The organism is Psychrosphaera sp. F3M07, assembly GCF_018860345.1.
GTDB lineage: Bacteria > Pseudomonadota > Gammaproteobacteria > Enterobacterales > Alteromonadaceae > Psychrosphaera > Psychrosphaera aquimarina.
The window spans coordinates 1-44,790 of record NZ_JAHKPJ010000014.1 but is presented as its reverse complement, the minus strand read 5'-3'; the positions used below and the strand labels follow the sequence as shown (position 1 = coordinate 44,790).

The window sequence follows — 44,790 nt, the reverse complement described above, 5'->3', positions numbered from 1 at the left end:
GGCATGTAACTTGGTTGTTGATGTGCAACACAAGATGTGTGTGGTTACTCATAATCGCATAGGCACAAACTTCAATAGCAAAGACTTGTGTGAGTTGTTCAATTTTATCTTTTACCCATTGCCTTCTGTGCTCATAAGATTGATGAGTTAATTTATCTTCGCCGCATAAAAATGCCCTACGGACACAACGAGATATACAATGATAATAAGGCGTATCCTCTAAGCTTATTTGGCTTTTTCTTGGTTTAGGCACTGTAACCTCTAAAACATTTTGTATCGATATAGGTACAAAAAATATAGCCTAGTTTCTATGACTGTCAAATTTGAGTGGGTGTCTCTGTTATTTTCTTATCCATAAATTGTAACTTATATTATACTGTATGTATGAACAGCCCTATGAGTTGAAAATGAAAGTCATCCCCATTTATGCAGAAGCAGGAATATCCGGATTCGAATCTCCAGCAGCTGAATACACAGAACTTAGCTTATCCCTAGATGAGTTACTGATCTCACACCCCAGCGCTACCTTTATCGGTGTGGCAAATGGCGACTCTATGCAAGGCGTTGGTATTTTTGATGGTGATTTATTAATTGTTGATAGATCAGAGACTACCACTCAAGGTGATATTGTTGTTGCCAATTACAACGGTAACTTTGTTTGTAAAATCATTGATAAACAACGAAAACAGCTTTTATCAGCTTCAGCAAAACATCGTCCTGTTTCCATATCCGATGCGGATGAATTTCAAATCGAAGGTGTAGTCACCCACTCTGTCAGATTACATCGTAAAAGCCGAGAGTTATTATCTTGTTTGCTTTAGTTGATGCTGTTGCTTTCTACGCGAGCGCGGAAAAGGTGTTTGATCCAAGTATACGAAAACGCCCAGTTGTTGTATTAACCAACAACGACGGTTGTGTATGTGCCGTGAGCCCAGAAGCAAGGAAATTGAACGTGCCTAAATTTGAACCTTACTTCAAATTACGCAAATTTTTACAACAACATCAGGTTGTAATTCGTTCTTCAAACTATGAATTGTACGCCGATTTAAGCAGTCGAATGATGAGTGTAATTGGCCGTTTCTGTGACAACCAATACATATATTCTATTGATGAAAGCTTTTTACAGTTTACAGGATTTCAATCCATCATTAATGATTGGTACGCTTATGGTCAAGAGATTAGATTAGCGGTTTGGCGCGAAACCAAACTGCCTGTTGGTGTCGGGTTTGGTATTACGCCAACATTATCAAAAGCCGCCAATCACGCCGCTAAAAAGTTAGCGGGTTATAATGGGGTTGCCGTTATTGATGATGACCACTCTGCCAATGAAATACTTGCTAAAATGAGCGTAACCGATGTGTGGGGAATTGGTGACCGACTCGGTAAAAAGCTCAACATGATGCATATTCATACCGCGTTAGATTTAAAAAAACAAAACCCTAAACACATGCGTAAACAGTTTTCCGTGGTGGTTGAACGCACCGTTGAGGAATTAAATGGGCAAGTCTGTTTATCGTGGGATGACGTTAAGCAGGCAAAACAAGAAATATTCAGTACAAGAAGTTTTGGTGAACGAGTCACGAACATTCACGACTTAAAAGCCGCTCTTTCCACTCATTGCTCTATTGTTGCTAAAAAGCTGAGGCAACAAGGTTCAATGACTAAACGTTTGGTCGTATTTGCCCATAGCTCACAACACGAAGGCAACTTTTATAAACGCAGCTTTTTATACGACTTTCCAGTACCAACCAGTGACTCTAGGGTATTAGCCAATGCGGTTAATGAAATATTGCCTCATATCTTTGCCCCAGGTGTGCGTTTTTATAAAGCAGGGATAGGGGCCATTGAACTGGTTTCTGAACAATATATGCAAGGGGATTTATTTAGCCCAACTTTAGATAACAAAAAGTTAATGGGGAGTATAGATTCAATCAACAAAATGTTTGGTAAAGGCACAATTAAATTAGCCAGTGAACAACAAACGAAAACATGGGAAATGAAACGTGCCTTTTTAAGTCCAAGGTACACCACTCGCTGGAGCGATATTCCCAAAATTCAGTGCTAAAGTATGCAATGGCATACAAATGATAAAACAGAAAAGAGAATAAAATATGTGTGGTCGATTAAACCTAAGTTATTCAAATGGATTAGAAAAGTTATACCAGCAACTTAATATTAATTTTTACGCTGCACCTGTGATTAACCAACGTTTTGTAAGAGCAACCGATCAAGTCTCCATAGTGCATGAAACTGTCAAAGATGGAACAATACAAAGGTGTGTAGAAAATGCCACATGGTGGTTATTGCTGGATAAAACTGATACCGGGTTTAAGCCGTCCAAATACACGTCTTTTAATACCCGATACGACAAACTAAATACCCCAAGAACTGCAGGTTTTATGCCTTTTAGAGAAAGTCGTTGCATCATTCCAGCAACCGGTTTTGGTGAAACCGAATTTGTTAATAAAAAACCAATACATTATTACGACATGACCGCAATGGAAGGTGAAGCAATCGCTTTTGGTGGTTTATACCGAACATGGACTCACCCACAAACAGGACAAACAACAACCTCCTGTTCAGTCATTACACTTCCGCCGCATGACAACCTTAAACATATACACTCAAAGGCGATGCCTCTGATCTTGCCGCAAAATGACAATACAATAGACATCTGGTTGGATAGCTCGTTCAGTAATGTAGAGGTATTTAATGACTTATTAACCCCCAAGCTTCCTCAGTCGTTAGTAGCGCAGCAAATCGACAAACCAAGTTTATATAACGGTATATCGAGTCAACAATTGATCAGCCAAGACACAACTCTTAGTTACCACTTATGACTTACAAAGCCCTACCTTTGCACTAAACTCTTTAACCAAGATTTAAGCGCGGCCGGTTTTAATGGTTTTGGCATATAACGTACGTCTAAGCCTTTACATGTTTCTTTTAAACTTTCTTCTTTCACCGCGGTGATCAATGCCGCCGGAATGTCTAACTGCCAATGCAAACGCATTTGTTGGATAAGGTCTAATCCCGATGTTGTGGACGGTTCAAGTTGGTAATCAATGAGTAACACGTCTGGGCGAACACAATCCGGTAATTGTAAATATTCACTCAATTGCTCAACACTAGAAAAACATAAACATTGGCAGTTCCATTTCCCTAATAATGACTTCATCGCATCTAAGTTCTGTAATTCATCATCCACACAAATCACGTTCATTTTATTAAACTGACTCGACTCGTGTAAGGCAAACTGAGGTGTTTCTTCTGCTTGGTTAGCCTCACCCAATTGAATCGACACACCAAAACATGAGCCTTTACCCAATGTTGAAGTTAATTTAATTGGGCATTTTAGTTGTTCACTCATACGATCCACGACACCTAATCCTAAACCTAACCCTTTAATGCTGCCCGAATGAGTTCTGAAAAAATCTTGGAAAACGTGTTTTTGATCCGGCATAGAAATCCCTTCACCTGTATCCCAAACCTCTATCCTAATGGCGTTTTTTTCTAGGCGCATACCAATCAGTACTTTACCTTTCTCAGTGTATTTAACGGCATTGGAAAGGAAGTTTTGTAGTATTCGGCGCAAGTAAGTTGCATCACAATAAACAACAACGTCACGCCAATGTTCGATAAATTGAATATTTTTTTGTTGGCATTGTTCTGCAATTTCATCACATAGCGGACGTAACACTGTGCTCAATTTAAAATGACTAAAAGTAGGGATTAACGCGCCTTGTTCTAACTTTGAAATTTCCAACAAGGTTGCTAACAAACCTTCCATTGCGTTTAATGATTGTTCAACTTTATCTAAGGTTTGGTGTTGTGTTGTAGATAGTGAGTCTTCACTTAACGACGATAAATACAAACGAGCAGCATTAAGCGGCTGTAAAACATCGTGACTGGCAAGGGCTAAAAATCGCGTTTTAGATGCGTTTGCTTGTTCGGCTTCTTGTTTGGCTAATTTTAACTCTTGAGTGATTTCGCTTATTTGATCAACACGGCGTTTCACTTTATGTTCTAAGTTGATATTGGCGTCTTTCAGTGCCTGTTCGGTTTCTACGAAACTGGTTATGTCATTAAAACTCGTTACAAACCCGCCGTTAGGTAGTGGGTTACCGTTCATTTCGATAACTCGCCCATCACCGCGTCTACGAATAAAGCTGTGTTTTTGACTGCTCTTTAAATGTGAAAGGCGTTTATTGACTAATTCATCTATATCACCGTGACCACACTCTCCCCGTTCGGCGTTAAACTGAATGAGATTTCTAATTGGCAACCCCACTTTGACCATTTCTTTTGGGTAATCAAATAGTTCTAAATACTGTTTATTCCAAGCCACTAAGTTCAAGTCACGGTCAATAACACTGACGCCCTGACTTAAGTTTTCCAACGAGCTAAATAAAATAGCTTGATTGGTTTTTAACGCTAAGGTGGTATCATCAAAAAAGTTAACCACATCTTCCACATCTAGCTGCTTGCCGGATAACAAAATGTTCACTAACGACTGTGCTGATGATGCCCCTAATACCCCGGCTAACATCCGCTCACAATATTCCACAAAATGATGGGTGAGTTCTTCTTGGTCTTTTAACTTAACCGCTACCGTACCTTCTTTAGCGGCAAGCTCTTCTTGGTCTTGTTCATATTCCATCAACAATTGCTCGCACCGACTGTTCCCCAAGAAAGTTAACAATAAGTCGGTTAAGTCTTTTACACTAGCGCTGGTATGGACTAGCTTTTGGCGGCCAATTGGCACTTTAACATTGGGATGAACAAAAGCAGCAGCCTGTATTTTGTCAATTAATCGCTCAGTGGCCATTAACGAAAATACATAATAAGCAAGCGCATTCACAATTAAACTGATGATAACCCCTTGGCTAATAATACCGCTGTGATCAACCACATCACTGGCGGAGGCCAATGGCATAAGTAAAAACATCATCCAACTTAAAAAGCCTAATAACAAACCAGCATAAACACCATTAGCATGGCCTTTTCGCCAATATAAGCCTCCCACAATAGGTGGTAATAATTGGATAACCAAAGAAAATGCAATCAAACCAATACTATGTAACGTTGCCTGATTTGCCCACGACTGATAATAAGCATAAGACAAGAGTAAAATGGCACCTATGGTAAACTGACGCAATCGCACAACCCTAGATTGATAACGACCTTGAGCAATGATTTGACGGCTGTCTCGTTTTAACAACAAAGGCATAAACACGTCATTTGTGATCATGGTACTGAGCGTTAACGTCGCGACAATGATCATCGCACTGGCCGCCGATATTCCCCCTAAAAATACAAACAAGGTAGCCCAGTTACTATTCACGAACATAGGCAACTGCATTGTATAAATGTCTTTATTAACCCCAGTATCTAATAAGAAGTAATGACCCGCTAATGCAATAGGAATAATCGCCACAGCGGTCAAAATTAAATACAAAGAGAACAACCAACGGGCGGTATGTAAGTTTTGAGAGTCACTATTGTCCACCACCATGACATGGAACTGACGTGGTAAACATAATATTGCAGCACCTGCCATAAAGGTTTGAACAATAAAGTCAGTAGTAAAAAATCGATCCGTTGACCAAATTTCTTCCGGCATAGGAGGCAGGTTTACAATTTCAAAATCATAAAATAAGGTTAACGCGATACTTGCAGAAACCACCAATCCTAATAATTTAAACAAGGACTCAAACGCAATCGCAAATATAAGCCCAGACCGATATTCTGTCACATCTGCTTTTCTGGCTCCGTATAAAATAGCAAAGAGCGCAATGATCAAGGTGGCTAAAAATGCAGAGTTTGATTCGCCAGTACCAACACTGTCGTTAGCCAAGGTTAACCCAGAGAAACTGGCGTTAATGGATTTAAGTTGTAGTGCTATGTATGGAATGATCGCTAACGTCGCTATCGCCGTGACTAATAAAGCGGTTTGTTGGCGTTTACCATAACGGGCTGAAATAAAGTCGGCAATAGAAGTCACATTTTGTTTTTTGGATACTTGCACCAGCTTTTCTAAAACCGGATACCCAAACAATAACAATAAAATAGGCCCCAACAAGATAGGTAAGAACTGCCAACCGTCTGTTGATGCAGTACCTACCGCGCCAAAATACGTCCAACTTGTGCAATAAATGCCAAGTGCTAACGCATAGATAAAAGGATGATGTGTGATCTTTTGTGATAACGGATTATTAGTTCTATCGCCCCATCGAGCGATAATAAACATCAGCCCTGCATATATACTTGATGCAATTATTATCAAAATGGTCATTCATGCTTCCTTAAAATATTGCACACACAATTGATTACACATTTAAAAACGCAATTAAATTAACACATCTTTTAATTGCATGTTGGCGGCGCACTTTGGCTTTATCATAGTGAGATAAAGCTCTGCGGTTGCAATCGCATCAGAAAGTGCATGATGTTGCTGGTAAAATGGCAATTGAGCTCGTTTTCTTAAATTCTCTAATGTTAAATCTTGTGGATCAAATGGAAAGTCCTGACGAGCAAACTCTTTTTTAGCCAAACACAAAGTATCTATCATAGGTATAACGGGCGCAACACCATATAATTCAATACAGGCTTGTTTAATAAATTCGCGTTCAATTTGATTAAAATGAACCAATAAAACTTTTCCTGCAATCTTCATTAAAAATGCATCAAAAACCTGCTTTAGTGACTTGCCATTTTGAGTTTCATTATCTGTAATTGTATGTATTGCTACATTATCAGCCGACAAAGGTTGTTCTATTGCGATGATCTCATGAAAACAACTGCCAAGTTGGATTTGTCCTTGAGCCATGTTTACACAACCTATGCTTAACAGTTTATCTTTTACCGCATCCAATCCAGTTGTTTCAAAATCCACAGACACTATCTCCACCGAAGACAATTCGCTGTTTAATGCGGGCATAGGCACGGACAAAAACGCATACAAATTATTGTTTTTATCTATTTTATTTAATAACTCGACTCTTCGTGCCTCATACTGATGACTCACCGGAGTAAATAGCCAATCCAAAAACACTAGAGTACCGCCTGTCTTACATCTTGTAATGATTTAATAACCTTAAACGCATCTTTTAAATGTGTGCGTTCCAACCGAGAAATATCCTTAGGTGACAGGTAATTATTAACCGGTAAGTTTGATGCATGTTTTTTCAAATATAAACTTAACTTTAATTGCACTAAAAACTCAAAGGCATCAATTAAACTAAGCGCGGAAGAACGGCTCACCACGCTATTACCTAACTTATGCTCCGACACTTTTTTTAGTCTTTCGATAGTCGACGTCTCTTCAATACCCAGTGCCAGTGCGTATATTCGAGCCAGATCAACAATAGGTGCAATAGCGTTATGCTTTAAATCCATAGTAGATTTATTTTCGCCACTGGAGATTAAAACAAAATCTCTAATAAAGCCCAATGGTGGTCTATTGCTCTGCATATTTTTACTTAAATGTGCCAAGAACAAAGTGCTCTTCGAGGTTTTAGACAATACATATTGTTTTATATCATCAATTAATTGTGAGTCTCCGTAAACCAAACTCAAATCAAAAAAGATGCTTGAGTTTAATAACGCCTGAGGCGATGGCGTGTCTATCCAAGTTCTAAAATACTCACGCCACACACTGGCGGTCTGTCGCCATTTATCGTTACTGGCCATGACATTACCTGGACAATAAACAAAACCACATAAATTTAACCCATCACAAACAAAGTCCGCCAACTGTTTAAACCAATCAAGTTGTTCCCGTGATACTGAGTCACTAATAATCAAGCCATTATCTTGGTCGGAATAAGCCAACTGTTCTTGCCTTGCTAATGAACCAGCGGAGAACCAAGCAAAGGGCACAGGGGCATTCCCCAATTCTTGTTGAGCCAACTCAATTAGCTGAATGGTTAATGCTTTACTGAGCGCACTAATACTTTTACCTATTTGTAAGCCCGCTATACCCAACTTGGTCATTTTAAGTTGAAGCTCAGGTAACATAATGCCCACTTTAACCAATTCATCCACCGTTTTTGCGCGGCGGATCACACTAATTAAATGTGCTGCATTTTGCGCTTCTTTGTGCATTAAGTCGGTAATCGTGATCACACCAAATAAGTGACCGTTTTTAGTCACTGGCAGGTGATGAATGTTTTTATCAATCATCATAATCAATGCATCAAAAGCAAGGCTATTGGCATCAATACTGATGACGTTGCTGGTCATAATCTCACTAACCGGTGAAGTGAAAGGCAGACTTTTAGCCACACATCTGACCCGTATATCTCGGTCGGTAATGATCCCTAAGTCACTTAAATGGGTTGCGCCTTCGTTTTTTAATACCACTAAACTGGAATAACCTAACTCCGTCATTTTTTCAGCTGCTTGCACGATAGAGTGATATTGTGGAATGGTCGCTGCTGACTTAGAAAGTAGATCACCCACCAATGAGTTATTTAATGGTGAGGCACTTAACTCTGTAGCGTGTTGACTAATAATGGTTTGTTTTAATCGAGTTTCAGGCGATGCCGTTAAAAATTGCAGTACCTCGGGAAAGTCATTTAATAACGGTAGAATTGAATCTAGTGATAAACAATATAATAACGCATCTTCCTCAACGACTAAGATAGCATCGTCATTTAAGATAAGCTGACGACAAAGATCGCCATCCGAATACTTTTCTATTGTCTCAATAGGATGATCAGAACTAGAGGACTCTTCTCCACTCTGTTTTTTTGCTAACACCCCTTTTTTAACTAATAAGATAGTGCCCTTTAGTGAAGCTGTCGTGGTTAATTCTTGTTCAGCAGTAACATAGGTTATCGTTATGTTTTTGACCAGTTGCTGTACGGTGGCTTTGGGTAAAGTATCAAACGGCGGAATTTGCTGTACAAACATTAAGTGCTCTATCAGTTCATTACCCATAACCCTACCCTAAAACAATTTATATACACATTTTCATTATATGTATTTTTACACATGCTGTATTTTTAAAGGGTTCTAGTTTGATATACAACAATTAAATCATCACTTTAGACTAAAGTTTAATACCGCATACTCAATGCCGTTGTTAATGTAATTTTAGTTGGTTGGTGTATTGATGTTGTTGAAAGTCACAGGTTAATTTTCTACGACAATTAATATACGAATTTTCTCTTTGAAGTTAACAAAGATTAATTTGGAGTGAGTCGTGGAAAATAAAACGTCATATTGGCAGGAAAATCTTCGCCTAATATTCATCTGTTTAATTGTCTGGTTTGTAGTTTCATTTGGTTTTGGAATACTGCTAGTAGAGCAATTAAACGAATTTAGATTAGGTGGTTACAAGCTTGGATTTTGGTTTGCACAACAAGGTTCTATCTATACATTTTTAGGTCTAATTTTTTGGTATACCAAGAAAATGAATGACTTAGATAAAAAATATAATGTGGAGGAAGAATAATGGAACAGTTAAAACTCTTTACCTATATCGCCGTATTCGGATCCTTCGCAATGTATTTTGCCATTGCCTGGATGGCACGAGCAAAATCAACCAGTGACTTTTATGTTGCCGGTGGTGGCATTACACCAATGCAAAATGGCATGGCCATTGGTGCCGACTGGATGAGTGCCGCGTCGTTTATATCAATGGCAGGTTTAATCGCTTTCCTTGGTTATGGTGGTTCTGTATTTTTAATGGGTTGGACCGGTGGTTATGTATTACTCGCTATGTTACTTGCGCCTTATATGCGTAAACACGGCAAGTTCACGGTGCCTGAATTTATTGCTGACCGTTATTATTCAAAAACTGCACGTATGGTTGCGGTTGCTTGTTTAATTATCGCATCATTAACTTATATCATAGGTCAAATGAAAGGGGTGGGCGTTGCCTTCTCTCGTTTCTTAGAAGTGGAATATGATAACGGTTTATACATAGGTATGGGCGTTGTTTGGGTTTATGCGGTTTTAGGTGGCATGAAAGGTATTACTTACACGCAAATAGCTCAGTACTGTGTACTAATTTTTGCATATACAATTCCAGCAGTATTTATCTCGTTACAACTAACCGGTAACCCTATTCCACAACTTGGTTTAGGCAGTACTTTAGCTGACGGCAGCGGTATGTATTTACTCGACAAACTTGATTTAGTTGTCACTGACTTAGGCTTTAAAGAGTACACCACAGACAACATGGGCGGCACATTAAACATGTTCGCTTATACCTTATCTCTAATGATTGGTACTGCGGGTCTTCCTCACGTAATCATGCGCTTCTTTACGGTACCTTCTGTTAAAGCGGCACGTTCTTCAGCAGGTTATGCACTAGTATTTATCGCGTTACTTTACACTGTTGCTCCGGCAGTAGGTGCGATGGCTCGTTTAAATCTTATGAATACAATTGAACCAGTTGCAGGCCAAAATTTGGAATATGAAGCACGTCCTCAATGGTTTAAAGATTGGGAAAAAACAGGTCTATTAAAATACGAAGATAAAAATGGCGACGGTAAAATTCAATACACGGCAAGCAAAGAAACTAATGAAATGGTGAAAGTTGACCGTGACATTATGGTTCTTGCTAATCCTGCTATTGCTAACTTACCAAACTGGGTTATTGCATTGGTTGCTGCAGGTGGTATTGCCGCTGCACTCTCAACCGCAGCCGGATTATTGTTAGCCATATCCTCGTCCGTGTCACACGATTTAATGAAAGGTGTATTAACCCCTGACATTTCCGAAAAATCCGAACTGTTAGCGGGTAGGATTGTTATGACAATATCTATACTGGTGGCCGGTTACCTCGGCCTCAATCCGCCCGGATTTGCAGCAGGAACCGTGGCATTGGCATTTGGTTTAGCAGCGTCGTCGATATTCCCTGCACTTATGATGGGTATATTCTCTAAACGCATGAATAGCCAAGCCGCTATCTGGGGTATGTGTTCTGGTATCGGTGTGACTATGTTGTATGTATTCCAACATAAAGGCATTATGTTTATCCAAGGAACAGACTTCTTAGGAAGCCTAGATCCAAACTGGTTCTTCGGAATTTCTCCTAACGCATTTGGTGCTGTAGGTGCAATCGTAAACTTTGCTGTTGCCTTTGCTATCCTTCAATTTACTGATGATGCGCCAAAAGAGATCCAAGACATGGTGGATAACTTTAGATCACCAGTTGGCGAAGTCGCTAGCGCACATGATCATTAAAGTTTAAGGTTTACCTTTTCTATCTTTGGCCTCTTAATTGAGGCCTTTTTTGGTATAAGCCGTTGATGGATTTAATATGAACAAACATACAAAAGTCGCGTTATTTGTTGCCCCAGTGTTAATCGTTTTAGGTTATATATTGTCGGACATTTATGTTGAGACCAAAGCCTACGAAGATAAAGTTGTACAACTGTTACCTATTGATAATTGCGATATCATTAATAAATCATGTGTATTAGAAGCAGACGATTTACAAGTCAGTATTTATGACGAAAACGGGACCACCTTTATTAATTCAACCTTCCAGCTGACCAAAGCAACCTTGTTTTTGGTGGATGAACATGGAATGGCTACTGGTGTAAAACTGCAAATGCACGACAATCCCTTTTACTGGAAACACGAAACCCAACTTCGCCAATTCATTGCCAACAAAGGTCAGCAATATAAATTAAGACTGATTGCTGAGATTAAAGGTGGCAAGTATATAAGCGAGTTTTATTCAAAAACCTTATAGAAATAAGGCGCAGTTATATTTATCGATTTAGCACCATAAGGTGATAACTATTCTCATTTGCAATCAAAGCAAAAAAGATTAATATGGCTGTTAATATTAATCTACGCACTTCCTATTACCCTTTTAGTTAAGTAATTTGTTAATTAATCAGCTCTCTTAATTTAAGGCTAATATTGATTTGCCGTTCATTACCTACCGACTTTATACAAGGTAAATAAAATGCGCTTTTTAAACACAGCCCTCGCTGTAATACTCATCGTTACTTTATCGTTAATCAATGTGGCGTACGCTGAACGTAATTTTGGTACTGGCGCAGATATGACACAACTCGCTAAAATATCGAGCATATTAGCCGCTCCAGAGCGTTACATGAGTTCACCAATTACGGTTGAAGGCGCCATTGTTAAAGTGTGTAGCAAACGTGGTTGTTGGATGGAGTTAGCGTCGGATAAAAAATTTCAAACCTTAAGAATTAAAGTCCGTGACGGCGATATGGTGTTTCCAATGGCGGCGATGGGCAAAGTAGCTTATGCCACTGGTCAGTTAAAAGCATTAGAACTTAGCCTAGAACAATCAAAAAAATATTTAGCCTATTTAGCCCAAGAAAACGACGAACAATTTGACGTTAATTCGGTCACCCAAACTATGACCATTTATGAATTGTCGCCAACGGGTGTCACCATTAAAGACTAATGGCTATTAAAATAAATTGGTTTAAATTAAATCGCAGTTTACACAGAGATATTGGTTATTTTTGTATTGGCTTAACCCTTATTTTTGCCATATCAGGTATCGCCCTTAATCATGTGGATGACTGGAACCCTAATTATCAAGTCACCCAACAACGGCATTTCATTCCTGATATTAATACCAAAATTGACAATGACGATTTTGAATCTTGGTTATTGTCAGAACTGAAGCTTGATACCTCGGTCAAAGCTCGGTTTTGGGAATCACCTAAAAAGTACAAAATATTCACCAAACACAATCATACATTGCTTATTGATACCCAAAAAAACAATGTCGTTATAGAGCAAGTTACCCCTCGTTTTTTATTAAAAAGCTTTAATTTCTTACACTTAAACGAAGCAAAAAGCGCTTGGACTTATTTTTCAGATCTGTATGCCGCTATGCTGATTTATTTGGCCTTGTCAGCCCTATTTATGGTCAAAGGCAAAAATGGCGTGAAAAGCTTACGGGGATTATTAGTGCTTGCTGGATTTTGTGTGCCTGCTGCGTTTGTCATAATATATTCGTACTAAAAGACCCTAACCTTATTTAATTGAATACTTAGGAAAAAAGATGTCTGAGAAAAAAGTTACATTTGAGTTTGAAAAAGCAACTAAGAACAGTGTTCGTTACAAAGAAGTGCCAGAAGAAGGCATGCCACCAATTATCGGCAGTATATATGTGCAAAAATGGTTTGCCGGTGATACTAAAAATATTGAAGTGGTCATAAACAAAAAAGATTAATAAAAAAAGGCTTATGAAATAGAGACTAAGCAAAATTTCATCTCACCAATATATAAGCCTGTACTCACTTAAAAAAAATCAATACACCATAATAATCGCCTAGTTCAGGCGATCTTATGCAATGTCTAATTGCTGAATCAGTAAGAAAACTTTATCATCCCACCCAGATTATACTAAGTACTTAAGGCTCAGCATGGCAGTGCAACAATATGCTCCAGAATTAACCATTACCCAAGTTGGCGTTAATGACGGAGATTCAATAGATTCAGCACAACAACGTGCAGTAACTAGCCACAAAATAGATCCATCTGCGCCCAAAATAGTGCTTTCTACCCTGAATGCCAAATATATCCACGCCAGTTTTGGTTTACGTTATCTGTACGCTAACTTACAAGAGTTACAAGAGTTTTGTGAAATTCAAGAATTTGTTATTAATGCACGCCCGTTGGATATTGTTGAGCAAATATTAGAATCTAAACCCGACATTGTTGGTTTTGGTGTATATATTTGGAACATAGTCGAAACCACAGATGTGGTTAACTTATTAAAAGTCATCGCACCAGAAGTTAAAGTCGTATTAGGCGGCCCAGAAGTGAGTTATGAAACGGAAGGTCAACCTATCGTTAATACTGCTGATTTCGTATTAACTGGCCCTGCTGATTTAAGTTTTTATCAACTATGTAAAGACATCATTAATAACAATGAACCTAAACAAAAGATCTTAAAATCCAAGCCTATTGAATTAAATGATATTGAACTGCCATACCAATATTATACCGATGAAGATTTAAAAAACCGTTTACTTTACGTGGAAGCATCTCGCGGCTGCCCGTTTAAGTGTGAGTTTTGTTTATCGTCTTTAGACACCGCCTCCAACCCATTTGATTTAGATTTGTTTCTTGGCCAAATGGAAATTTTATATCAGCGTGGCGCTAGAAACTTTAAGTTTATCGACCGAACCTTTAACTTAAACATTAAAACCACCATGCAGATCATGCAGTTTTTCTTAGATAAAATGGATGACAATCTTTACCTGCATTTTGAAGTGGTACCGGATCATCTACCAAGAAAATTAAAAGAGTTGTTAAGTCAGTTCCCAGAGAACAGTTTGCAGTTTGAAATTGGCATTCAAACCTTTAACCAAGAGGTTCAGGCCAATATAAGTCGAAAACAAAACAACCCTAAATCTAAAGAAAACCTAATTTGGTTAAAAGAAAACACAACGGCGCACATCCATGCGGATCTTATCTTTGGATTGCCAGGTGAAACCTTTGATACCTTCAGAGATAGCTTTGATCAGCTGTATCATTGTTACCCTCATGAAATTCAATTGGGGATATTAAAACGGTTAAAAGGCAGTCCTATTATTAGGCATACCAATACCTTTGATTTACGTTTTAACCCTTTGCCACCGTTTAATATATTAAGCACAGACAGAGTAGACTTTGCCACCATGCAGCGCATAAATCGCTTTGCACGTTTCTGGGACATGATTGGCAATTCAGGCCGCTTTAAACATTCACTACCTATCATTATTGCTGATCAACCGTTTGATCACTTTATTGCGATTGCTGAATGGATATTTGAAAAAACAGGGCAAACTCATAAGATCAATCTTAAAAAGCTATACGAGCTAATTTCCCAAGCGGTAGAAGCTTTATTCCCTGAAAGACACTTACAAGTTATTGAAAAAATTGAATTGGATTACGCAGCATCAAAACTAAAAAGCCACTTCCAAACCTTAGATTTATACGCGGTTGAAAAGGTAGCATCAAAAAGCCAAAGTAAGTTACTGCAAAGACAGCAAAGGCATATGAGTTAAGGGCAGTTGGAAGCTGTAAGTTATAAGCTGGAAGCTGGAAGCTGGAAGTTATAAGCTGGAAGTTATAAGCTGGAAGTTATAAGCTGGAAGCTGGAAGCTGGAAGCTGGAAGGAAAAGCGAAGAGATAAGAGCAGTTGGGAGTCTCGAGTCTCGAGTTTCGAGTTTCGAGAAAGCAACGTCCTAATCAGACCGATAATACAGAGCGAAGATATATCTTTGCTCTAATTAATTTATGGACAAAAGTGAGTTTGAAATTTAACGCCTGAATAATGTGTGAGCAAGTTTGGTGGCTTTTTGCGTTGTTTGACAAAACCATGACAACAAAAAATTGTCAGTGTTAAGGCGCTTGTATGGCATACATCAACCGTGGTGTCGACGGGTATGCTTTACTAAACCTGATTCGTTAAACTCTAATGAGACAATATTAGTTTTACTATATTCAATGGTTTTATCTAGATGTGCAGGCTTAACTTTACCTATTTCAGTCATTTTTATAAAAACAACATTAGCCCCTACCATAATTTCGTTTATCTCAATATTGCTGTTTATAACTTCATCTTTTAGTTTACCAACCAAATCTGAACGGAGTTTCGACTTATCAGTATACGTAAAATTATATTTAACATGCTCATCAATGAAATTATCAGATAATAGCGATATAAAATGGTCTATTTCTTTAATGGTTGTATTTGGTTGTTGGCGTGCATTTTTGGCTGATACAAATGCCTTTGCTTTCTCGATTAACTGTTCTGCCGTGAGCTTGTCATTTGCAGACGTTGAAAAAGACAAAATAAGGGATATGAATACTAAAATTAACTTTTTCACTGAACTCTCCTTGTATGCCAAACGCCCATTTAAGGGGCTGATAATTGTTTACTAAATTGTGTAGCGAAGCGAAACCGAGGAAACGGTTACGAGTCCGACTTGAAAACCCTTGTTAGGTGCTTTGTACACTTATTCCTTTAGATATAAGCTCTTGACCATGTTTATGGATTTCATCGCGAACCAAATATGTTGCACCACAGTATGGATACTTTTCAAGAGCAAGAGCTGTTGATAAACCACAATAAACAATAAATATCGCCTTTTTAAGGTCATCATCACCAACTACATTATTAAAGCCTGAAAATTGAGACCTTACACAATTAATAAAATCCGCTACATGTTTACTCTGAATTTCAGGGTTTATATTGTGCGCTATTTGATTTCTTGTTTTAGCGAGTTTTATTAGTGATTTCCATACCCATGTATATTCTTCTTCATCATCTTGCAATAATGCTCTTACGAGCGAAACAAGTGGCTCCCAACTTATAAAAAAAGACTCAATATGCTTTGGATTAGAAACTGTTTTACGAATAAAACTATAAAGCATTGTTTCGGCTAATTGATGACCACGCAATATAAGTATGTCTACGTCATCTCTTTCATTCGGAAAATATGTGTTAAATACTTCTAAAGACGAATCCAATTCTTTTACAAAACTCTCATCCATACACAGACCTCTAAAATGCACCTAACGAGGCTGTAGAATTACTCCAACAGCCCAAATTGATGAAAAATCGAGTTCCTGTAGCAAATGCTAAGCGTTTATCTCGCACTAGGTAATGCATTTGGAACCCATAAAATCGGCCATATTTCTTAAAAAAGAGTTATTCTACGGCCTCAACGCCCGCCTAACACGCAATGTGTTGGCGTGGCTTTTTGCGTTGTTTGCCAAAAACATGACAACTTAACATTGTCGAGTTTAGGCGTTTGTTATATTTGAGATTAACTCAAACGGCCGATTATTTTTGCAGCCCACTTATCAAGAAGTTTGGCTGGCGCAAAAGATAAAAACAAACCTGCTATTGGAAATAAAGCACTAAAAATGGCGGCCATAATTTTATCTGTTTGATCTTTTGTTGGAGCACCATTAATTTCTATTACAGCATTTGGGTCTAGCGCAGCTTGTGTAAATACGAACAACAAAATACTACCAACAAGAATCAATGTGCCACCTGCAAGACGGCTCAATCCAACTACTACATCTACTTTTTTCTTTAAATCTTCATCCATACCTGACTCAAACATAACAACTTAATCAGAGGACGTTTGCCTAAGTTTCTGACAACGCGGTTCCTCTTATTTATTTTCACTATTAGTAACAAACCTCTACCGCATTTACTACACCTTTGTTACGTAACAACTCGGTTTTTTGTGATCCACCAAGGGTGGGCATTGTTCCTGTTTTCTTGACTTGGTATGAAACCCTCGAAATCTGTATATAAACACAGTCAAGATAAAAACTCGACTACTGTCTAAACTAAATAAGACGACATTATTTTGATCTTTGAGTGGTCAAAAATTTCATTAAAAAAGCAGCACTAGTTACTAAGTGGCGCTGATATAAGCACTGTGCAATCTCAACTAGGACACTCAAATGTTAAAACGACTCAAAAATATACGCACGTCTAACAGCAAGTGGCTAATGGAGTTGTCAGTACGTTCTCTCACAAGTTGAAGAGGGGTGATTAAAGTAGCGAATAATTTCTTTTTGCATCTGCCCAAATTGAACGCCATCCATTAATCGGTGGTCACCGGTAAAACCCGCCTTTACTGTTTTGATGGCTTCAACTTTATCATTAATTACAAAAGGCCTTTTTTTAAGACTTCCTAAAGCAACGACCATTGGAATGTTGGTGTAAGGTGCGATAGGTACAATAGCGTTGTCGATACCAAATGAACCTACATTGGATATTTGAATGCTGCCAAATACATCTCGCGGACTACCGAATAATGGAGACCACAGGTTTAACTTGTATTGAACAAACTTAGAAATGTTTAAAAAGGTTCGGCTAAATATCCCAGGCATTCTATTAAACACGTTTTTAATAACTTTAAACTCTGGATCATCCAATTCTGTTAATATTTTTAGCTTACCTTCTACTTCCTTGGAAAATTGTAATAAGGATAGCTCCTGAGCTGTTCTGATCACAATTCCTGATAAGTTATCTCCTTTAACTTTATCAATGGCTACATGTAAAAATATGTCGACATCTTTTCGTTGGTATAAACGACCAAACCTAACGGACTGGTTTATATATGGATATTTTTTAATAGTTTGAGCCATGACCCAAGAAAAATATTGTAATACATTGCATTGGCAATTATTGTTTTCATTGAACTCTTTCAAAAAGGCTTGTACTGGCTCTATATTGAGTTCTAAGGTTGTGTGAGTACTTGAATCTCCAGTAGGTCTCCAAGAACCAAGAGATATTTTACGCCAAGGTGAGATAGGTTTGGACGATTTGTATTGTACATTTTTAGTAAGCCACATATTAAGTTCCTTGTTAAATATGGATAGCATTAAACTCTATGGATGATATTAAAAGATTAAAAAATAACATAGTTGTTAAATACCCTTTTTTGCTGGTTTTTTTTGCAGCCAAAAATCCTTTGTGGGTTTTTGTCGGTGCTTCACCTTTATTATTTTACTTCTTGAGTCAAATTGAGGCCATTAACTGGCTAAGTATTATTTGTATCACATTGGGCTTGGTTTTTTGGACTTTTTTAGAGTATGTGATCCATAGATGGATATACCATATAAACATAAATAGTCGTAAATTACGTTTCGTCATTGATGGCTTTCATTTTTACCATCACCATATTATGAATGATAGAAGAGTCTTAAATGCAGGCTTTCTTACGTTATATTTGGTTTCTGCATTGATACTACCTCCATTTTATTTGATATTTAATTTAACTCCACAACCAGAGTTATTTTACCAGTTTGCTCTAGGTATATTAATGGGCAACTTATTTTATGAATTTGTTCATTTTCAAATACATTATAAAAGGCATTCCAGAGGATACTTGCGCAGTATTCAAAATTATCATTTATATCATCACCAAAAAAGATGGAACAAGAACTATGGAAACACCAGCAGTTTTTGGGATCGTATCTTTAATACTTATGATGCGTCATTCAAAACATTTAAATTAAGTGAAAATGTTAATAATCACTTTATTAAGTCAGAACCAACTAATATGGCGTGAAAATTAGTCGTTCGTCTGATCCGAGATAGAAACATGGTGTGCATGGCTGCTTAATTACAATGTTGATCTAATGTCCCGACAAATATGTTCTAGCAACTCGGTTATATCCTCAAATTATCCACATAACTCAAGTCACTATTAGGAGCCATCACTTCTAATAGTGATACGGAAAGTAGCTACTGTTCCTGCAATTAACCGTGCAATTGCCCCTGCAATATACCGTGCAATTAATTGGCTTTTGGGCTCAGTACTTTCCCTGCCAAACCTTTGATATCAGACCCTTGTTTAATCAATTGGCCATTAACCCAGACATACTCAAAACCTTGTGACAACTGATGTGGGTTCTCATAACTGGCCATTGCTTTGACTTGTTTAGGATCGAATAATAACAAGTCTGCGTAATGCCCTTCTTTAATCAGGCCTCGTTTATTAAGTCTCAAGATCTCAGCGGCTTGCCCTGTCATTTTATTAATAGCTTGGGGTAGGCTTAATAAACCTAATTTATTTACATATTCATCAATCACTTTAGCAAAGCTGCCATAGCCTCTTGGATGAAACATAGTTGGGCTACCATCAGAACTAAAACTTAACCATGGCGCCCTAATTAAATGTTGTTGTAATTCATTATCCATAATGAAGTAAGCTGCAGAGGCGCCATGTGGACCAATATCTTCTAACAATACTGACTCAAACGGTTTATTAAGCTTGTCTGCAACTTGTTTTAACGTTAAACCTGCAAATTCCCCCGAGCCCAATAACGTTGCTTCAGGTCCATTACGGCTTAATACTCTATTTTTTAGGTGCTCTAATAATGCTTGTATTTGAGTGCGGTTTAACTTGTTCACTTGTTCCTGAGTTTTTGCCCACTTAGGAAATAACAACGCGATTCCGGTATAACTGGCATTATAAGGATACAAATCGGCTGTCATTTTATATTGGTTAATATGTTTGATTATCTCTTGAGCACGAAAAGCCCCTTTGCCATAAACAGATTTTAAATGAGAGATATGTACCCGAGCAAATTCACTCTGCTGCACTAATTCATCAATAGATTTAAATAACTGATCATCATCTTCATTACGCATATGGCTCATGATCACGCGGTTATGCTCACCCACTTTTTTGGCTAACGCGAGCAGCTCATCAGTTTTTGCGAACAAAGCAGGGTTATATTCTAGCCCTGTAGTCATGCCAAACGTGTGGGGTAACAATTTGTCTAAAACATCTAGCATATTATTTAACTGTACTGCTGTTGGCTCTGGATTTTGTCCGATGCCAGCAATAACTCGCAAACTACCATGACCAATAAATGGAATGAGATTAACCCCAACACCGCTATCAGCGACCTGACCACGCCATCCTTCAAAATCTTCTATATACCTTGAAAAACCATCCTGTCCTAAGCTAATGCTGGTGACTCCCATAGCAATAAAATTAGCAAACTGACCATGGGTTAGCGGGTTTCCATGCGCGTGTAAATCAATAAACCCAGGGGTCAATACCCGCTTTTCACCTTCTATGGTTTTATAATTATTGGGGTTGGGTAGTTTTGTTTCCCCCCAAGCTATATGTTGAATTTTATCGTTAGTGATGATCACCGATGCCAACTTTGGCTCTGCGCCACTGCCATCCACCAATTGCACATTATTAATAATGTACCCAGAAACTTCAGCATGTATAAACGCACTAAATAAAAGACTGCTTATTAGCAAATAAGTTAATTTTTTCATGCTGGTTCCTATCTTAATTTTAAAGTTTGATTGCTGATAAAACATCAAACCCATACGAGATCGATTAAGTAATGGTTAGTTAACTATATTCTTAAAGAATATAACGACCTGTTTACTAAACGCTCTAAAATGGTAAATGATGATAATCAGAATTGGATCAAACTTAAAGGAATAATTTATTTCAAAAAATAAAAAGTTGAAGAAAATATTATTCCTGTTATAACAATAATAAGAATAATAATCATACAAAAGTTATAAATTCATGCTTAGTCTAAAACCTTATTTAAAATTATGTTTATTGATCACTGCGTTTCAAATTGCAGGTTGTCAAAAAAATACAAACCAAGATGTGTTAGAACAATCGTTTTATCACAATGTTGAAGGCGTTACAGAACAAAAGTTACACCCTGAATATTGGATAGCTAAAGCGACACAGCCTTCAAAAGTCATTATGTCAGCTGAGAAAATAAATGAATTTAATGCGTTGCAGTTTCAGTCTAAAGAATATCTAACTGATCCATTAACCTACCCCTCTACTATGGTGGGAACAGAAGTCACCGCGTTAATTAAAGAGATCAGCAAGCCGTCAAAATACGACCGATTTTATCCCGATGGCACCAAGTTGACGCAGGCACATTATCAACCATATTTAGATGAAATGGCGTTGGATAAAATCAGCGCTGAACAAACTATTGGTTTTGCATTAGTTACAAAGCGCGCCGTTATGCGGATGTTACCTACTCTGGATAGAGTGTTAAATTCTGGAATGGATTACGACATAGATAGATTTCAAGAAACCGCTGCCTTCCCAGGTGAAGCTTTAGCCATATTGCATACAAGCAAGTCTGGCGAATGGATGTTCGTTCAAAATTATAACTACCGAGCTTGGATCCAAACTAAACATGTGGCTGTTGGTGAAAAGGCCGACATAGAAAAGTTTAAACACAGTAAAGACTTTCTATTAATTACAGGGGCAAAGGAGTTCACAACGTTTAACCCTTATGACGAGTCTACATCTGAGGTTCAATTGGATATGGGCGTGACTCTGCCACTAATAAGTTATGAAGATTTTGAAAAGCATGAATTAGACAGACTTAACCCATATACAGGTCACATAGTGCAATTACCAACAAGGAATGCTGACGGTACATTAACCATCAAACCATCATTAATACCAAGAAGCGCTGATGTAAATATTGGTTACTTAGCTCACACCAAAGAAAATATTATCAAACAAAGTTTTAAATTTTTAGGCGAAAGATACGGTTGGGGCCATGACTTCAATGCTCGTGATTGCACAGGCTTTATTGGTGAAATTTATAAAACATTTGGTTTTTTAATGCCTAGAAACTCAGGTCAACAAGGCAATGCTGAATTTGGTGAAAATATACGTTTTGACAAGCAAGACCCTATCAACACTAAAATGCCAAAACTGATGTCTATGGAAGCAGGCGACTTAGTGTATTTACCAGGTCATGTGGCTATGGTGTTAGGTTATGATGATAAGCCATTTTTAATTCATGATGTACATGGCTTAGGTTATCACAACAGTAAGGGCGAAAAAATCAGTGGTATTTTAAATGGCGTTTCCGTTACACCACTTTTAGCATTTGAGAGTTACCTTAAGGGTATTTACAACATTAAGAAGATCAGATAATCGCAATGAAAATAAAAGATATAAAAATTGGTGTTATTAAAGTACCACTAACAACGCCATTTAAAACGGCAATAAGAACGGTTGATTCCGTTGAAGACTTAGTGATTATTATTGAAACCGACACTGGTCACCTTGGATACGGCGAAGCGCCTCCCACGTCAGTGATTACCGGCGATACTTTGGCATCCATGCAAGATGCCATCAACAATCATATTAAACCTAAGATATTGGGTGTCGACATAGAAAACTTAAATTTTCTATGTGAAACAATACAAAGTTCAATGGTAAATAATTTAAGCGCGAAAGCCGCCGTTGAAATTGCCATTTACGACCTTTGGGCTCAAATGTTGAACTTGCCATTATACAAAGCGCTAGGTGGTGGAGAGTCAAAATTAACAACCGATCTCACCATCAGCGTCGACTATATCGACAAGATGGTTTCAGATGCGGTGATTGCGATAGAGCAAGGTTACGAAACATTAAAAATTAAAGTGGGTAAAGATATAGGGTTAGATATTGAACGCGTAAAAGCAATACATGCAGCTATTGATGGCAAAGCTCTTATCCGCTTAGACGCTAATCAAGGTTGGACGGCGAAACAATCGGTTCATGCTATTCATACTTTAGAAAATGCAGGTATACATTTAGAGTTAGTTGAACAGCCGGTTAAAGGGCGTGATATTCAAGGCCTTAAATATGTTTACGATAGAGTAAATACACCTATCATGGCCGATGAAAGCTCATTTGACCCTAGGCAAGTTATCGAGTTAATTCAAAATCAGGCCGCGGACATTATTAATATTAAATTAATGAAAACCGGTGGTATTTCACGTGCCATTCATATCGCCGATATCGCCGCTAACTTTGGCGTTGAATGTATGATGGGTTGTATGTTGGAAAGCTCAATTAGTGTTTCTGCTGCCGCACATGTTGCTTCAGCAAAATCAACCTCAATTCAAAAAATCGACCTAGACGGCCCTATGTTATGTCAATACCCATCCATTGAAGGCGGTGTCATATTTGACAGATCAGATATCACTCTTAATAACTCACCAGGCTTAGGAATTAAATCGGTGAAAGATTTAATTTTGATTTAACTTAGGAGCACAATCGCTTGAAATATTTATCAATACTTTTCCTTAGTTTCACTTTAGCAGCTTGCTCTGGGGTATCAAAACAAGAGTTTTCGGAAATGCTGAATCGTATAAATACACAAATTGACCAGGGTCAATTCAGTACAAGTAAAGTAGAAATAACAACGTTACTCAGTGATGGCACTCTTAATGAAAAACAAACAGCACTGCTGAGTTTTGAACTGGAGCGTATGGTTAGAATTGAAAAAGATTTTGTATCTAGTTTTGCCGATATTAAAAGCTACCTAAAAAAATACGCTACTGATGTGACCGACAAAAAAATCGCTAAATGGGATGAAAATGGCGAATTAGAATTTCGTATCATAGACGGCAAAAAACGTTATTTTAAAAATGCGGGTTACAACTTATTTCAATTGAATGACGATGCTCTTTCCCTACGACAAGGCTATACCCGTTTTATCGACAGAGGGCATTTATACAAAATTAACCAACATCATGTTGATATCGTCAACGACACATTAAAAACAAAAAGTGCGTTTGCTCAAAGCAACCAAATCACCATTAAGTACACGTTAACGGTTGATGCTAATGCAGTACCAGCAGGTGAACTTATTCGTGTTTGGCTCCCTTTCCCAAGAGAAATAAAGGATAGGCAAACCAACATAAAACTAACGGCCAGCTCACATCAAAACCCAATTATCGCCTCAAATGACAACTTACAACGTACTATCTATTTGCAAGCTAAAGCTCAAGCAGATACGGCTGAACAATTTTGGGTTGAATACAGTTATGAAACCAACGGAGTTAGCCACAATATAGATGCGAATAACGTTAAACCATTAACTAATATATCTGACCATTTACAACAATATATTGCAGAACAATTACCGCACATAGAATTTACACCTGAACTTAAACAACTTAATAAACGTTTAATTGGCGACGAAACAAATCCATATAAAATTGCCCAAAAACTGTTTCAATATGTGGACAGTAAAAAATGGGGAACGTCTATTGAATACTCAACTATACGCAACTTAAGTCAACACGCGGTTGCAGCACCATATGCAGATTGTGGGCAGCAAACCATGTTACTTATTACGTTACTCAGAATGAATGGCATTCCAGCAAAATGGCAATCAGGTTGGGAGTTTTCAGCAGACGCGTTTAATACGATGCATGACTGGGGAATGGTCTATTTTGAACCATATGGTTGGGTTCCAATGGATGTTACACATGGCATATTAGACAGTAGCGATGAACGTTTAAAATGGTTTTATTTAGGCGGTCTCGACAGTTACCGACTCATTTTTAACGACGACTATTCACAACCATTATATCCTGCCAAACAACACTTCCGATCTGAGACCGTGGACTCACAAAGAGGTGAAGTTGAATGGTCTGGTGGCAATGTGTATTTTGACCAATGGGATTATGACATGCAGTGGCAAGTCACGCCTATTCAGTCATCATTTAGCCTATCTGATTTAGGCACTGAACAAGTGGTTTTAGTGATTACTGATAATGACAGTGCTATTCAAGGTCGATTAACACGGTTTGAGAAACAGAATGGGCAATGGCAACAACAATCAGAGTCGCACGATATAGTTGTTGGTCGAACGGGCTTAGCATGGGGCTTAGGTTTACATCCAAAACAAGACGGTTATCACAAACAAGAAGGTGATGGTAAAGCACCTGCGGGGATATTTAATTTAACCTCGTCTTTTGGCTATTTAGATAACATATCGACCAAACTTGATTATCAACAAATGAGTTCTGATAATTTTTGCATGGATGTCAGAGGATCGCAGTTTTACAACCAAACGGTCGATCGTTCGGTTGTCGGTGAGGAAGCGATAAAAGGCTCAAGTGAACCTATGCGCCGAGATATTCACAGTAAAGATCACTTGTACAAAAAAGGGATTTTTGTTGCTCACAACCCTAAAAATATTTCTGACCAAGGCAGTTGTATATTTGTTCACTTGTGGCGAGGTGAAACCAAACCAACCGCGGGTTGCACAGCCATGGATGAGTTTAATATGGATCAGCTACTATCTTGGTTAGATAAGAGTAAAAAACCAGTTATGGTTGCCTTAACTCAAGTGGATTATGAAAGATTAAAAAAGGAATGGGAACTGCCTTAAAGATTAGTCTGAGTTTTAACCTTCCCTTGGTTAGCAATCTCTAATTCAAGGGAATACATCAAACTTAATAAACACGCCTGTGCTTGGCACTTCATTAAGGAGGGAGTACTTTCTGTCACTACCCATTCAATTTGTTTAGTCGTTACACCATGAAGAACAGAATGCCCCATACGATTTACCAATAAACTAACGACACCTTGTCGGTTCAAACTTGTTATTGCACTAATTAGCGAATTTGAAAGCGGGTTATCTTCAATAATCAAAAGCACATCGCCCTTATTTAATCCCTGTAGGGTATTTAAATCATGGGGGAAATCTGACGCAATTGTTCGGCTTACCTTGCCTAAATCTAACAAAATATTCACCAAACTCGCCGCTGCGGTTTTACCAAAACTGGTCGATAAAATTACCGTTTTATTTGCCGCAATTAGTTCACTTGCAAAGTCGGTGATATCTAATTGACTATTAACCGCTTGAAAATGGTTTAACGCATCTGAAATTAGGTTTTGTACTGTAGTTAAACTTTGACTTTGGGATTCTTGCAGCTGATTACTTGGAGTATTGGCATAATTAGTTTGATCAATAACGACAGCCTCATTGATTGCCATTTTTAAGTCTGGATAACCTTTGTAAGCTAACTTTTGACTAAATTTAACAATGCTCGATTGACTGACATTAACGGCACTAGCAAGTTGCTGAGATGAATAATCCCACCTCTATAAAGGTAAGTTTAGTAGATCAGAAAGCTGGTAAGTTATTGCAATTCAAACATAGCGCTGATTTACAAATCGCACTTTAGTCGCTTTACGTTATATTTTCAGAACTTATTATGTACCCAATGCTAATACTAGCAGTTAAACAGATCGCCTTTGAGGTAAATAAATGCTTTTTTATCGCCTTTTAAATTTGCAATTTTTTTGCAAAAACACAGGAATGTTTCAGTAGCATGACTCTAGATTTTAGCAAAAAATTTGATTCCTAAATCAGCGTTAACGTCATTGCTGACTTATCATTTCATTTTAACTCTACAATCAAAAATGTTACTTTCCTTTTTAAATAAGGGTTACAAGGCTATTTATTAAAAAGTGTACACTTAACGACCTCATTAAGATTAAAATATCCACTCCCCTTCTTGTGCAATTAGGCCAAAAATTGATCGTTTAGATAAAGAAACCAATGATTAAATCCCACTTGCCATAATTTTTCTCCATGCTAATCTCAGAATAAATAATTACACCGAAAAACTAAAATTAGAATAATAAATTGACAACACCTATTTAAAGGGGATAAACATGGAATCATATAGAAAAACAAAGTTAAGTCTTCTAGTTTCAGCAGCTTTACTTTCTTCTTCAGCGCTTGCCGCTGATGAAGCAGATAAAAACGCTAAAAAAGAAGCTAAAGAAAAAGAGATTGAAGTGATTAATGTCGTAGGCATCCGATCTTCACTACGAGAGAATTTGAACAATAAACGTTTTTCAGACACGATTGTTGATTCAATTAATACCGAAGACATTTCTAAAAACCCAGATAAAAACATGGCTGAAGCGTTACAACGTATTCCAGGCGTGCAAATTGAACGTGAATTTGGCGAAGGTGCTAAAATCTCTATCCGTGGTACATCTCCTGAATTAACCAATACATTGGTAAATGGTCAATCAGCTAAATCGGCTGAGTATTTACCAGGTCGTTCAGAAAGTAACGGTTTTAACTTTTCTAATATTCCTGCTGAAAGTGTTTCAAAAATTGAAGTTCACAAATCTGCACGTGCTGATATAGATGCCGGTGGTATCGGTGGTACCGTAATCTTGCATACTAAAAAGCCACTTGAACAAGAAAATGGTTATGGTTACTTCAATATAGAAGGTGAATATAACGATTCATCTGAAAAATCGTCCCCTCAAATTTCAACAGCTTACAACTTCAAAAATGAAGATGAAACGTTTGGTGCTTCTATCGCGATTAGTTTACAAGAGCGTAATTCATTCCGTACCGGTTTTGAATCTGATGGCATGTCAGGTTCTGCTGGTGCAACAAGCACAGGTTTTGCGCAAACAGATGCCATTACTTGTCCTACAGAAGAATGTTTAAGTACCGATATTAAGTTACGCGACATGAGCAATCATAACTTAATCATAACCCGTCATATGGCGTTAAACGGCTACACTTATGGTGACCTATTAAATGCTGCTGGCTCTACATCGGTTCCATGGAATAACTTTACAAGAAACTATGGTGACGTAAATGAAGTCATCGATCCAAACTATATAGATCCACTTTGGGCATTATTTTGGAACAGTCGCAGATCTGCAGGTTTAGGCCAAACTCCAGGTAGAACATTGGGTGACTATGTTTATGCTCCAGCTTTTGAAAAACAAGAAAAACGTTTAGATGCAACGGTAAATCTTCAGTGGGCTCCTACTGATGAATTAAGCTTTAATTTAGAGTTAAACAGCAACAAAACTGATTCTGATAATAAAAGCGACAACCTTTATGCTCAACCGCACAGATTGGTTCAATATTTATATTCTAACGAAGTTGAAGGTATAGACCCTCGCTTAGTAATGGATGCAGAAAAAGATATTGTTTACTCTGCAACTGGTCCTATTGATGGCGTTCACCTTATAACGGGTCCTGGTGATCTACGTGATGGTGGTGGTTATTATGCTGGCCAAGCAATCTGGGGCGAAATGATCCGTAGAGGGTCAAATGACAGAACCGGCTCAGGTACTGAACAAAATAGATTCCACTTAACTATGGATTACGCAGGAGATGTAGTTACTGCTAAAGTTCAAGCGGGTCAAACGCGTGCAGAAAGTACCGCTTTAGACCGAGGTACTGTACTTGCGAGTCGTTATGGTGATTATGCGGACCCATATTCTGGAGACCTACATGATGTAAAACTACCTACTTATGAAGGCGTTAACTTAGGTTATGGTTACAACCCAGATACAGGTAAAGTTTATTGGGGCGTTGAAGCTGATCCATCATTAACAGGGGACACATTAGCTGCTGCACAAGCACGTGCAGAGAACTTCTTATTAGCACCAACAAATGAGTTCTACCTTCTTCAAGGTGGTTTAACAAATACAGCAAGATATCGCGAAAATGTTGAAAACTTTTTACAAGCTGATGTTAGTTATGAGCTAGACAATACTTTTTATATTGATAGCGTAAAAATGGGGGCGAAATATCGCAACATTCAGCGTGATCAAACATACTTCTCAGAAAGTGTTCGTCATCATGGTTATGCGAATGAATCTAGCCCATTCCCACTAGTTTTAGCCGAAGATCTTGTTGGTGGAACCGTTTCAGGCTTAGACAGTGCAGGACATGATACTCCAACTGAATATTTTGATATTGACCAATCTAAGCGTGACGCATTACTAGAAAATAATTTCTTACTGTATCACTCTGAAGGCACACCAAACCAAGGGTTCTGTGAGCAAGCAATTGCTGACTCAGGTTCTTCAAATTATGTAGGTTGTCGCTCAGGTATGACTGAATCTAAAGCTTCAGCTTATGACGTAACAGAAGAGATTGCTTCTTTTTACGCTATGACAAACTTCAGCGGTGAAAACTTCCGAGGTAATGTTGGTGTACGTGTTGTTGATACACAACGTGAATCAACTAGTTACGAAGTAGCGAAAGATGAAAATGGTGTACTTATGTCATATCCAACGGATGAGAATGCCGATGGGTATATCGCTGAAAAAGCTGGCTTTAATATGTATGAGCCGCTAGTTCAAAAGAGTAGCACTCAAGATGTATTACCAAGCTTTAACTTATCTGTGGACTTAGCTGAGGACCTTATATTAAGAGCCGCTTGGTCTAAAAATATTTCACATCCTAGCTTAACGCAAATGAGAAGTAACTTTAGTTTGGTTACTGAGAGATTCAGATTATACGATGATGGTCGTCCTCAAGATTTAACACCTGAAGGCAACGCGGAAAGAATCAATCCAGACTCTCAACGTCGTGGCTCTGTTGGTAATGCTGATTTAGGTTCTTACCAGTCAATCAATAGTGAATTAGGTTTAGAGTGGTATTTCTCTGAGTCATCATTGTTTGCAGTAACGGCATTCCAAAAAGATATAACAAATATGGTACGTTCAACGTCTAGCGTTCAAGACCTATCGTATCTTGGTGAAGCTGGAGTAACCGACAATAACGGTTATGAAGTGTCGGGTGATTACATTGTAAGTTCTTACTTTAATACCGGTGAACAACTAGTTAAAGGTTTAGAATTCCAATTACAACACGACTTTGGCAACGGATTTGGTTCGTTACTTAACTACACTTATACCGATGTGCCTGATCAGAAGTTTACTCAAAATTCATTTTCTACCATCTTGGATGAAAGTAGTTTTGAAACTCACCAAGCCGATCCGGAACAACGTGAATACTACCGTGTAACAGGTTTCTTAACTGAAACAACGACTCAGACAGAACCTATGTATGGTCAATCTGAAGACACATTAAATGCTTCGGTTTACTATGAAAACGACGATTTCTCAGTACGTCTTTCATACAACTACCGCAGTGAGTTTGCTAGTGGCGGTTCACTAAAAGGTATTCAATATACTGATGCACGTCAGCAGTTCGATGCAAAAGCAACTTATGCGATTACTGATAATGTTGTAGCCACGTTCGCTATTACTAACTTAACTAACGAAAATGTTGTTCAATATATTGAATCTTCACAGATTGTTAATGACCCAGTTATTAACAAGATGAAGTGGATTGACGAAGTTGACGACAGTGGTGTTGCTACCGGTAATCGTGTCATCGCAACTGATGAAGATGGTGTTGGTATCATTGAATCTACTATTACAGGTGAAGAAGCATTTACTATGTTATCTGAAGCTAGTGGTGTACCAGTAGCAGAACTTAAACCGTACTATGAAAACCATTTAAACAAGATATATGTTAATGAATGGACTAATGGCCGTCGTTTCTATGCAGGAATAAACTGGACATTCTAATAAACACAATTTATGGCCCATCATCTCTTTTACAGTGATGGGTCATTAAATTTAATTTTAAACGGTCTTTGTATTTATTTTTAATTGATACAAGACCGTTTTTTCTTTTGTAGCTGACTAACTACAGTCGCTATTCTTAACCAATCCCCCCGCAATTAGACAAGCCTCCGCCCCCCTATTAAACAAACTACACCAACTCACCTTTAGAGCTAATTCCGCATTAAGTTTATAACTACGACGCCCCTTAACCACTCACATGCCATTGAAGATGTTAAACATGACTCTATTTCTTGGACTTAACATTACCTAAGCGTCTGGTAATTTTTCATTTTCGGCAATACTGACGGCTATCCATCACGCCTCAGGAGAAAAATACAGGAGAACACTAGTATTAAGTATCTTGTATCGATGTTGGCAAGAAGAGTCCTACACACGCCTTTGAGTGAGTTTTGAGTTTGAGTTTTGAGTTTGAGTTTGAGTTTGAGTTTGAGTTTGAGTTTAGAGTTTGAGTTTGAGCTTGAGCTTGAGCTTGAGCTTAGAGCTTAGAGCTTAGAGCTTAGAGCTTAGAGCTTAGAGCTTAGAGCTTAGAGCTCAGAGCTCGGTATTTAATAAATAGAAGTGAAAATAAAGGGAATGTAGCAAGGCTAGATTAATAAGGATAAAAAGTAAGAACTCTGTCCTTAACAATAATCATCACCTTGCTAAGTGGATTACATAATTTCGTTGATAGAAATTAACGTTACTGGCTTATACTATGATTTACGCTTATAGATCCGCACAGCTCCAAAACAACGGATTAGAATAAGCATAATGAGCGTGGTCATACTAACGCTACCACCACTGCTTTTCGCTTCTTCTTCATCGCTGCTTTTATCTTCTTCAACTGGTTCACTCGTGCCATCACCGTCACTGCCGCTTTCGGCCGGTTTCTCTTCATCTTCTATAATAACGACACTGACAGAGCTTATCTCACCTAATGTCGCATGAGAATCTGTTGGGACGGTTAATTTAATGCTAAATGTACGGTCTCCGCTGTAGGTATCATTATTTATAATATTTAGAGTTACTACCTTTTTACTGTCCTCCGGTAGGAAAGTAAATTCAGTTTCAACGATAGTATAATCTTGATTTAATGTTGCGGTATCATCAACGCCTTCAACGAGGATAGCAATTTCACCAATAAAATTACCCGTTCTATTAAGGGTTAATGTAAATGTTGGTTCATTTTCATTGACTTGAATTTCACTAATTGAAAATCCAATTGCCCCCGATGGTGTAAATTCATTGTCATTGCCATCTAATATTCCGTCGCTATCACTGTCAGGGTTTAAAGGGCTAGTTGAGTTGGTGAACTCTTGTAAATTGTTGGCACCATCTAAATCGGTGTCGGATTGAGCATCATTTGGATCAAAGATATCCAGGCCATAGGTTAATTCCCATTCATTTGGCAGACCATCATCATCCAAATCCGTATCTCCCTCAGTAAAGGTTATACGGTCTGTGTAATATCTTGATAAGCCAACTAAGTCTGGATGAAGCGCATTAGATTCAGTAAATACACTTTCCTGTTTAGATGGTTTTGTAAAGCCGCCAAATAATGTTCCAATTCTATTATTATATTCAACTTTATAGTCCCAAAGCTCATGTTCTTCACCTTTGAATTTTAGCACCTTCTCTAACACCGAAAGTAAGGTATTGGCAGGGATAACGACATTTTGACTATTATCATCATCTGCCGTTCCTTCTGGTTTAAAAGCGGTCTTGATTAAGGTTGTTAGTTTATCGTCACTTTGCAGTTGCTCGATACTTGCCCAATTACTTTGAGTATTGCCATTGAGTATTTTGCCACCATAAATAAATCCTTGTTGACCGTTGTACTCAACACCATAGTAAATTTCGTTGTCATCTCCACTCATGGTAACTGACAATACGCTCAAGGTGGTTTCATACTCTACAGTTGCAAGAACATTGTCAGAATTCAACGCTTCTAACATTGAAATACCATCAGGGTTCAATACGATAATTTCATCATCAACACGTGCAATACTGATATATTCTTTTGGCAAAGAATTAACATCCACTAACTGGGTTGTTTGCTCAAGTTTGTCAAAGTCCCCTACTAAAATGTAACCTTGTGAGAACGTATCCTTTATTTTGTAATAAACTTGGCCTGAATTACTTTCTGATAAACCGTTAACGATAATGTCTAACACTTGATATGGTTTACCCCACGTAATTGAACTTCCTGTTTTTGTGCCTCCGACAGTGTCATAAATATCTGGAGTCGATGTAGCAAATCCATTCGTTTTGGCCACAAATTTCATTGCATTGCCAGTGAATGCTAAATGTGGTGAAGCATCTTGGTAACAAGCTTTGGCTTCATTAATGACTTTACTGTATTCATCAGTCACACTACTTGAAGGAAAAACATTACCTTTTGTCGCACCATATTGTAAGTTTAGACATAATAGATCTTTAGCATTTTCTACACACTCTAATGCATCATCAACTAATAGACAGTGTTCACCTGACTCCAACGTTATTTCGCGGTTAACCCAGTTAGCAGGGTCGTCAGAGTCTACTTCAACCATCCCTTCGGCGGCACTACATCCTCTCTCTTCTTCCATATAACATTGAATATCAAGGGCAGTGACTAACTCTTGATTAGTGATATGAGTCAGCCAATCTGCGTTTTGAATTTTCTCCAAATAGCCCTGATCGTTTTGTGCCCAAACGTCACTAGGATCTGTCCAGCGGCAAACCTTACTTGGCCCCCCGTTATATGCAGAGTAAGCCGCTCTTGAACGTTGTAACCAAGATGTTTCGGACTCTACACAACTTGCGTTTGCTGCGTTTTGCCATTCAGCAAAGAATATTTCCATACCGTAAGTGATATTTTTAAAGATATGCCAACCGGCGCCTTCTTCTATTTTGGTAAAATGCCATCTATCATCAATTTGAACCAAGCCATGACCATGGCCAGAATCACCTCGTAACATTTGAACGAGCCCACTTTGGCTATAACGATAGTGTGTCCAGTACGATTCTTGATGTGCTTTAGCAAAATTAGCTAATTGCCACGCTTCAATTTCAGCTTCTGAAGCTCCTGGCTGGCGAGATTGAATATAATATCGGGTTGACGCTTTAAGCACGGCATAAAGTTCGTTCATGAATCTAGCACGTTCACCTGCTTCCACCTGATGGTCAAACATGATGGCACTGAAGTTTTCAAGAACGAAATGGGGTTGCCCCCAAGGCTCGACATCACATGCGATTGCAAAACTACCGAATCCACCTCCCCAAGGAGTTTGGTTGAAACACAGATAATAATCTTCTGTATCCCATGGCGCGGCTTTTACACTGGGTGGCGCACCACAAAGTATAAAAATAAAAGCGAGATAGGCGATGGTGTATTTTAAGAAACGGTTGTTATTCATATTTGAACTCCAAAACATGGGCTGAATTGAGTAAAATAATATTGAATACAAGCTGTTAATTTGCTGGGTTTATGAATCTTTTTTTAGTTAATTTTGTGCAAAATATAAGCAAGGCTCAAAAAACGACAATTTTTTATTGAGCACCTTTATTAGAGTCATTTAAAAGTGGAAAAGTTATCCTAAAATGACAACCGGTAGTTGCAGGTTCCAATTGTATATCGCCGCCATGAGCTTTTAATAATGTCTTTAATATTGCCAAACCTAACCCCGTGCCCCCACTTTGTTTAGCCGTGGTAAAAAAAGGTTCAAAAATTCGTTTAGCGTTTTGTTCTGTAATGCCTTTGCCATTGTCTGAAAAAGATAAAACAATATTATTTTTTAATTTAATTAACTTAATTGTTATTTCATCTCCCCCATGTTGAATCACATTTTCAAATAAATTTACAAAAACACTCGTGATTAATTCATCATCCATATGAATTGAAAACTCATTGCCATCTACATCGAAATGTATCGCAGAAAAAGTAGATTCATAATGCTTTATTTGCTTGGATAAAATGGTAATTAAGTCATTCTTTTTGCTTGAAACTTTCATATTGTCAGCCTTAGCTAACTCAGTCAATTGAGCCATCAACAGGTTCATACGTGAACAATTGTCAGAGATGATCTGATAAAAACGACAACTCTCTTTTTTTGACAACTCGCCGTGATGGTCGGACAAAATATCAACCGCACCATTGATGGACGTGATAGGCGTTTTAAATTCATGAGAAACATATGACGCAAATTTCTTAATATGTTCAGCTCTATCCATTTGTTTGTTGGACATTTGTACTATGGTATTTGATAAGAGTTCAAACTCAGCCGTAATAGGTGATTTTAAAGGGGTTAACTTAAGCCAACGACCATCTGTTGCATTTTTAGCCTGGGTAACGAGTGCTCTAATTGGCATAGCTATCGTGTAGGCTGAGAAAATCGTGATGGCTAGAATTCCCAACATAACCAAGACTAAAAAAGATAGGTACATTTTTCTATTTTGATAAAGATGCTGAAATGTATTTGGAGGTGTCCTTAATATGTGAACGGCTCCAATGACCCTCTTATTAATGACTATAGGGTGGGTCACATGAACGCGGATATTACTGCTTCTGCTAATGGGAGAAAAAAAACTGTCTTCTTCGGGGGACTTGCGACGAATGACTTTAGTCGTAACGCCTTTGAGTGCTTGTTTTACATCGTTCTGATTGGTCAATGCCAATAACTTAGTCCAACCGGTGGACGCGATGATAATACCATTATAATCAAGAATTCTTATGCCGGATAAAGTCGTAAGTTGGGTTTCTTGCAGCAAGTCATCAAACCTAGGACCTAAATCTAATGCTAATTTGTCTGGTTTTATATCAACAGGAATAGGAGGTGGAGCTTGCTCTAATACTTCATCACTGAAAAGGTCGAGAGAGGCCGGCAAAGGTCGCCACTTGCCTAGAGAAGGATCCTCTTTTATCCAATATTTTTCTTCTTGAGCAACACCGTAATTGTTAAAATCAACATCCGGATTTTGTTCTATGAGTGACCGCTTAAACACATTCGAAATAATAACACCTTGTGTGATTAATTCATTTTCGGTTTCACGAACTAAATTACTGTCGTATAAATTAAATAATGCAATTCCAGTAATTGGTAAAGCTAAAATAATCAAATTAATGATGAGTAAAATGTGACTGAGCTTTAATACTTTCATAATTAATTTAAAGTAATGTTTCGCATGCGTTGACCCTATAACCGACACCATGCACGGTATCGATAGGACAACCATTCACTTCTTTAAACTTATTCCGAATTCGCCTTAAGTGACTGTCGATTGTTCGGTCGCTAACCGCTATATTATTTTGATAACTGTTTTCCATTAACTGCTCGCGAGAAAAAACATGGGCAGGACGAGAAGCCATTGTTTTTAACATAGAAAATTCTGTCGCCGTTAACTCGACTTGCTGTGATGACCAAGTCACCACATGCGTACTGGTATTGATGCGAAGATGCCCATGACTAATTTCGCAGTCTACATCTTTTGTTTCTACTATGACCTGACTTCTTCTTAAAATAGCTTTTATTCTGGCAATTAACTCTCTTGGACTAAATGGCTTAGCAACATAATCATCAGCCCCGATTTCTAATCCTAAAATCCTATCGATTTCTTCATCTTTGGCAGATAAAAATAAAACCGGAGTATCTGAGATTCTTTTAATTTCCTTACAAACCTCTAACCCATCAAGTTCTGGCATCCCCACATCTAATACTATTAGGTCGGGTTTGTGTTCCTTAAATTGCAATAAAGCGGAATTTCCATCAGAAGCTTCAATAACATCAAAGTTAGCTTTGGTTAAAGCAAATGTAATAATTTCAACTATATGATGGTCATCATCTACAACTAGTATTTTATTCTTCATTTTTTTAATTAGTTACCTACGTCAGGAAGTTAGAAATTCTAAAAAAGAACTCAAAATCTAATATCTGCAATTACGATAATTTATTCAAGTTATTTCTCAATCAGGAATTAAAATTTCTTATAAAGTGCACTGTATAGCGTTTGCATACCTTTTGCACAAAATATGATTTGTAATTACTTTATTTTTCACTTCTATCGACAAATTTATTGTACATATTGACCCTGAGTGAGTTTAGTTACAAGTAAGCTTGTCAAAAAGAAGTGTTGAATTTCATAGGTATAGAATACGTCTACCTTTACTTTCCACCAGCTTCATTGAACAAACTTTCCCTTAAAAAGGTTAACTCAGCGAGATCAAATTAAGTACAAAGTTTGTGTTGGTCTCAAGCTATTTGCAAAACACAGACTGTAAATATTATTTAAATAGTGAGTATGGATGACTCCTTACTGAATTTAGCTTCAGATTGATGGTGCAAGCTGCACATCATTAATTAACTTTAGACGTAAAGTTGGCTGTAGCTATTAGTCTTCCTTCTGAAATGGATTCGGTTGGAAGGCGCCTTTTAATAAGCTGGTACTTTGTATTTTAAAGCGCTTCTAAGTATCAGCTTCTTTAACCTTTATGAATACAGCGTTTATTGTGGATATAAAAAGTATGAAAAAAACCTTTCTTGCGGTAACGCTTATATTTATCAGTTTCTGGACTTGGAAATTATTTCAATCTGATATGGGTTATTTAGAGCAAAACTTGGCTCAAAAGATAATGTTAGATATCCGTTATTATTGCCCAGACATGGATTCAGCGAAAATAGCTTCTGGAGAAGAAAAGTGCAAAACCCCCATCACGGAATTGCCTGAGGAAATTGCTGAATTAATAAGTGAAACCTCTTTGGGAGGGATCATATTATTTGCAGACAACCTTCAGTCTGTTGAGCAAATTATTCAACTAACCACAGACTTACAACAAGCGGCTGCAAAATCAGAATTACAACAACCTCTCTTTATTTCCGTCGACCAAGAAGGAGGCCGAGTAGTCAGGCTACCGCGTACTCTCGCAACATCATTTACGGGTAATATGTCTATAGGAAATACTTATAAAACAGACGGCACAACCCTAGCAACTCAGGTAGGTAAAGCCATTGGTTCTGAGCTTAATGTGCTAGGGATAAATGTAAATCATGCACCTAGCGTTGATGTCAATGTCAATCCGAGAAATCCAGTTATTAACGTTAGATCTTTTAGTAACGATCCAAAAGTAGTCGCTGATTTAGGCATAGCTACGGTCAATGGAATGCAATCTCAAGGCGTGCTTGCAACACTTAAACACTTTCCTGGTCATGGTGATACTGATATAGACAGCCATCATGGCCTTCCAATTGTTCACCACGATAATGAAACGATTACCAATGTTGATTTATACCCATTCCAGCAAGCTATTGATAAATCTGATATTAACATGATTATGACTGCCCACATTCAGTACCCTAAATTAGATAACTCTATGGTAATTAATAAATTTGGGCAAAAAATGATGCGCCCCGCAACAATATCAAAAGCAATCCTAACCGACCTGCTGAGAGATAAAATGGGTTATAAAGGGCTTATTATTACCGACGCGCTGGATATGGCCGGAATCGCAGATTTTTTCACCCCAGTCGAAGCCACTTTAAATACGTTTGAAGCCGGTACAGACATTGCCATGATGCCAATGAAAATACGAACTCGATCTGATATAGAAGGATTCAAATCGCTACTTAAATCATTAGCACTGCGGGTTAATGAAGAGTCAGAGATAAAAAATACCATTAGAGAATCTGTACTTAGGGTAATCAAAGTCAAAAATAAATTTATTGCAAACTCAAGCCTTGAAACGCCAATGGAAATAAAAATTAACCAGGCAAATCAAACCCTAGGTAATGAAAAACATCAGGCGTTGGAAAAACAATTAGCGCAGCGTGGATTGGATTCTAATATTAAAAACAACAAAATAGTTGCAGCTCTTAAAAATTCAAAAAGTATTCATATTGTCGCAGCTAAATATAGACAAGCCAAAGCCTTAGAGCAGTTTATCAACGACAAAATTACGACTATGCCGAATAAAAAAGTGTCTGCACTTTCGATTAAAGCCCCTAAAGAACAGCAATTGATGAATGTGATCCAAAGCGAAGTGGTGATTGTCGCCATTGATGGTATGAAAAGTTTAGTGATGGTTGGCGGCGCTGAAGATCACCAGCAAGAAAACCTTGATAACAGCAAAACAAACATTTTAGAACTACTTAAACTGGCAAAAGAAAAAGGTAAATCAACCATTCTAGTCAGTATGAATCTGCCAATACAGAACGAAGCCATTACACAATATGCCGATTGGGTCATCACAACGTTTGACGATTCAACTTACTTTGATAAATCAAATAAACGTTATAAATCCCCTGCTCTTGACGCATTGGCCTCTATATTATTTGAACAAATTTAATTAACGGTCTAAATAGAAACGGTTAATGAATATTAACCGTTATCGCTGCTCTATAGATAAATAGGACTAAGGTTAGGTTAAACATAACTGAGAAGTTCAGCAACACTCTGCATAATGCGGTCACGGGCTATTCGCTATCAACCCCTTCAACGTAATATGTAGGGTGTGAAAATAGTCTTGTGTTAACCATATTCGTACTCTGCCAATAATAAAAAACAACAGTCTGAGCTAGTACATCTGCACAATACTGATATATAGCCATCCTCAAATGTCACCTAAGGTTTATGAGCTATTTAATAATCAGAGTTAGGTTACCCTCCTGACGTTTTCTTTTTATATTCATTAATATTCGACCACAACGCGTTAGCTCGTTTACTATTCTGTGGTAGCGTTTTTGCAATAGACTCATACAAAGCTATATTATTGGCATTTAAATAAGGCAATATTTTCTGAGCTATTTCTTGAGCTACATAAAAACTGCCCGTTTGCAGTGATTGAGTAAATAACTGATCTGTTTGAGCGCTTAGATTAGGATAGCGAAGCAATTCATCCATTGCTTGGTTCATAATTTTAGCGTCATAACTTTTTTCTAGGCTAGAAATTAAGGCTAAGGCATTTTCTGTATTTAATGCACTTGCACGCATCATATTAATCACTTCTTCCTGCACATGGCCGTCTGGGTAATCAATAAACAAACGAATTAATTCATTAGTCTCTGCATCTACATAGCCATTTTCTATCGTAAGTTGTTTATATGCTTCTAATTTTTCTTTTATTTTTTGTCCTCGTAAAAGCTCTGACGCTCTTGAGTCACTATTATCTACAGGGCATGAATTATTTAAATGGCATGTTTTTAAATCGTTTAATTCCTTGATCAGTCCTTGTCTTTGAAGCTCTTGATTTTGCGTTAATAAAGGCTCGGTTGCTTTCCCAGTTTCTTTTAATGGCAATTCGTCTACCTTAGGTTCAATAACTGCGTCCTGAACTGAATTTTGGTCTGTTAATTTATTTTGGATATGACTTTCTGGCTCAGAGTTATTTTCTATAATCTCTGTTTTTAAATCATTCGGTTTCGTTTTAAGCGTTTCTAACGCGATAACGGTAACTAGGACTAATCCAAGGGTTATTAGAATTTTATTACTCATGACTTACCTTATTTTATAGTTATTTAGGCTTTGTGATAAAAAACGTGCCTTGGCACTTTTAGGAGGTAATTGCGTTAACAATGATTGATAAGAGGCAATGTTATCTTCATTAAGAAGCACTGAGATATTTTTAGCGACGGCTTTAGCTGCACTAAAACTTCCCGATGTTAATACACCACTTATCACTTCAAAAGTTTCTTGTTCCAACTCAGGATATCTTGCTAGTTCATCAAGGCTCATTTTTACTAACGACGCATCTCTAAGCTTACCAAACTGTCTCAATATTACTTTTCCAGTGCTCATTTTTGCAGTTTGTGGAGACAATAATGATAAAGCAGCTTGTTGTACTAACTGATTTGGGTACTGATACCAAAACTGGCCTAGTTCAACAAATTCTGCGTGTTCCCCTATATTTTTCTGCAGCTCAATTGCTCTGTTTATTTGTTGGCTAATTTTTTCACCAAGCAAATAAAAGCTGTTTCTTGGGTTGTTGAGATCTTGGGGGCAAGAACTTGTCGACTCGCAGGATTCAAGTGCTGACAACTCCTGCAATATATCGTCGATGGCTACCTGAGTCTTAGCGACAACCTGAGGGCTAAACATAAGCAAGATTGTTACAACATTAACTATCATATATTTCATGCACGTCCTCTAGAAGAAAACAGAGTGTTAGTGGCAACACTCGAGATAATGGTGGTTAATTATTGTCTATCCTAATCCTTGCAGACTAGGTTTTACCAAGATTCAAATAACCATTACATATAAAGCCAATTTGGCCATTCTAAGTTAGTTGATAATATACAAAAAATAGCATTGTTTGTTTAAAAATAGAGTCTTTACTTTGCCAATTTTGCGCATTTTATGTGCAGGATTGTTTTAATTTGGCTTTAAGATTTAACAAAATTAAAGGCCTAATTATCCTAAGGTCTGCTTTGCGTATTAAATGCGGAGACTTTGCGCAATTTTGGCAAATTATATTAGCTTCAAATGAGTAAGATGGCGCTTACTTAGTAAAAGTGTACTTAAAAATCAATGTGGTTATATTTATGTTTTCCGTAAAAAATGCTGTTCCAAATCGTCATTTTTCATCACTTAATAAAAATAGTAAGTTTGTATTACTCATCGCTATTTTATTTTTAGTCTCATGTAGTTCTTTAAATGTCGATTTCATTGAGTCCAACAATAAGAGCAACCGAATCAAGCTTTTAGTCATGCATTATACGGCAATAGACTATAAAAAATCCCTTTCAGCCTTAGTTAATAAAGGCAGTGGAGTAAGTTCGCATTATTTAATTCCTGAGCGTAATGATGAGAGTTACAATGAGAGTGACATCAAGGTTTTGCAATTAGTAGACGAATCTGAACGAGCTTGGCATGCTGGATCAAGTTATTGGCAAGGCCGGACTGATTTAAACGATCAGTCAATCGGTATAGAAATTGTTAATGTACCGACTTGTCATCAACAAAGCATAGAAATTGATATTGATACTGAGGCTGAAGTTGAAGAGCAAGTAACTCAACAGCATCAACTACCACTTGAATCAATGTGTTATTACCCAGATTACGATCCTGAGCAAATTGAAACTTTAATCAAGCTAACCCAAGACATCTTAAAACGGAATCCTGACATAGGGCCAACTCAAATTGTTGGCCATTCAGATATTGCGCCAGCTAGAAAAAGTGATCCTGGCCCTAGATTTCCATGGCAACAATTGTATCAAGCTGGCATCGGGGCTTGGTATGATAAAGATGATGTTCAGAAGTATTGGGATATATTTATATCTACCGAGATACCTAATACAGGTTTAATACAAGCTGCATTAAAAACATACGGTTATCAAATAATTGAGACGGGTATTTGGGACAAACAAACACAAGACGTTGTTTCAGCGTTTCAGGCACATTTTATACCTTGGCAAGTAACAGGCAAAGCGGATGAACAATTTGCAGCTACGTTATTCGCCTTATTAGATAAGTACTTTCCTAAACATGCAGAATGGTTATTAGCACGTTATGAAAGAGAGAGTCGTTATCAACCTGAACAAGAGCATATTGTTAAATTAGGTCAAGTTGATCAAATCTTCCCTCAACCTAAATTGCTGAAAAATAGCTTAGTAAACAACCGTACCACTTTTAAAGGTTATAAAGATAAAGGTCATTTAACACTTAATAATATCGACGCTCGTTCCGCTGACATTTTTATTAATGGTAAATTATTAAAAATGACTGAAAATTTATCTGATGGAAAACAATATACATTCCCTATGGCAGGGTATTCAGTCAATGGCGTGAACACATTAAAAGTCGAGAATGTATTGCCAGAAAATAGCCAGATTAATATTACTATTCCATTTACAACCTTAGTTGATAAAACCGCTGAGCATAAAAAACAGTTTGAAGCGGTTGATAAGTTAATTGAGAAAGATATAGAAGATGGCTTTCCTGGTGCTGTGTTAATGGTAGTAAGAAATGGCGAAATCATTAAGAACTCATCTTATGGTTACGCCCGTAAGTTTGAAGATGGTGGCAATGAATTAACGTCGCCAGAAACCATGACGACACAACATTTATTTGATATCGCCTCTAATACAAAGATGTTTGCTACTAACTTGGCATTAATGAAGTTAAATACCGAAGGAAAGTTAGATTTCAATCAGACTATTCAACACTATTTACCTGAATACCAAGGAAAAGGTAAAGATAGTATTTTAGTCAAAGATCTACTCACCCACTCTGCCGGGTATGCACCTGAAGTTAAGTTTTTTAAACCAGACAATAAACTAGGTGAACGATTTTACTCACAAACACCTGAACGAACCAAAAGACTATTAATCAATAAGGTACCACTGCAAATAGGCAGAAACGTACGCCAAGTTTATAGCGATACTGATTATATGCTTTTAGGTGTGTTGGTCGAAAGAATTACAGGTATGCCATTAGATCAATATTCGGAAATGGAGATCTATAGACCATTAGGTTTATCACACACAAAATTTAACCCTTTAAAGAAGGGATTTAACAAATCACAAACGGCAGCCACGGAAATATTTGGCAACAGCAGAAGCGGCCGCATTAGTTTTCCAAATATTAGAACTGAGGTGCTTCAAGGTGAAGTGCATGATGAAAAAGCGTTTTATTCTTTAGGTGGCGTAGCTGGTCATGCTGGGTTGTTCTCAACAACTGGTGATTTAGCAGTTTTGACCCAGTTATTACTAAACCGCGGTGGATACGGAGATTTGTCTATGATTAGTTCTAGTGTTATCGATCAATTTGTTAAGCCATCGGATAAAAATGGCACTTACGGCTTAGGCTGGCGCCGAGCCAACAATGGCAATAGAAAATTTCACTTTGGTCCTTACGCAAGTCCATTAGCTTACGGACATACCGGCTGGACAGGTACAGTTACTGTTATAGACCCAGAATATGACTTAGCTATTATCTTATTAACCAACGCCCGTCACAGTGTTATTGAAGGGGACGAAAAGCATTATGCTTTTCAAGGTAAGTTATTTGAAACTGGTCGTTATGGTAGTGTGATCTCACTTGTTTATGAAGCCATATTAAATAATCGCTCCAAATAAAAGAGAATTGATGAGGGACGCAGCTGCATGCTCGAAGCTGTAAGCTGTAAGGAAAAATCAAGATCTGATGGGGGCGAAGTAAAAATATTAAGTTTGAGCTGCCCCCTAAAACCGATAAGACAGAGCAAGGTTAAATACTCACACTAACTCATAATTGGACAGTGAAAATACCGTTGCCACCCACTTTAAATTTTAGGGATAAGCTACCTTCTTTACTTCGTAATAATTATTTCTGCCAGCATCCACATGCCTACCGATAATTTTAAATCCATAAGTATTTAATATTTTTTTGTACTTTTTAAAACCAAGAGAGTGACATTCAACTCCTGTAGTTAAATCACTCCATTTTCCTTTTCGAGTTGGAGCTGTGAATAAAAACCTACTGTCGATTCTTAGTGTATTAGATATCTTTTTAAAAAATATTTCTTGATCATTTTCAGATAGCAAAAATACTAGCCCAATAGAAATTGCAGCATCAAATTTTCTATCGAACAGTTTAGCATCCTGTATTTTTTCACAAGCTACAGGTATGTTTGGAAATTTTGATGAAAAGTCAGATAATAAAGTTGGCGATGAATCAATTGCCCATACTTTCATACCCGCCTTTATTAGTTCTTTTGTAATTGGATATCCAGTACCGCATGCCACTTCAAGAATTTCAGTTCCTAAGTCGAAGCTTCCAGCCCAATCCTTAGCAATATTTAAGCCCACCTGTGAACTATTTCTATGTGTCAGAAATTTCTTTGAGTTTTTTTCGTATGCAATAGAAGAATCCATAATTTGTCCAGAAAATAACATTGCCACCCACTTTAAATGAAACTTAGACAATTTGTAAATTTAAAATAAATTGTAGATTTTTAATCGAAGTTTAATTTGAAATATTGAGTGTAATTGTACGCTTTTACTCGTCTTTTTGGCTTGGTTTAACTTTTGGGTTGAATGTTAGATATACACTTATCTTAGCGGATTCTGATTTGATATTTTGTCTTTATGGTAAATTCTTTTACTGGCTTTTTTGGGTGTTAAGCTAGTAACTTTCTACAACTCGATAAGTT

31 protein-coding genes and 3 pseudogenes are annotated in these 44,790 nt (G+C 37.6%); 18 read left to right on the top strand and 16 right to left on the bottom strand.

Going from position 1 to position 44,790, the window contains the following annotated elements; translation table 11 throughout:
* Positions 1 to 253: pseudogene (locus KO505_RS06625) on the bottom strand (transposase); the annotation flags it as partial.
* A 154-nt stretch (positions 254 to 407) separates the two neighbouring features.
* On the opposite strand from KO505_RS06625, the gene umuD reads away from it, so the two are divergent.
* From umuD to KO505_RS06610, 3 genes are read left to right on the top strand one after another with little or no spacing between them, the layout of a single operon-like run.
* Positions 408 to 821, top strand: a complete 414-nt coding sequence (gene umuD, locus KO505_RS06620) for a translesion error-prone DNA polymerase V autoproteolytic subunit (protein WP_216054667.1) — start codon at positions 408 to 410, stop codon at positions 819 to 821.
* Entirely contained in the window at positions 809 to 2,065 is a 1,257-nt protein-coding gene (locus tag KO505_RS06615; RefSeq protein ID WP_216054666.1) for a Y-family DNA polymerase, read from the top strand. The genes umuD and KO505_RS06615 overlap by 13 nt, the downstream gene beginning before the upstream one ends.
* A 46-nt stretch (positions 2,066 to 2,111) precedes the next feature.
* Entirely contained in the window at positions 2,112 to 2,840 is a 729-nt protein-coding gene (locus KO505_RS06610) for an SOS response-associated peptidase family protein (protein WP_216054665.1), read from the top strand.
* Between the two features lie 11 nt (positions 2,841 to 2,851).
* On the opposite strand, the gene KO505_RS06605 is transcribed toward KO505_RS06610, so the two are convergent.
* Genes KO505_RS06605 through KO505_RS06595 form a run of 3 tightly spaced genes read right to left on the bottom strand, consistent with a single transcriptional unit; the run spans position 2,852 to position 8,943 of the window.
* Positions 2,852 to 6,295: a PAS domain-containing hybrid sensor histidine kinase/response regulator gene (locus tag KO505_RS06605; protein ID WP_216054664.1), complete on the bottom strand. Its 3,444-nt coding sequence runs from the start codon at positions 6,293 to 6,295 to the stop codon at positions 2,852 to 2,854.
* 54 nt (positions 6,296 to 6,349) lie between these two features.
* Entirely contained in the window at positions 6,350 to 7,054 is a 705-nt protein-coding gene (locus KO505_RS06600) for an exonuclease domain-containing protein (RefSeq protein ID WP_371819968.1), read from the bottom strand.
* Complete coding sequence (locus KO505_RS06595; protein WP_216054663.1) at positions 7,054 to 8,943, bottom strand: DUF294 nucleotidyltransferase-like domain-containing protein; 1,890 nt, start codon at positions 8,941 to 8,943, stop codon at positions 7,054 to 7,056. The genes KO505_RS06600 and KO505_RS06595 overlap by 1 nt, the downstream gene beginning before the upstream one ends.
* A gap of 265 nt (positions 8,944 to 9,208) precedes the next feature.
* Between KO505_RS06595 and KO505_RS06590 the strand changes: the two genes are divergently transcribed.
* From KO505_RS06590 to KO505_RS06560, 7 genes are all read left to right on the top strand, one after another.
* Positions 9,209 to 9,460, top strand: coding sequence for a DUF4212 domain-containing protein (locus tag KO505_RS06590; RefSeq protein ID WP_216054662.1), 252 nt, complete (start codon positions 9,209 to 9,211; stop codon positions 9,458 to 9,460).
* A complete protein-coding gene (locus KO505_RS06585; protein WP_216054661.1) occupies positions 9,460 to 11,199 on the top strand; it encodes a sodium:solute symporter family protein in 1,740 nt (579 codons plus the stop codon). Before KO505_RS06590 ends, KO505_RS06585 begins: the two co-directional genes overlap by 1 nt.
* Before the next feature lie 76 nt (positions 11,200 to 11,275).
* A complete protein-coding gene (locus KO505_RS06580) occupies positions 11,276 to 11,713 on the top strand; it encodes a hypothetical protein (RefSeq protein ID WP_216054660.1) in 438 nt (145 codons plus the stop codon).
* Positions 11,714 to 11,932: 219 nt separating this feature from the next.
* Positions 11,933 to 12,406: a DUF4920 domain-containing protein gene (locus KO505_RS06575; protein ID WP_216054659.1), complete on the top strand. Its 474-nt coding sequence runs from the start codon at positions 11,933 to 11,935 to the stop codon at positions 12,404 to 12,406.
* A complete protein-coding gene (locus KO505_RS06570; protein WP_216054658.1) occupies positions 12,406 to 12,975 on the top strand; it encodes a PepSY-associated TM helix domain-containing protein in 570 nt (189 codons plus the stop codon). Before KO505_RS06575 ends, KO505_RS06570 begins: the two co-directional genes overlap by 1 nt.
* A gap of 40 nt (positions 12,976 to 13,015) precedes the next feature.
* Entirely contained in the window at positions 13,016 to 13,186 is a 171-nt protein-coding gene (locus KO505_RS06565) for a hypothetical protein (protein WP_216054657.1), read from the top strand.
* Between the two features lie 193 nt (positions 13,187 to 13,379).
* Positions 13,380 to 15,008, top strand: coding sequence for a B12-binding domain-containing radical SAM protein (locus tag KO505_RS06560; protein WP_216054656.1), 1,629 nt, complete (start codon positions 13,380 to 13,382; stop codon positions 15,006 to 15,008).
* A 360-nt stretch (positions 15,009 to 15,368) separates the two neighbouring features.
* Here KO505_RS06560 and KO505_RS06555 read toward each other — a convergent pair whose 3' ends face one another.
* The 3 genes from KO505_RS06555 to KO505_RS06545 form a co-directional block, all read right to left on the bottom strand.
* Positions 15,369 to 15,833: a nuclear transport factor 2 family protein gene (locus tag KO505_RS06555; RefSeq protein WP_216054655.1), complete on the bottom strand. Its 465-nt coding sequence runs from the start codon at positions 15,831 to 15,833 to the stop codon at positions 15,369 to 15,371.
* A gap of 112 nt (positions 15,834 to 15,945) precedes the next feature.
* On the bottom strand, positions 15,946 to 16,500 hold the full coding sequence (locus KO505_RS06550) for a hypothetical protein (RefSeq protein ID WP_216054654.1): 555 nt from the start codon (positions 16,498 to 16,500) through the stop codon (positions 15,946 to 15,948).
* A 275-nt stretch (positions 16,501 to 16,775) separates the two neighbouring features.
* Positions 16,776 to 17,063, bottom strand: a complete 288-nt coding sequence (locus KO505_RS06545; RefSeq protein WP_216054653.1) for a hypothetical protein — start codon at positions 17,061 to 17,063, stop codon at positions 16,776 to 16,778.
* A gap of 312 nt (positions 17,064 to 17,375) precedes the next feature.
* Here KO505_RS06545 and KO505_RS06540 point away from each other — a divergent pair.
* A pseudogene (locus KO505_RS06540) lies at positions 17,376 to 17,462 on the top strand (tyrosine-type recombinase/integrase); the annotation flags it as partial.
* A gap of 22 nt (positions 17,463 to 17,484) precedes the next feature.
* Here the strand turns inward: KO505_RS06540 and KO505_RS06535 are convergent.
* Positions 17,485 to 18,324, bottom strand: coding sequence for a 2-oxo acid dehydrogenase subunit E2 (locus KO505_RS06535; RefSeq protein ID WP_216054652.1), 840 nt, complete (start codon positions 18,322 to 18,324; stop codon positions 17,485 to 17,487).
* Between the two features lie 38 nt (positions 18,325 to 18,362).
* Here KO505_RS06535 and KO505_RS06530 point away from each other — a divergent pair, with 38 nt between their 5' ends.
* Positions 18,363 to 19,043, top strand: coding sequence for a sterol desaturase family protein (locus KO505_RS06530; RefSeq protein ID WP_216054651.1), 681 nt, complete (start codon positions 18,363 to 18,365; stop codon positions 19,041 to 19,043).
* 227 nt (positions 19,044 to 19,270) lie between these two features.
* Here KO505_RS06530 and KO505_RS06525 read toward each other — a convergent pair whose 3' ends face one another.
* Entirely contained in the window at positions 19,271 to 20,773 is a 1,503-nt protein-coding gene (locus tag KO505_RS06525; protein WP_216054650.1) for an amidohydrolase family protein, read from the bottom strand.
* A gap of 262 nt (positions 20,774 to 21,035) precedes the next feature.
* Between KO505_RS06525 and KO505_RS06520 the strand changes: the two genes are divergently transcribed.
* The 3 genes from KO505_RS06520 to KO505_RS17400 all read left to right on the top strand — a co-directional run bounded on the left by KO505_RS06520 (position 21,036) and on the right by KO505_RS17400 (position 25,668).
* The gene (locus KO505_RS06520) at positions 21,036 to 22,430 is read left to right on the top strand and encodes an SH3 domain-containing protein (RefSeq protein ID WP_216054649.1); all 1,395 of its coding nucleotides are present in this window, start codon (positions 21,036 to 21,038) and stop codon (positions 22,428 to 22,430) included.
* 5 nt (positions 22,431 to 22,435) lie between these two features.
* Positions 22,436 to 23,527, top strand: a complete 1,092-nt coding sequence (locus tag KO505_RS06515) for a dipeptide epimerase (protein ID WP_216054648.1) — start codon at positions 22,436 to 22,438, stop codon at positions 23,525 to 23,527.
* Between the two features lie 95 nt (positions 23,528 to 23,622).
* The gene (locus KO505_RS17400) at positions 23,623 to 25,668 is read left to right on the top strand and encodes a transglutaminase domain-containing protein (protein ID WP_252731679.1); all 2,046 of its coding nucleotides are present in this window, start codon (positions 23,623 to 23,625) and stop codon (positions 25,666 to 25,668) included.
* Here the strand turns inward: KO505_RS17400 and KO505_RS06500 are convergent.
* A pseudogene (locus tag KO505_RS06500) lies at positions 25,665 to 26,363 on the bottom strand (MurR/RpiR family transcriptional regulator); the annotation flags it as partial. The gene KO505_RS17400 and the pseudogene KO505_RS06500 sit on opposite strands and share 4 nt — an antisense overlap.
* A gap of 597 nt (positions 26,364 to 26,960) precedes the next feature.
* Between KO505_RS06500 and KO505_RS06495 the strand changes: the two are divergent.
* Positions 26,961 to 30,653, top strand: a complete 3,693-nt coding sequence (locus KO505_RS06495) for a TonB-dependent receptor (RefSeq protein WP_216054647.1) — start codon at positions 26,961 to 26,963, stop codon at positions 30,651 to 30,653.
* A 752-nt stretch (positions 30,654 to 31,405) separates the two neighbouring features.
* Here KO505_RS06495 and KO505_RS06490 read toward each other — a convergent pair.
* The 3 genes from KO505_RS06490 to KO505_RS06480 form a co-directional block, all read right to left on the bottom strand.
* Entirely contained in the window at positions 31,406 to 34,090 is a 2,685-nt protein-coding gene (locus tag KO505_RS06490; RefSeq protein ID WP_216054646.1) for a Calx-beta domain-containing protein, read from the bottom strand.
* Between the two features lie 133 nt (positions 34,091 to 34,223).
* A complete protein-coding gene (locus KO505_RS06485) occupies positions 34,224 to 35,831 on the bottom strand; it encodes a sensor histidine kinase KdpD (RefSeq protein WP_216054645.1) in 1,608 nt (535 codons plus the stop codon).
* A gap of 7 nt (positions 35,832 to 35,838) precedes the next feature.
* Complete coding sequence (locus tag KO505_RS06480; protein WP_216054644.1) at positions 35,839 to 36,537, bottom strand: response regulator transcription factor; 699 nt, start codon at positions 36,535 to 36,537, stop codon at positions 35,839 to 35,841.
* A gap of 654 nt (positions 36,538 to 37,191) precedes the next feature.
* Between KO505_RS06480 and KO505_RS06475 the strand changes: the two genes are divergently transcribed.
* The gene (locus KO505_RS06475) at positions 37,192 to 39,009 is read left to right on the top strand and encodes a glycoside hydrolase family 3 protein (protein WP_216054643.1); all 1,818 of its coding nucleotides are present in this window, start codon (positions 37,192 to 37,194) and stop codon (positions 39,007 to 39,009) included.
* Positions 39,010 to 39,320: 311 nt separating this feature from the next.
* Here the strand turns inward: KO505_RS06475 and KO505_RS06470 are convergent, their stop codons facing one another.
* The gene (locus KO505_RS06470) at positions 39,321 to 40,154 is read right to left on the bottom strand and encodes a hypothetical protein (protein ID WP_216054642.1); all 834 of its coding nucleotides are present in this window, start codon (positions 40,152 to 40,154) and stop codon (positions 39,321 to 39,323) included.
* Positions 40,155 to 40,157: 3 nt separating this feature from the next.
* Positions 40,158 to 40,796, bottom strand: coding sequence for a hypothetical protein (locus KO505_RS06465; RefSeq protein ID WP_216054641.1), 639 nt, complete (start codon positions 40,794 to 40,796; stop codon positions 40,158 to 40,160).
* A 404-nt stretch (positions 40,797 to 41,200) separates the two neighbouring features.
* Here KO505_RS06465 and pbp4b point away from each other — a divergent pair, with 404 nt between their 5' ends.
* A complete protein-coding gene (pbp4b, locus tag KO505_RS06460; protein ID WP_216054640.1) occupies positions 41,201 to 43,735 on the top strand; it encodes a penicillin binding protein PBP4B in 2,535 nt (844 codons plus the stop codon).
* Between the two features lie 192 nt (positions 43,736 to 43,927).
* Here the strand turns inward: pbp4b and KO505_RS06455 are convergent, their stop codons facing one another.
* Entirely contained in the window at positions 43,928 to 44,512 is a 585-nt protein-coding gene (locus KO505_RS06455) for a class I SAM-dependent methyltransferase (protein WP_216054639.1), read from the bottom strand.
* Positions 44,513 to 44,790 lie beyond the last annotated feature (278 nt).

Bases quoted from the DNA above. Each gene is read 5' to 3' on its own strand.
- umuD (WP_216054667.1), top strand. From the start codon at position 408: ATGAAAGTCATCCCCATTTATGCAGAAGCAGGAATATCCGGATTCGAA.
- KO505_RS06610 (WP_216054665.1), top strand. From the start codon at position 2,112: ATGTGTGGTCGATTAAACCTAAGTTATTCAAATGGATTAGAAAAGTTA.
- KO505_RS06605 (WP_216054664.1), bottom strand. From the start codon at position 6,295: ATGACCATTTTGATAATAATTGCATCAAGTATATATGCAGGGCTGATG.
- KO505_RS06595 (WP_216054663.1), bottom strand. From the start codon at position 8,943: ATGGGTAATGAACTGATAGAGCACTTAATGTTTGTACAGCAAATTCCG.
- KO505_RS06585 (WP_216054661.1), top strand. From the start codon at position 9,460: ATGGAACAGTTAAAACTCTTTACCTATATCGCCGTATTCGGATCCTTC.
- KO505_RS06580 (WP_216054660.1), top strand. From the start codon at position 11,276: ATGAACAAACATACAAAAGTCGCGTTATTTGTTGCCCCAGTGTTAATC.
- KO505_RS06575 (WP_216054659.1), top strand. From the start codon at position 11,933: ATGCGCTTTTTAAACACAGCCCTCGCTGTAATACTCATCGTTACTTTA.
- KO505_RS06570 (WP_216054658.1), top strand. From the start codon at position 12,406: ATGGCTATTAAAATAAATTGGTTTAAATTAAATCGCAGTTTACACAGA.
- KO505_RS06565 (WP_216054657.1), top strand. From the start codon at position 13,016: ATGTCTGAGAAAAAAGTTACATTTGAGTTTGAAAAAGCAACTAAGAAC.
- KO505_RS06560 (WP_216054656.1), top strand. From the start codon at position 13,380: ATGGCAGTGCAACAATATGCTCCAGAATTAACCATTACCCAAGTTGGC.
- KO505_RS06550 (WP_216054654.1), bottom strand. From the start codon at position 16,500: ATGGATGAGAGTTTTGTAAAAGAATTGGATTCGTCTTTAGAAGTATTT.
- KO505_RS06545 (WP_216054653.1), bottom strand. From the start codon at position 17,063: ATGGATGAAGATTTAAAGAAAAAAGTAGATGTAGTAGTTGGATTGAGC.
- KO505_RS06535 (WP_216054652.1), bottom strand. From the start codon at position 18,324: ATGTGGCTTACTAAAAATGTACAATACAAATCGTCCAAACCTATCTCA.
- KO505_RS06530 (WP_216054651.1), top strand. From the start codon at position 18,363: ATGGATGATATTAAAAGATTAAAAAATAACATAGTTGTTAAATACCCT.
- KO505_RS06525 (WP_216054650.1), bottom strand. From the start codon at position 20,773: ATGAAAAAATTAACTTATTTGCTAATAAGCAGTCTTTTATTTAGTGCG.
- KO505_RS06520 (WP_216054649.1), top strand. From the start codon at position 21,036: ATGCTTAGTCTAAAACCTTATTTAAAATTATGTTTATTGATCACTGCG.
- KO505_RS06515 (WP_216054648.1), top strand. From the start codon at position 22,436: ATGAAAATAAAAGATATAAAAATTGGTGTTATTAAAGTACCACTAACA.
- KO505_RS17400 (WP_252731679.1), top strand. From the start codon at position 23,623: ATGCTGAATCGTATAAATACACAAATTGACCAGGGTCAATTCAGTACA.
- KO505_RS06495 (WP_216054647.1), top strand. From the start codon at position 26,961: ATGGAATCATATAGAAAAACAAAGTTAAGTCTTCTAGTTTCAGCAGCT.
- KO505_RS06490 (WP_216054646.1), bottom strand. From the start codon at position 34,090: ATGAATAACAACCGTTTCTTAAAATACACCATCGCCTATCTCGCTTTT.
- KO505_RS06485 (WP_216054645.1), bottom strand. From the start codon at position 35,831: ATGAAAGTATTAAAGCTCAGTCACATTTTACTCATCATTAATTTGATT.
- KO505_RS06480 (WP_216054644.1), bottom strand. From the start codon at position 36,537: ATGAAGAATAAAATACTAGTTGTAGATGATGACCATCATATAGTTGAA.
- KO505_RS06475 (WP_216054643.1), top strand. From the start codon at position 37,192: ATGAAAAAAACCTTTCTTGCGGTAACGCTTATATTTATCAGTTTCTGG.
- KO505_RS06470 (WP_216054642.1), bottom strand. From the start codon at position 40,154: ATGAGTAATAAAATTCTAATAACCCTTGGATTAGTCCTAGTTACCGTT.
- KO505_RS06465 (WP_216054641.1), bottom strand. From the start codon at position 40,796: ATGAAATATATGATAGTTAATGTTGTAACAATCTTGCTTATGTTTAGC.
- pbp4b (WP_216054640.1), top strand. From the start codon at position 41,201: ATGTTTTCCGTAAAAAATGCTGTTCCAAATCGTCATTTTTCATCACTT.
- KO505_RS06455 (WP_216054639.1), bottom strand. From the start codon at position 44,512: ATGGATTCTTCTATTGCATACGAAAAAAACTCAAAGAAATTTCTGACA.